Source organism: Stenotrophomonas sp. SMYL20 (assembly GCF_036320045.1).
Classification (GTDB): domain Bacteria; phylum Pseudomonadota; class Gammaproteobacteria; order Xanthomonadales; family Xanthomonadaceae; genus Stenotrophomonas; species Stenotrophomonas maltophilia_A.
The window spans coordinates 1-57195 of the sequence record NZ_JAWIRT010000017.1; the positions used below are offsets into that span (position 1 = coordinate 1).

Sequence of the window (57195 nt, forward strand, 5' to 3'; positions counted from 1 at the left end):
CACTACCGGCGGTGACCCTCTCGGGTCACCGCTGCGGTTGCGGCGTAATCACCTGTGTCGGCAACCGCGCGGGCGGTGCCGGATTCGGCACCCAGATCGCGACGCCGGCGGCGCGCTTCTGCGTGGTCGGAATACCGATGCCGACGCCGCCACCGACGTGCGAACCGAACGTGCCGGCGCCGACCGACATGCCCACCGGCGAGCCACTGCTGCCCACGCCCATCAACACCACGCCATTGGCGCCGAGCGCGGCGGCCTCACGCTTCAGGCGTGCCACGGCGGCATCGGTCTGGCCCTGGGTGCCGAAGCCGACGGCGGACGCCGATTCCAGCTGGGCGATTTCCTGGGAACCGGCCGGTGGCGTCGAATAGATCTGCACCAGCGCCGGATCGATCGGTGCGCGGGCGCGGCCCAGCATCACCTTGGAGGTACTGGCACAGCCAGCGGCGACCAGCAGGATGGCCGCCAACGCGGCCCAACGGATGTTCATGGCACGACCCCTGTAGGACTGGTTGCGATCATCGGCGGGCCACTCTGAATCGGCGCCAACACCCGGGCCAGGGCACGCACGGCAGCACGCTAGCACGGCGGGGGTGACAGCCCCGCCAATGGCAGTAGGCGGCGGCAGCGGGAACGTCTATGGTTGGGGCAGGAACCAACTGCGGGAGAGCGGCATGGGTGTGATCAGTCTGTTGTGGGGCGTACTGGCGCTGTTGTGGATGATCCTGGCGCTGATTCCACTGCTGGGCTGGGGCAACTGGTTCCTGATCCCGTTCGCTGCGGTGGGCGCGGTCATCGCCGCGCTCGGCATCCTGTTCACCCACCCGAGCAAGCGCGGCCGGGCCTGGGCCGGCCTGGTCCTGAACGGCATCGTGGTGGTGGTCGGCATCCTCCGCCTTGGCCTGGGTGGCGGCGTGATCTGAGCCCGCACCCGGGTGCGACAGGGCGTCGCAGGCGCACGGCCCATGGCCGGGCAGGGGCGTACAATGAATGGCTGCGCGAGCCCCCCGCGTGCCTGTGAATCCGCGCCCGGCGCGGCTGCCCCATGATCATCCGACCCCGTCCCCACGGCTGGCAACTGCTTTACATCCTGCGCGGTTCGATCGTCAAAGCGATCGCGCCCAAGGTGCTGGCCATCCTGATCCTGTCCATTGCCGTGGCTGCGGTGGTGGAACTGGCGCCGCCCACCGGCATCGAACGCGTTTCCGTCACGCCGTTCACCCTGCTCGGCCTGGTCCTGTCGATCTTCCTCAGCTTCCGCAACAGCGCCTGCTACGAGCGCTGGTGGGAAGGCCGCAAGCTGTGGGGCCAGCTGGTCTACGAATCGCGCTCGCTGGCCCGCCAGGTGAACCTGCTGCTGGCCGATGACACCGGCCGCCGCCGCCGCATCGCCTACCTCACCACCGCCTTCGCTCATGCACTGGCCGGTCGCCTGCGCGGGCGCATCGTGGCGCTGATGGCCCTGCCGTGGCTGGACAAGCGCCAGCGCGAACAACTCGGGCAGCGCGAGAACGTGCCCGACGCGCTGCTCTCGATGATCGCTGGGGAACTGGCGCAGGCCCTGCGCGCCGGTGACCTCGACCCGATCCTCTACACCCAGCTGGAAGAGCGCCTGCATGCGATGTCGTCGATCCAGGCCGGCTGCGAGCGCATCCTCACCACACCGCTGCCGTTCGCCTACACCCTGCTGCTGCACCGCTGCGCGTGGATGTTCTGCGTGCTGCTGCCGTTCGGCCTGGCCAGTTCGCTGGGCTGGGGCACGCCGGTGCTGTCGGCGGTGCTGGCCTATGCCTTCTTCGGCCTGGACCAGCTGGGCGAAGAAATGGAAGACCCGTTCGGCCTGGAGCCGAACGACCTGCCGCTGGACGCGCTGGTGCGCACGATCGAGATCGACCAGCTCGACGCGCTCGGCGAACGCCCATTGCCCGAACCCCTGCTGCCGCAGGGCTACCTGTTGCAATAGCCACTCCTCGGAGCCTGCCATGTCCCACCCGCTTTACCGCCCGCGCCGCATGCGCCATGACGAGTTCTCGCGCCGCCTGATGCGCGAGAACACGCTGACCACCGACGACCTGATCTACCCGGTGTTCGTGCACGAACTGGCCGGCCGCACCGCAGTACCGTCGATGCCGGGCGTGGAGCGGCTGTCGATCGAAGAACTGCTGAAGGTGGCCGAAGAAGCGCTGGAGCTGGGTATTCCGGTGATCGACCTGTTCCCGGTGATCGACCCGTCGCTGAAGTCGCTGAATGCATCGGCGGCGTGGGCGGAGGACGGCCTGGCGCAGCGTGCGATCCGCGCGCTGAAGTCGCGATTCCCGGAACTGGGGGTGATGACCGACGTGGCGCTGGACCCGTACACCACGCACGGCCAGGACGGCATCATCGACGACAAGGGCTATGTGCTGAACGACATCACCGTCGAGGCGCTGGTCAAGCAGTCGGTATCGCACGCCGAGGCCGGTGTGGACATCGTCTCGCCGTCGGACATGATGGACGGCCGCATCGGCGCGATCCGTCGTGCGCTGGATGCCGACAACCACATCAACGTGCGCATCATGGCCTACTCGGCCAAGTACGCCTCGGCGTTCTACGGTCCGTTCCGTGATGCGGTGGGCAGCGCCGCCAGCCTCGGCAAGGCCGACAAGAAGACCTACCAGATGGACCCTGCCAACGGCGACGAGGCCCTGCGCGAGATCGCGCTGGACCTGGAAGAGGGCGCCGACATGGTGATGGTCAAGCCGGGCATGCCGTACCTGGACCTGGTGCGCCGGGTGAAGGAAAAATTCGGCGTGCCGACCTTCGCCTATCAGGTGAGTGGCGAGTACGCGATGATGAAGGCCGCCTTCGCCAACGGCTGGCTGGACGAACGCGCCTGCGTGCTGGAGTCGCTGCTGGGCTTCAAGCGGGCAGGCGCCGATGGCGTGCTGACCTATTTCGCGCCGCAGGTGGCGCGATGGCTGCGCGAGCGCTGACAATAGCGCCACGATAGACGGAGGAATGCGCGATGGGACCCGAACTGGGATGGATGCAATGGCTGATCTGGGGCATCGGTACGCTGGTGTTCGGCGCCATCATCGTTGGTGTCTTCATCGCCGCCTGGCGGGCCGGCAAGCGCCCGCCGGAGCAGCTCTCCGCCGCCCGCCATGTCGCCCGTGAGCAGGCCCTGCCGGACAGCGTGCAGGCCGAACTGGCCGCGTTGAACCAGCGCAAGGACAACGGCCAGCTGAGCGAAGTGGAGTACGAGCAGTTGCGCGCCAAGGTGTTGTCGCGCTGACGGGTGGGTGCCAACCTTGGTTGGCACTTTCCCGCATGCCAACCAAGGTTGGCATCTACCAAGCGGCCATCCACGCACGGCGTGGATCTACCGCACGCACCTGGCGCCTCCATCGCCCGGGTAGCCGCCAACCTTGGTTGGCGTTTGCCGTCACCGTGCGCCCGGCGCGCACCCCGCAACCGCCGCCACCTTCGGCACGGCCAACCGGTACACATCCAGGCCACCGGCACGCGGTGCCTTCGCCGCACTGCTGGCAACCATCATCTCGCCGGGCTTGGCGTTGTCGATCACCGGCGCGCCGGTCCAGCCGCTGGCCTGGTTGAACGACAGCCCCAATGGCTGCAGCGCCGCACCGGTCCACGCACAGCCGCTGCTCCACACCTGCGTGGTCGTGCCGTTGCCGCGGCTGAACACCACGGGGCCGTCATGCCCCAGCCAGTCGCCGTCGGTCTCGTCGTCGGCGCTGTTCAACGCGCTCAGTGCGCTGGCCGGGCCACGCAGTCCCTGCGCATCCAGCGTCGCCACGAACAGGTCCCAGCCGGCGCCACGGCCCTGCTGGCGGGCAAACAACAGCTGCCTGCCATCCGCGCTCAGGGCCGGCCCGCGCTCTTCCCGGCGGCCCGCGTCGCCCGCCAGCAGCTGCGCGGTACCCAGTTGGCCATCGGTGGCGAGAGCGGCCCGATACAGCGCCAACGCGCCCTCGCGGCCGGCCGCGAACAGCAGCCAGCGGCCGTCGCGGCTGAAGTAGGGATCACGGACCTCACCGGCCACGCCTACCGGCAAGGCCTGCGCCTGCTGCCAGCGGCCGTCCACCACGCGCGCCTCCCACAGGGCCCAACCGGCCTCGCCACGGCGGGCGAAAACGATGCGCTGGCCATCGGCGCTGATCGTGGCGCGGCCCTCGTCGGCACGGGTCGAGACTACGCCCATGCCTTCGATGCCGTACTCGTTCAACGCCATCGCCACGGGGGCAGAGAGTAGACTGGCGGCAAGCACCAGCAGGGGCGGGGTGATGCGCATCATCCGAGTCCGTGCACGAAAGAGCATCAGTCTAGCCAGCTTGAGGATTCCATGACCGACCGTTACGCCGTCTTCGGACACCCCGTTGCCCACTCGAAGTCGCCGCAGATCCATGCGACGTTCGGTCGCCAGGAAGGCATCGCGGTGGATTACCGCGCGATCGACCTGGCCCCGGATGCGTTCCTGGCCGGCCTGGAAGCCTTCGCCGCCGACGGCGGTGTCGGTGCCAACGTCACCTCGCCGCACAAGGAAGCCGCGTTCTCGGTGTGCACCACGCTGACTGCACGTGCGCGCCGCGCCGGCTCGGTCAACACGCTGCTGCGCAAGGGCGACCGCTGGCATGGCGACACCACCGACGGCATCGGCCTGGTGCGTGACCTGACCGACCGCCATGGCCTGGACCTGCGTGGCCGCCGCATGCTGCTGATCGGTGCCGGCGGCTCCGCGCGCAGCGTCGCTCCGGCCTTCCTTGATGCCGGCATCACCGAGCTGGTGGTGGTCAACCGCACGCCGGAACGCGCCGATGAACTGATCGACGCGATGGGCGAGCCGGGCCGCGCGATCAGCCGCTACTGGGAAGACCTGCGCGAGCTGGGCGACTTCGAACTGATCGTCAATGCCACCTCGGCCGGCCGCGACCGCGACGTCGAGTTCAAGCTGCCGTTGTCGCTGGTCAACTCGATGACCACCGCCGTCGACCTGAACTACGGCGAGGCCGCCATCGCCTTCCTGGCCTGGGCGCGCGCAGCGAACTGCCGCAATACTGTGGATGGCCTGGGCATGCTGGTCGAGCAGGCCGCCGAGAGCTTCCTGCAGTGGCACGGTGTGCGTCCGCAGACCGACGAGGTCTACCAGACGCTGCGGCAGGGCTCGGCCGTGCTGGCCGGCGAGGACTGATCGATGGACAACACGACCCTGATGGTGACGGTGCTGAGCATCGTGGGCGTGCGCCTGCCGGTGCTGATCGCACTGTGCGTGGGCCTGGTCTGGGTGGTCGGCGCACCGCGCGATGCCACCCGCACCGGCGCCCTGGTCGGCCTGGTGCTGTTGCTGCTGTCCAGCCTCGGCAGCATGGCCGCCGGCATCCTGCCGATGTGGTTGATCAACAGCGGCAACTTCGACGCCATCTCGGGCATGAGTGCCATCCTTGGCGTGCTGCACTTCGCGCTGGCGATGGTCGAGGCCATCGGCGTGGTGCTGCTGGTGTGGGCGCTGGTGCGCCTGCTGCGTACCCGCACGATCCCGGCATCCTGACCGGTAGCGCCGGGCCATGCCCGGCGTATCTGGCCCTTGGGCGGTCCGCCCATCGGACCGTGACCGCCGCCTGGCGTCGTCGCTGGCCCGTTCAGGGTGCCAGCGACGGTGAACGCGGCCGGCCATGCGACAATGACCGGCCTGATCCAGCCACGGTACTTCCCGGCGTGACCGAAACCGTCGCCGCTCCGCGCACGCTCGATGACACCTTGAAGGACGCGATCCGCAAGGCGTACACGACGCTGCAGGCCAATACCCCCGGCTTCTCCACCCGTCGCTCGCAGAGCCAGATGATCGGCGTGGTGTCGCGTGCGCTGTCGAAAAGCGGTGGCGTCGGCGTGGTCGAAGCGCCCACCGGCGTCGGCAAGAGCCTGGGCTACCTCACCGCCGGCGTGCCGATCGCGCTGGCCAGCAAGAAGAAGCTGGTGATCAGCACCGGCACCGTGGCGCTGCAGTCGCAGCTGGTCGAGCGCGATATCCCGAATTTCCTCAAGGCCACCGGCCTGGAAGCGACCGTGGCGCTGGCCAAGGGCCGTACCCGCTACCTGTGCACGCGCAACGCCGCCGAGGCGCAGGGCGAGGGCTCGCAGGGCGGCATGTTCGAGGATGACGCGCCGCTGTTCGACCGGCCGCTGGCGCCGATCGAGATGGACATCGCCAAGCGCCTGACCGATGCCTTCACCGGCGGCAGCTGGGATGGCGACATCGACAACGCGCCGGAGACCATCAGCCCCGGCCTGCGCAGCCGCATCACCACGCCGGCTTCGGGCTGTGCCGGGCGCCGCTGTGCCTATTCGGCGCAGTGCGCGGTGCTGCGTTCGCGCAATACGGTGCGCGACGCACAGATCGTGGTCACCAACCACGCGCTGCTGCTGTCGGCACTGTCGATCGGTGACAGCGACAACGGCCAGCCGTTGATCGCGCCGCCGTCGGACATGCTGCTGGTGCTGGACGAAGGCCATCACATCGGCAACGTGGCGATCGACCAGGGTGCGGCCAGCCTCGCGCTGGATGAGATGGCCAAGCGTACCGGCCGCCTGCAGATCCTGATCGCCGGTGCCTACCGTGCGGTCGACAAGGATCGGTTGGGCAACCTGCTGCCGAACGAAGCGATCGAGGTGGCCAGCAACGTCGCCAAGCAACTGCGCGCGTTCCGCGACCACATCGAACGGGTGTGGATGCCGGCGCCGGCCGACGAAGAGCCGATGTGGCGCGCGGCCAATGGGCGCCTGCCCGACGCCTGGCGCGAGCCGATCGAAGCGCTGGCCGACGACACCCGCAGCCTCTACAACTGGGCGCATGCCGCCACCGCGCAGGTCGCCAAGGGCAAGCCGGACGATGCCGCGCGCGAGCGCCTGCAGCGCAACCTGGGCATGGCGCTGGAGATGATCGAGCAGCAGTACAACCTGTGGCAGGCGTGGCGCCGCGAGGACAAGGACGGCGCGCCGCCGATGGCGCGCTGGGTCACCGCCACCCGCGACGGCGACCTGGTGCTGCATGGCTCACCGGTGTCGGCCGCGCACGTGCTGCGCAAGCTGCTGTGGGATGAAGTGGATTCGGTGGTGATGACCTCGGCGACGCTGACCGGCGGTGGCGACTTCCAGTCGCTGGCGATCGACAACGGCATTCCGGAAGAGGCCGAGATGGTCTCGCTGTCGTCGCCGTTCGACCTGCCCAACCAGGCCGAGCTGATCGTGCCGAAGTTCCCGGTCACCCCGGACGACCGCGAAGGCCACCCGCGCGAAGTGGCGCGCTACCTCGACACCGAACTGGACTGGGCCAAGGGCTCGATGGTGTTGTTCACCTCGCGCTGGAAGATGGAGAAGGTGGCCGGGCTGATGTCGGCCGCGCGCCGAAAGCAGGTGTTGGTGCAGGGCGAGATGTCCAAGACCCGGCTGATCGACGAGCACCTGCGCCGCGTGGCGGCAGGCGAAGGCTCGGTGCTGTTCGGGCTGAATTCGTTCGGCGAAGGCCTCGACCTGCCCGGTGAGGCCTGCACCACGGTGGTAATCACCCAGGTGCCGTTCGCGGTGCCGACCGATCCGCAGACCGCCACGCTCAGTGAGTGGTTCGAGGGGCGTGGCCTCAATGCCTTCAACCTGATCGCGATTCCGCACGCGCTGCGCACGCTGACCCAGTTCGCCGGCCGCCTGATCCGCACCTCCACCGACACCGGCCGCGTGGTCATTCTTGATTCGCGACTGCTGACCCGCCGCTACGGCAAGCGCATCATCGACGCGCTGCCACCGTTCAAGCGCGTGATCGGCTGACCGGTAGCAAAAAGGGGACGGAGGGAATTAAGTCGTTTATGGCAAAAACGACTTAATTCCCTCCGTCCCCTTTTTTTGCGAGCACTGTACAGATGCCTGCCAGCGGCCGGCACTACCGCACGGGCTGACGATCGGACAGCGGTGCTTGGTGGTTACCGGGTGCCTGTTTCAGGCGTCCGGCAGCCTGGCCCATAAGCCTCCGTGTAGGGTTTGCCAAAGCAGCGCAGTAATCCATCAAGCACATCCAGGTTCGGTGGCCACGGCATCTGCACCTGCTGCCCGCCTTCGGTGGTGAACTGGTAGCGACCGTCCTTGATGTTCTCCGCCATCGCGGTGGACGTCGGTATCGCGACCAGCCTCGCACGAGCCTTCTCCAGGGCGCTGCGGTCCTGGCGCAGGAACGCGACCATGCCGTCCACGTAGGCATTCCAGTAACCCGGGTCGCCCGCGTTCACGGGTTTGTGGCTGCGTTCCATCAGCGTGATCGCCTGCGCGGTCTGCCCCAGCTCCGCGCGCAGCTGGCCCTCGTGCCAGGTGATGATGACGTTGCCTTCTGCCTTGGGCAGAGCGCCGTAGGCGGACAGCAGGTCGGCCGCTTCGCGGGTACAGCCACGGTCGGCCAGCGGGCGCCAGCCACCTGCCAGATCCTGATCGAATCGGCCAGGTTCCATCGCCAGCATCGCGGCACGGTCGTAGCTGCAGTCCGGGGCTTTGGGCGGTTCGGCTGACGTGCCCATGGCAGCGGCCAGCGCAAAGGAAAGCAACATCATCTCAACCTCCGTGTTGGTGACTTCCTGGACCACCATAACGGATCAGGAGGGGTAGCGCCGGCCGCTGGCCGGCAACCTCATTGATGTGGGGCGTCGCAGTGCAGATGCCGGCCAGCGGCCGGCACTACCGCACGGGGGTCAATCGCCGAGCAGGGCGGTGTTGCGTACGGCGCCCTTGTCGGCACTGGTGGCCAGCAGCGCGTAAGCCTTCAGCGCGCTGGTGACCTTGCGCGGGCGGGGTGCGCGCGGCTTCCAGCCGCGGGCATCGGCGTCGGCGCGGCGCTGGGCCAGCGTGGCCTCATCCAGCAGCAGGTCGATGCGGCGGGCCGGGATGTCGATGCGGATGCGGTCGCCGTTTTCCACCAGGCCGATGACACCGCCGCTGGCGGCTTCCGGCGACACGTGGCCGATCGACAGGCCCGAGGTTCCGCCGGAAAAGCGGCCATCGGTGAGCAGCGCACATTGCTTGCCCAGCCCCTTCGATTTCAGATAGCTGGTCGGGTACAGCATCTCCTGCATGCCGGGGCCGCCCTTCGGGCCTTCGTAGCGGATCACCACCACCTCGCCCGGCTGCACCTCGTCGGCGAGGATGCCGGCAACGGCGGCGTCCTGGCTTTCGTAGACGCGCGCGGGGCCTTCGAACACATGGATCGACTCGTCCACGCCGGCGGTCTTCACCACGCAGCCATCGATGGCCAGGTTGCCGCGCAGCACGGCCAGCCCGCCTTCCAGCGAATACGCGTGCTGCAGCGAGCGGATGCAGCCCTCGGCGCGGTCCACGTCCAGCGTCGGCCAGCGCGTGGCCTGGCTGAAGGCCTCCTGGGTGGGGATGCCGGCCGGGCCGGCCTTGAAGAAGGTATGCAGGGTGTCGTTGTCGCTGCGCACCACGTCCCAGCGTTCCAGCGCGTCGGCCAGGCTGGCGCTGTGCACGGTCGGCACCGTGGTTTCGAGCAGGCCGGCGCGGTCCAGTTCACCGAGGATGCCGAACACGCCGCCGGCGCGGTGCACGTCCTCGATGTGGTACTTCGGCGTGTTCGGCGCCACCTTGCACAGCTGCGGTACGCGCCGCGACAGCGCGTCGATGTGGGTCAGGTCGAAGTCGACCTCCGCTTCCTGCGCGGCAGCCAGCAGATGCAGGATGGTGTTGGTGGAACCGCCCATGGCGATGTCCAGGGTCATCGCGTTGGCGAACGCGGCCTGGGTGGCGATGCCGCGCGGCAGCGCGCTCGGGTCTTCGCCGCCATACCAGCGGTGGCAGAGTTCGACGATCAGGCGGCCGGCGCGGCGGAACAGCGCCTCGCGGTCGGCATGGGTGGCCAGCGTGGTGCCATTGCCCGGCAGCGACAGGCCCAGCGCTTCGGTCAGGCAGTTCATCGAGTTGGCGGTGAACATGCCCGAGCAGGAGCCGCAGGTGGGGCAGGCGCTGCGCTCGAACGCGGCGACCTTCTCGTCGGAGGCGCTGTCATCGGCGGCCACCACCATCGCATCGACCAGGTCCAGCTTGTGCTCGGACAGCTTGGTCTTGCCCGCTTCCATCGGCCCGCCGGAGACGAACACCACCGGGATGTTGAGGCGCAGCGCGGCCATCAGCATGCCGGGGGTGATCTTGTCGCAGTTGCTGATGCACACCAGCGCGTCGGCGCAGTGCGCGTTGACCATGTACTCCACGGCGTCGGCGATGATCTCGCGGCTGGGCAGCGAATACAGCATGCCGTCGTGGCCCATCGCGATGCCGTCGTCCACGGCGATGGTGTTGAATTCCTTGGCGACGCCGCCGACCCGTTCGATCTCGCGCGCGACCAGCTGGCCGAGGTCCTTCAGGTGCACGTGGCCGGGCACGAACTGGGTGAAGGAGTTGGCGATGGCGATGATCGGCTTGTGGAAGTCGCCGTCCTTCATGCCGGTGGCACGCCACAGGGCGCGGGCGCCGGCCATGTTGCGGCCGGCGGTGGAGGTGCGGGAGCGGTATTCAGGCATGGCTGGCGGAACGGGCGGGCCGTACAACGTGGGGGTCAGCCGATCATGGCCAATTTTTTCGGTTGCTGCTGCAACCACCGGGTAGGATTCGGCAGGGCTGCGCCCTGCACCTGCCGAAGCAAGTGCTAATGCAACGGCCGAAGCAACGGCAACAGCTGGCCTATCCGTGGGATGGCGGGGTGGGTCCGGTTGCGGGGGACGGCGCAAGTACGTCCATGTAGCCTCGGTCGCGCCATCCATGGCGCTCACGCCCCCGCAACCGGACCCCCCCGCCTTCGACACTTTCCCAATGCTGTTGGTGGGTGTCGACCTTGGTCGACACGATGTATCCACGCCATGCGTGGATGATGGGGAACGACGAAAATGAAAGTCCGTTCATCTTTCGGACTTTGCCGATTCCGGTTGCTGGTCCGGATTTGGCATCATTGGGGCATTGATCCGTCGACAGGGCATGAGGCCATGAAACGTTCCCGCACCACCGCGCTGCTGCTGATGAGCGCTGCGCCGCTGCTGTTCACCGCCTGCCAGAAGGAGCCGGAGGTGAAGGTGCAGGAAGGCCTGTACACCTCGGTGGAGGCCTGCACCGAGGCCACCGGCGATCCCTCGTCGTGCCGCAATGCCTTCGCCGAAGCGCAGAAGCAGGCCGCCGATGCGGCGCCGAAGTACGCCAGCAAGGAAGCCTGCGAGAAGGACTACAAGCCGGAACAGTGCGTGCAGCAGCACACCTCGGCCGGTACCTCGTTCATCGGCCCGATGATGATGGGCTTCTTCATGTCGCAGATGCTGAGCAACCGCGGTGGCCTCGCGCCGCAGGCGCCGGCGGCGTCGCCGGCCTACCAGGACAAGAGCGCCGGCTGGGCGCGTCCGGCACCGGGCGGCAGTGGTGGCCTGAACACCGCCAGCGGCATCGGCGCAGGCAAGGCGGGCCTGGCGCCGGTCACCAGCGAACCGAACCGTGCGGTCACCGCCAGCCGTGGTGGCTTCGGCAACACCAGCGCACGCCGCAGCACCAGCGGCAGCTACGGCGGCTGATCGACCCATGCAGCGTATCCGGATTGCCGAGCGTGCCCAGTGGCGGGCACGCGCGGAAGAGGCGGGTTTCCGCTTCCACACCATCGACGGCCAGCCGTACTGGGATGAAAGCGCGTATTACGCTTTCACCCTGCGCCAGATCGAGCAGGACATCGAAGACCCCAGCGCCGAGCTGCACCAGATGGCGCTGGACCTGGTCGGCGATGTTATCGGCAGCGAACGCCTGATGGACCAGCTGGCGATTCCGTCGCATTACCGCGACTGGATCGCCGACAGCTGGCGCCAGCGCCAGCCGCATCTGTACGGTCGCCTGGACCTGGCCTACGACGGTACCGGCCCGGCCAAGCTGTACGAGTTGAACTACGACACGCCGACCTCGCTGTTCGAGGCCAGCTTCTTCCAGTGGCAATGGTTGGAAGACCAGCGCAATGCCGGTCGCCTGCCGCAGCATGCCGACCAGTTCAACGCGATCCACGAAGCGCTGGTCGAACGCTTCGGCGAACTGGCCACGCAGCTGCCGCCGCCGCTGTATTTCAGCGCCGTGGGCAGTTCGGAAGAAGACCGCGGCACCGTCGACTACCTGCGCGACTGTGCGTCGCAGGCCGGCCTGCATGGCCAGGCCATCGCCATCGAGGATATCGGCCTGTCCGAGGACGGGCGCTTCACCGCGCTGGACGATTCGGTGATCGGCACGCTGTTCAAGCTGTACCCACTGGAAGACCTGATGGCCGAGGAGTTCGGCCGCGCGCTGCCCGGCTCGGGCGTGCAGCTGCTGGAGCCGGCGTGGAAGGCGGTGCTGAGCAACAAGGGCATCCTGCCGCTGCTGTGGCAGCGCAACGTGGGCCATCCGAACCTGCTGGAAGCGCATTTCGATGACGGCAGCACGCTGGCGTCGGGCTGGGTGCGCAAGCCGCTGTTCTCGCGCGAAGGCGCGAACATCGAGATGCACCTGGCCGATGGCAGCACCCAGCGCAGCGACGGTCCCTACGATGGCCCGGCGATCATCCAGCGTGCGCATCCGCTGACCCGCTTCGAAGGCGGCTACCCGCTGATCGGCAGCTGGGTGGTGGGTGACCACGCCTGCGGCATCGGTATCCGCGAAGACGACAGCGCGATCACCCGCGACAGTGCGCGCTTCGTGCCGCATGCGATCGTTGAAGAGGCGCCGACGCGGATCTACGTCTGATGGCGGTGCGGCGCCCCCGGGCCGGCGTGGGCAACCATCGCCCGTCGTAGAACAACCGCTGTGGGTAGAGGCCGACCTTGGTCGGCGCCGGTGATTCCGTGCCAACCAAGGTTGGCACCTACCAGAGCGGTGCGTCGGTTGTTGCAGGGGTAGTGCCGGCCGCTGGCCGGCAACCGCTGTGGGTAGAGGCCGACCTTGGTCGGCGCCGTGGGATTCGTGCCAACCAAGGTTGGCACCTACCAGGGCGGTGCGTCGGTTGTTGCAGGGGTAGTGCCGGCCGCTGGCCGGCAATCGGTGTTGGTAGATGCCGACCCTGGTCGGCGCTGTGGGTTTGTGCCAACCAAGGTTGGCACCTACCAGAGCGGTGCGTCGGTTGTTGCAGGGGTAGTGGCCGACCTTGGTCGGCGCCGTGGGATTCGTGCCAACCAAGGTTGGCACCTACCAGAGCGATGCGTTGGTTGTTTCAGGGGTAGTGCCGGCCGCTGGCCGGCAACCGTTGTTGGCCCCCACCAGAGCGATCGCTGGTATCAGAGCAGCCCTTCGCGCTTCACCGCCAGGTAGCGTTCCACCAGCGCACCGGGCAGGGCATCGGCGGTTACGTCCAGCACCATCACCTTCTCGCTGCGCAGCGCCTCATGCGCCTTCGCGCGCTGCTGCAGGTACAGCGCCGCTGCACCGGCCTGGGTGGCGTCTTCCAGTGTCTGCACTTCGCTGTCCAGCACGCCGTCCAGCTCACGCTCGCGCAGGCTGGCCACGCATACCAGGTGGCGCTGCTGCAGCAGGCGCACCGCCGCCAGCAGGTCTTCGATGTCTTCGTCGCGCACATTGCTGACCAGCATCACCAGCGCACGCCGGCGCTGGCGCAGCGACACTTCGGTGGCGGCGGCCAGGTAGTCGGTGGCCACCGCGCGTGGCTGCAGGTCGTAGCTGGCGCGCAGCAGGTGCTCGACGGTGCCCATGCCGCGCTGCGGCGCCACCCAACGGCGCTCGCCACCGGTGGCGAACAGGCCGGCGGCGTCGCCCTGGCGCAGCGCCAGGTAGGCAACCACCAGCGAGGCGTTCAAGGCATGGTCGAAGTGCGAGAGCCCGCCTTCGCTGGCCAGCATGCGCCGACCGCTGTCGAGCATCAGCAGCAGCTGCTGGTTCTTCTCGTCCTGGTATTCGCGCGAGATCAGCTTGCGCGCACGCGCGGTGGCCTTCCAGTCGAGCTGGCGCAGGCTGTCGCCGATGCGGTACTCGCGCATCTGGTGGAAGTCGGTGCCTTCGCCGCGGCGGCGCTTCACGTGTGCACCGACCAGCCGCGAGGCCTGGTCGGCACTGAACAGGGCAAAGCGGGTGAGCGGCACGAAGTTCGGATAGACCCGCACGTCCAGTGCGGGCGGCAGCGTGCGTTGCTGCCACCACAGCCGCCACGGCGAACGCATGCGCAGGTGCACGCCTTCGAAGCGGAAATGCCCACGCTGCAGCGGCTGCAAGTGGTAGTGCAGGGTGGAAGCACTGCCGGCCTGCAGGCGCACGCGCTGCGGCAGCGCTTCCAGCGGCCAGCCACCGGGCACCAGGTCGAACACCTGCACCGTCATCGGTGCGTCCGCCTGCAGCCGCAGTGCAGCCTCGCGGCGCACGCCCAGTGCCAGCGCTTCGGGCAGTTCGCGCTGCACCTGCGGCGACGGACGCCGCCACTGGCGCCATAGATCCACCAGCGCCGGCACGGCAATCGCCAGCGCCGCCAGCGCCCAGCTCCAGCGCGGCAGCAGACCGCCCAGCACCAGACCGCCCTGGGCAGCCCAGGCCAGCAGCAGTGCCAGCAGCAGCGGGGCCGGCCTCATCGGCGCGGCGCTTCCACCTTGGCCAGCAGCGCGCCCAGCACGTCGTCGGCGTCCTGGCCTTCGATCTGCAGTTCCGGGGCCAGCGCGATGCGGTGGCGCAGCGCCGGGCGTGCGATGTCGCGCACATCATCCGGAGTGACGAAATCACGACCGGCCAGCACCGCCTGCGCGCGCGAGGCACGCACCAGTGCGATGCTGCCACGCGGGCCAGCGCCGACCGCGATACCCGGCCACTGCCTTGTGGCCGCCACAATCCGCACCGCGTAGTCGATCACTTCGTCGTCGACGGTGATCGCCGCAGTAGCGCGCTGCAGTTCCAGCAGCTCACCAGCACCGAGCACGCGTGGCACCTGGCTCAGGTCGAAATCGCTGGCGGCGCGGCCGCTGGTGATCGCGGTCACCATGCGCTTCTCGTCCTCCAGCTGCGGGTAGTCGATCAGCACCTTCAGCAGGAAGCGGTCCAGCTGTGCTTCCGGCAGCGGGTAGGTGCCTTCCTGCTCCAGCGGGTTCTGCGTGGCCAGCGCCATGAACGGCGGCGCCAGGGTGAAGGCCTTGCCTTCGATGGTCACCTGGCCTTCCTGCATCACTTCCAGCAGCGCCGACTGGGTCTTGGCGGGTGCACGGTTGATCTCGTCGGCCAGCAGCAGGTTGGTGAACACCGGGCCGCGGCGGATCTTGAAGCTCTCGCTCTTCGGGTCGTACACCGCGTGGCCACTGACGTCGCTGGGCATCAGGTCGGGGGTGAACTGTACACGCCCGTAATCCAGCTCCAGGGCCTGTGCCAGTGCGCGCACCAGCAGGGTCTTGCCCAGCCCGGGCACGCCCTCGATCAGCACGTGACCACCGGCAAGCAGCGCCACCAGGATCTGGTCCAGCACATCGGCCTGGCCGATGAAGGCGTGGCCGACGGCATCGCGGATGGCATCGACGCGTTCGATCAGGCGGGCGTTGGCGGCCGCCGGCAGCTCGGGGACTTCGGTCATAGCAGGGATCTCATCTGGAGCAGCAAGCGGATGCGCTCGCGCAGGGCGGAGGAATCGTGCGGCGGTGGGGGCGTGAGTGCGCTGGCGACGCGGCCCTGCGGCCACTTCAGCAGCTCGGCGATGGCCTGATCGCGCGGCGCACCATCCAATGCGGCGGCAATCGGTGCGCGCAGGCGCAGGCGGTGCAGGAACAGGGCGAGCACGGCCTCGTACAGGCGTATGTCGTGACCGAAGCGCAGCAGCAGTTCGCCACTGGCACGCACGTGCTCCAGCAGTGAACGACGTTCCAGCACCGGCGACGGCAGCAGGCTGCCGAAGCGCTGCGAACGGCCCCACAGCCAGCCCAGCAGGGCCAGCAGCAACGGCACCCACAACGGCCAGCCCTGATAGAACATGCGCGACCACAGCGACGGCGGGCGGCTGGCATAGACCAGCCAGACCGCACCCTTGCCATAGTTCGGATCGAGCAGGTAGCGGGTCAGGTCGCGATGCGACGCGTCGTGCAGGCCGTCGCTGGCCCCGCCACCTGCCGACGCCAGGCGCGCTGCCGGTGAGTCCACTTCGCTGCGCATGAACTCCATGTCGGCCAGCACGCTCACTCTGCCCTGGCCGTGGCGCAGGCGCGCGAACACCAGGTCGCGATCAGTGCCCCAGCGGCGTTCGGCCTGCGCACTGGCGGCAAAGCCCAGGGTGAAGCGGCGGCCACCACAGAATTCGACGTGGCCCGGATCGTCGTCGACATGGAACGGCTGGCAGTCGCTGCGCTGGAACAGGCTGTCCACGCCCAGCCGGTCCAGCAGGGGGCCCTGTGTGCTGCCGGCATCGTCCTCGGCCGGCGGCGGTGTACGTACCAGCAGGTGACCACCCCCGTCGACCCAGTCCAGCAGTGCGCTGGCGACGGGCGGCGGCAGTTCGCTGCTGTCCTGCAGCAGCACCACCGTGTCGTGGCGCCCCAGCGTCATCTGCTGCAACTCCAGCCGCGGTCGCGAATGCACGTCGATGCCATCGGCGCGCAGGGCCTGGCCGAGCACGTACAGCGGGTTGTAGGCGGCCTCGCCCTGTGGCGGCAGCCGGATCGTCTCGGTCACCCGTTCGTGCGTGCGCAGGTAGAGGATGGTCAGCGGCACACCGAGCAGCACCAGCAAGCCCAGCAGCAGCGACCAGAACAGGCGCGGACTCATGCCTGCCATCCGTACTGCTGGCGCAGGGTATCGGCCAATGCATCGAAATCGGCGCGGCTGGGCAGGCGGCCACCGTAGGCGGCGTACTGCCACATGCGCACGATGCGCGCGAACAGGTCACGGTCGCTGGCCTGGGGCATGCGTCGCGATGCGCGCAGGCATTGCGCTTCGGTGGCACCGGGTGGAAGCGCGATACCGCTGCGCTCGCCCACCGTGCGCACGCTGGCGCGGTACAGCAGGGCCAGCGCCTGCCGCGGCCGGCCCTGGTCCCAGAGCAGGCCGGCCTGGGTGGCCACGTCCGGCGGCAGCACCACCGGCAACTCCACCTGCTCCTCCAGCACCTTCGGTGCAGCGTCGGCCTTGCGCCGGCCACTGCCACGCAGCCACGGCAGCCACAGCCGCGCGGTCAGCAGCAGCACCAGCAGCAGGATGCCGAGCAGGCCCCAAAGGCCCCATTCGGCCAGCCGTGCCAGCCAGGCGATGCCGTCCTTGCGCGCTTTGCGTTCACCTTTGCTGTTGGTCTCACGCTGCAGCTGCTTGTCTTCCTTCTTTTTTTCCTCGGCCTGCTCGATCGGCTTCCAGCGGGTGACCTGGCGGGTCGGGCGCTGCAGCGGGTCTCCATAGGCGCGGTTCACTGCCTGACGGAAACCGGCGGTGTCCACCGGCGCTGTACCGAAGATCATTGCCGGCGTATTGGCGGGGTCGTTGGCCGCGGTGGCCGGTTCTTCCGCACTGTCTTCGTCCTCTTCGGCATCGCCGGCCTGCTCCGCGACCGTCTGCGCGTCCTGCGCATGCACCGGTGCGGACACCAGCGGCAGTGCCAGCCACAGCAGCAGCGCCAGCGTCGATGCTGCCGGCAGCAGCCGCTCGCGCAGGCGGCGCAGGGCGATTTCGACGTCCCAGGCTTCCATCTGCGTTCGACGGTTCAGGTACAGGCCAAAGCCCGCACCGACGAAGAACGGGCCGATCAGCACCGAGGCCAGCCAGCACGCCAGGTTGAAGCCCAGCCGTGCCCATGCCGGCGTGTCCTTGCCAATCATGTCCCACGCCGCACGCCACGATTCGGACATCAGCTCCAGTGGCATGAACATGAACACCGCACCGATCGCGCCGGATACCAACACGGCTTCGAACGCCAGGCAGGTCACCGTCAGTACCAGTGCCGCGCCCACTGCGCCGGCTGCCACCGCACGACGGCGTGGGCCGCGCTGGCCCGGTGTGTTGCCTTCCAGCAGGTTCACCGGCAGGCACAGGCTGCGCAGCACGCTGAAGCGGCGCCAGCCCAGGTAGCCCCAGAAACCGGTGTTGCCCCAGTGGCGCTGCGCGCGCAGCGCGGCCAGCGTGCCGACCGGCTCACCGAAAATGCCGCGCGACAGCACGTACAGCGGCGCGCGTTCGAACAGCGGCTTGCACCACCACATCGCTAGCCAGGCCCAGCCGAAGGCATCCAGCCACCAGCCCAGCGCGTTGAAGATCACGAACAGCGGTGCACTGGCCAGCAGCCAGCTGCCCCACAGCGCACGCGCGTGACGGCGGGACAGGGCGGTGCCCAGCTCCATCGCTTCCCAGCCACTGCGGGCGCGCAGCGCCACGTCCAGGCGGTCAATGCGCATGGCCGCCTCCACGTCCGCCGCGCCACAGCCACAGCAGCACGCCGGCCCACAACACACCGGCCACGCTGAACTTGCCCCACGCCGGTACTTCGGCAAGCGAGGACCAGAAGGCTTCGATGAAGGCGGCCACCAGCAGCATGAAGGCGACGCCGAGGCACAGCCGTGCGCCGATGCGGCCGCCTTCGACCAGTGCATCCAGGCGGCTGCGCCGACCCGGTGCCAGCAGCTTCATGCCCAGCTGCAGACCGGCACCGCCGGCGATCACGATCGCGGTCAGCTCGAAGGCACCGTGGCCGACCACGAAGCGCCAGAACGGGTCGCCATGGCCGATGTGCTGCAGGTGACCGGCCACCGAACCGATGATCACGCCGTTGAACAACAGCACCAGCAGCGTGCCCAGCCCAGCCAGCAGCCCGCTGGCGAAGGTGCGCAGGGCGATGCTGATGTTGTTCATGATGTAGTGGCCGAACATCATCCAGTCGGTGCCGCTGTCACGCCCCAGGCGCTCGGCGGCGGGATCGTACATGCGCTCCATCTCGGCGATCTGGCGGTTGTCCATCAGCATGTGGATCAGGTCCGGATAGACCTGCACCAGCACGAAGCAGGCCACCGCCGGCAGCGCGAACATCGCCAGCGCCACCCACATGCTGCGCGCCTGGCTGCGCACCAGCAGCGGGAAATCGGCCACCAGGAACTCCAGGGCACCCCGCCAGCGCGTCGGCGGCGTGCGGTACAGCACGCTGTGGCCCTGCTGCATGAGCTGCTGCAGGCGCTGCACCAGCTGCGGGCTGTAGCCGCGTTCGCGGGCCAGCGCCAGTTGCTGGCACAGCCGCCGGTAGCGCTGCGGGAAGGTGGTGTCGTCCAGTGCCAGGCCGCTGGCCTTGCGGCGCGTGCGGCGTGAGGCACCAGCACGCAGCAGCAGCCACTGCTCCAGGTCCTGCCATTCCTGCTGGTAGCGGGCGACGAACTGTTCCTGCTTCATCGCCGCCCCAGCAGCCAGTTGGCCATCGCATACAGGCGCAGCACCCCGACCTGGCCATGGGTGCCGGTCAGTGGCTCGGCAATACCGGCCAGCTCCTGCTGGCGCGCCGCCGACAACCGTGGCGCGCGCTCGGCGAAGGCCATCAACGCAGCCTGTTCCTCTGGTCGCAGCGGCTGCGGCGGGGCCAGCACGCTGTCGATGGTCGGCGGCGGTGGCAGGTACAGCGCGGGTGCGTGCACCACCACGGTGCCCGCCACCAGATCGCCAAGGCGGCGGCCATGCGGATCGAACAGGCTGCTGATCAGGCCCAGCGCATAGCCGAACGGCAGCATGTCCACCGTGCGCAGCAGGTTGCGGGTGATCGCCGCCATCCAGCCTACCGGCGCGCCATCGCGGGACAGCACGCGCAGCCCCAGCGCACGCTTGCCCAGCGTGCGCCCCCACAACGCTTCGCAGACGATCGGGTAGGCCCAGTAGACCAGGAACATCAGCACCAGGTAGAGGCCGGAGCCGAACTTGTCCAGCAGCGCCAGCGGAATGGACACCAGCACCAGTGCCGCGATGCGCACGCCAAGATCGACCAGCCAGGCCATCGCCCGCGGTACCGGGCCGGCGGCAGGCAACTGCAGCGGCACACCCTCCGGCGTCACCACCTCGCGGTAGGTATCGAGCATCGGTGCGGCCATCAGCGCGATGGCCTTCGTTGTGGGCGCCGGAGTCCTCTCCGGCGGGCAGCCACAGGCATGGGGGTCTCGACAGGTCCTGGTCGGGCCAAGACTTTAGCAGAGCCGCATGGCAGCGTCGGGGGCTCAGCCCCGGTATTCGTCCTTCAGCCGCACGTAGTGGTCGGCCGAGTAATGCAGCGCCTCGATCTCCTTGTCACTGAGCGTGCGTGCCGGTCGTGCAGGGTTGCCGACCCACAGCTCGCCTTCGCCCACCACCTTGCCGGGGCCGATCACCGCACCGGCGCCGACGAAGCCATGGCGCTCCACGCGGGCGCCATCGAGGATGCAGGCGCCCATGCCGATCAGGCTGTAATCGCCGATCGTGCAGGCATGGATGATGCAGCCGTGGCCAACGGTCACGCCTTCGCCGATCAGGGTCGGGTAGCCGGCCTTGTTGTACGGGCTGTGGTGGCTGACGTGGATGATGGTGCCGTCCTGCACGTTCGTGCGTGCACCGATACGCACATGGTTGACGTCGCCGCGGATGACCGTGCCCGGCCACACCGACACGTCATCGGCCAGCTCCACGTCGCCGATGATGGTGCAGGCCGGATCGATGTACACGCGTTCGCCGAGGACGGGCATCTTGTCGCGGAAGGGGCGCAGCGGGTTCATCGAAGTCTCCGGAAATCAGGGCGTTCACGACGATGATACCTGCGTGGTCTGCACGCCGCGCGCGCACCGCAGGGTAGTGGCGGGGGGGGGGGGGGCCCCCGCACCGGGAGGAGGGGGGTGTGGGGGGGGGGGGGCGCGCGGGGCCCCACCCGGCGGGGGGTGGGGGGGGGGGGGGGGGGCCCCCCCCCCCCCCCCCCACTACCCGCTACGGTTCGTAGCTGTAGCCGATGCTGTATGCGGAACAGCGGATCGCGCGCAGCATTGCAGTAGATCCACGCCATGCGTGGATGGCATCTATCGCGCTCGTGTTACGCCACGCGTCCCCGGCGTGCGCGCTCCAGGTGCACCAGCAGCAGCGAGATCGCTGCCGGGGTCATGCCCGGAATGCGCTGTGCCTGGCCGATGGTCTGCGGGCGTACGCGCTCCAGCTTCTGCAGCGCTTCGGCCGACAGCCCGCGCACGGTCGCGTAATCGAAGGCTTCAGCGATCGGCGTGGCTTCGTGCCGCTGCTGGCGCTCGATCTCCTCGCGCTGGCGGTCAAGGTAGCCGGCGTACTTCACGCCGATCTCCACCTGCTCGGCGACCTTGCCATCGGCCACCGCTGGGCCCAGCGAGGGCACCTGCATCAGCTTGGCGTAATCCAGCTCGGGGCGCTTGATCAGGTCCAGCACGTTGGTCTCGCGACTGACCGCCACGCCCAGCGTCTCGTTCACTTCGCGGCCCAGTGCATTGGCCGGGGTTGCCCACAGCGCACCCAGGCGTGCGCGCTCGGCAGCGACGGCGGCCTGCTTGGTCTCGAACGCGCTCCAGCGGCGATCATCCACCAGGCCCATTTCGCGGCCGGTCGGGGTCAGGCGCTGGTCGGCATTGTCCTCGCGCAGCTGCAGGCGGTACTCGGCGCGGCTGGTGAACATGCGGTACGGCTCGTTGGTGCCGTGGGTGATCAGGTCATCCACCAGCACGCCCAGGTAGGCCTCGTCGCGACGCGGGCACCAGCCGTCCAGCCCGCGCACCTGGCGTGCGGCGTTGAGGCCGGCCAGCAGGCCCTGCGCGGCGGCTTCTTCATAGCCGGTGGTGCCGTTGATCTGGCCGGCGAAGAACAGGCCGTTGACCAGCTTGGTCTCCAGCGAGGCCTTCAGCCCGCGCGGGTCGAAGAAGTCGTACTCGATCGCGTAGCCGGGGCGGGTGATGTGTGCGTTCTCGAAACCACGGATGCTGCGCACCATCTCCAGCTGCACGTCGAACGGCAGCGAGGTGGAGATGCCGTTGGGGTAGATCTCGACGATGCCCAGGCCTTCGGGTTCGACGAAGATCTGGTGGCTGGCCTTCTCGGCGAAGCGCACCACCTTGTCCTCGATGGACGGGCAGTAGCGCGGGCCGATGCCTTCGATCTGGCCGCTGTACAGCGGCGAGCGGTGCAGCGCGTCGCGGATGATCTGGTGGGTCTGCTCGGTGGTGTGGGTGATCCAGCAGCTGACCTGCTGCGGATGCTCGTCCACCGAGCCGAGGAAGGACATCACCGGCCGCGGCGAATCGCCGGGCTGCTCGTCCATCACGCTGTAGTCCAGCGAGCGGCCATCGATGCGCGGCGGCGTGCCGGTCTTCAGGCGGTCCACCTGGAACGGGCGCTCGCGCAGCCGCGCGGCCAGCGTGGTGGCCGGCGGGTCGCCCATGCGGCCGGCGGCGTACTGGGTCGGGCCGACATGGATCTTGCCGGCCAGGAAGGTGCCGGCGGTCAGCACCACGGCCTCGGCATCGAAGCGCAGCCCGGTCTGGGTGATGACCCCGCGCACGGCGTCGCCTTCGATGACCAGGTCGTCCACGGCGGCCTGGAACACGGTCAGGTTGGCCTGGCCTTCGACGATGGCGCGGATCGCCATGCGGTACAAGTTGCGGTCGGCCTGGCAGCGGGTGGCACGCACGGCCGGACCCTTGGAGGCGTTGAGCGTGCGCCACTGGATGCCGGCGCGGTCGGCGGCATGCGCCATCGCACCGCCCAGCGCGTCGATTTCCTTGACCAGGTGGCCCTTGCCGATGCCGCCGATGGCCGGGTTGCAGCTCATCGCGCCCACCGTTTCGATGTTGTGGGTCAGCAGCAGGGTGCGCACGCCGGTGCGGGCCGCGGCCAGCGCGGCTTCGGTGCCGGCGTGGCCACCGCCGATGACGATGACGTCGTAACGATGGAAGGACGGGTTCATGGGGGGCTGTTCAGCTGGGGGCGGGCGCGGACCGGGGGGGCGGCGCCGGGGTGGCGATTTTAGCGCCATTCGGGGCCGGGACGTCGCCGCCGGCCGGCCAGCGCCGAAATCAGCCCTAAAGTTGGCAGGATTTTTGCAGATAACCCAATAGCACCCACCGTGGCTGGCGCCGTAGGCGCCCGTGACCGGAATTGGAACAGGGGCCGGTACAGGCGCACGGTGGGGGAGCAGAGGGCCGGCAGTCGGGGGACTGTCCGGCCCTGTTTTTTTGCGGCTGTCGGGAAGGCGCCATCCACGCATGGCGTGGAGCTACTGACGCTGGGGCCCTCGGCGGTTGGCGACCCAACAAAACAAACGGCCCCGCATTGCGGGGCCGTCTGTTTTCAGAGGTGCCGACATCCGACAGGGCCGGAACAGGGGGGATCCAGATGTTCCTGTCGGATATCGACGTAGAGCTTTTTGCGGCGGCCCGTGTCGTTTTTGTCACTTTGTGACGCGGGCCGTCACTGTCCGCGTAGATTGCGGCTTAGACCGTGTGAAATGCAAGACGGTTCAGCGCTCAACTGTGCGCTGCGTCGCACGATCCATGTTGCGCCAGGGGGAACCGTTCATCCTCGGCGCACTCGGTGCCGGTGCCGGACGGGCCTGCGGCGGGGGCGCCGACGGCTGGGCGTTCGATTGCGGCGGGCGGCGCATGGAGTCCATGTTCCGCCACGGCGAACCCCCGTTGTACGACGGACGCGACGGCGGCGGCGGACGGTGCTCGCCGCCATTGCCCGGACGCGGCGGCGGGCGGTGGTTGTGCGGCGGACGGTAGATCGGGCGCGAGTAATACGGGTTGCCGTAGCCGCCGTAGTAGCCGCCATAGCCACCGTAGTAGGGGCCGTAGTTGTAGGGGTAGCCGGCCGGGTAGCGGTATTCCACCGACGGCGCACCGTGGTAGTAGCTGCCGCTGCGGCCGCCGCCGACATAGTCGTAGGTGGTGCAGCCGGTCAGGGCCAGCAACAGGCCACCGGCAAGCATCAGGCGCATTTTCATGGTGGGTCCCCCCAGAGGACGGGTGTGCAGTCAGCTTCGGGCGCCAGCGTTGAATCGGCCCTTAATTCCGCCGGCCAGGATGAATGGAGGCGTAGGGCTGCATGCTGGCATGACCTGTGTCCCGGTCGCCAGCGCGGGGGCATACGTTAATCTTGCGTCATGAGCGATTCACTGTTGCCCCGCGCCGACGACGTCCTGCTTGCTGCCGCGAGGATCGCCCCGCATGCCAGCGTGACCCCGGTGCTGCGCTCGCACACGCTCGATGCGCTCGCCGGGGCACGGCTGGCGTTCAAGGCCGAGCACCTGCAGCGTGGTGGTGCGTTCAAGTTCCGCGGTGCCTGCAACGCGGTGTGGTCGCTGGAGTCTGATTCCGCCAGTGCCGGCGTGGTCACCCACTCCTCTGGCAATCACGGCGCCGCCCTGGCGCTGGCCGCACGTACCCGGGGCATTCCCTGTCACGTGGTGGTGCCGGAAGGTGCGGTGGCGGCCAAGCTGGCCAATATTGCGCGCCATGGCGCCACGCTCTGGCACTGCCCGCCGACCATTGCCGACCGTGAGGCCACCTGCGCCAAGGTGCAGGCCGACACCGGCGCGACCCTGGTGCATCCCTATACGAATCCGGCGGTGATGGCCGGGCAGGGCACCGCCGCCCTGGAACTGCTGCACAGCGACGGCCCGTTCGACGTGCTGGTGGTGCCGGTGGGCGGCGGCGGCCTCGCCAGCGGCACTGCGCTGGCGCTGCAGCTCGCCAGCCCGCAGACCCGTCTGGTGCTGGCCGAGCCGGCCGGTGCCGACGATACCGCGCGCTCGCTGGCCGCTGGCGAGCGCCAGGACGCGTTCACCCCGGACACGATCTGCGATGGCCTGCGTACCCTGATCGGCGCGCCCAATTTCGAATTGCTGCGCGCGGCCGGTGCCGAGGTGATCGTGGTCGATGACGCGGCGACGATGGCCGCGATGCGCCTGCTGTGGGAGGTGCTCAAGCAGGTGGTCGAGCCGTCCTCGGCCACCGTGCTGGCTGCGGTGCTGGCGCAGCCGCAACGTTTCGCCGGACTGCGCGTGGGCCTGGTGCTGTCCGGTGGCAACGTCGACCTGCCAGCGCTGCGCTGGGGTGCGCCGTGAGCCGCGACCGGCAGCGGCCTCGCACCGGCCTGCTGGGCTGGCTGTGGCGGCTGTTTGTCCTGCTGGTGATCTGGCTGCTGGGCGTGACTGCCTGGATCGTCTGGGTCGGCGAGCGTGACCAGGCCGCCAAGGCCGACGCCATCATCGTGCTGGGTGCGGCCGCCTATGACGCCAAACCGTCACCGGTGTTCGAAGAGCGTATCCGGCATGGGCTGGACCTGTACGAGGCCCAGTACGCGCCGCTGCTGATCTTCACCGGCGGCTACGGTGGCACCGGTGCGCGTTTTTCCGAATCGCAGGTGGCGCGGCGTTATGCGCTGAAACATGGCGTGCCGGACGATGCGATCCTGATCGAAACCGCCTCGCGCAATACCGTGCAGAACCTGGTTGAAGCCAAGCGGCTGATGGACCAGCGCGACCTGCACCGGGTGATCATCGTCAGCGATCCGCTGCACATGGCGCGCGCGCTGCGCCTGAGCAAGGCGCTGGGCATCGATGCGCTGGCCTCGTCCACGCCCAGCACGCGCTTCCGCAGCTTCCACACCAGCTGGCGCTTCCTGGTGCAGGAAATCTATTTCTTCCACCGCGACCTGGTGCGCCCGCCGCTGAGTTCGCCGGCCAATACCTGAGGGTGCCGCTGCGCTCTCTGGGCATGGCCCGGCGCTACCCGGTTCACGTGCCGGCCCATACCCGCCTTTGGTAGGTGCCGACCTTGGTCGGCACACTGCTGGCGGCACCGCGATCTGATGGGGTGTGCCAACCAAGGTTGGCACCTACCAGAGCGATTCGCGTGCGGTGTGGAATGCGTTAGTGCCGGCCGCTGGCCGGCAGATGCCCAGCATGGAATCATGAAGTTGCCGGCCAGCGGCCGGCACTACCGGACGATCAGCTCTGCTTGCGCCGGATCGGAATTGCCGACACCGGCACCGAGGCCACGTCATGCCCGCCTTCGCGGATCGGTGCGCCCGGGTCCGGTGCCCAGGCGTGCGCATAGATCACTTCCCAGCTGCTGGGCAGCTTGCCGTCGGCACGGCGCATCGGTTCATACGCCGCTGCCGCAGCGGCGAAACGGCCACGCCCGGTCAGCGTGTGGCGACGGTCGACGCGGGCATTGGTCGCGCCCATTGCACGCAGTTCGCGCATCAGTGACGGCAGATCGTCGTAGGTCAGGGTGAACAGGTCGCGGTCCAGCACCGGGTCGCGGAAGCCGGCCATCATCAGCGCATCGCCGAACTGGGCGATCTGCGCGAAGCGGCTCACGTGCGGGCGGTCATCGGCGGCGGCGAATGCCTCGTTGAGTTCGATCAGGGTTTCCGGGCCGAAGGTGGAACACACCAGCAGGCCACCTGGCTTGAGAACACGACGGAACCCGGCGAACACCGCCGGCAGGTCGTCCACCCACTGCAGGCACAGGTTGCTGAAGATCACGTCCACGCTGTTGTCGGCCAGCGGCAGCGCGGCGGCGTCACCGCACAGGCGCTGGAACGGCTTCCACCAGCCGGCCTGGCGCTTGGCCTGGTCCAGCATCGGCAGCGCCACGTCCAGCGCAATCACCTGCGCCTTCGGCCAGCGCTTCTTCATCAGCGCGCTGGCGTGTCCGGTACCGGCACCGATGTCCAGCACCACCTCGGGCTTGCGTGCCTCCAGGTAGTCCAGCGATTCGATCAGCCGCGACTGCACCTCGCGCTGCAGGGCGGCGGCGGCGTCATAGCTGTTGGCGGCGCGGGCGAACGCGCGGCGGACATGGCGGGCATCGAAGTGGGACGGCATTGCGAAAGTCTCTTAGAACGTACCGGGGTAGGCGCCGCCATCGATCAGCAGGTTCTGCCCGGTGAGGTAACCGGCCTGTGCGCTGCAAAGGAACGCGCAGGCGGCGCCGAATTCATCCGGCGTGCCGAAGCGGCCGGCGGGGATCTGCTGGCGGCGGCGTTCGGCCACTTCGCCAGCATCGCCGTCCTTGCCGGCACTGTGGGCGAAGTTGGCGCGCAGGCGGTCGGTGTCGAACTGGCCGGGCAGCAGGTTGTTGATGGTGACGTTGTGGGCCACGGTGCGGCGCGACAGGCCGGCGACGAAGCCGGTCAGGCCACTGCGCGCGCCGTTGGACAGCGCCAGGATATCGATCGGGGCTTTCACCGCCGACGAGGTGATGTTGACGATGCGGCCGAAGCGGCGCTCGATCATCGCGTCGACGGTGGCGCGGATCAGCGCGATCGGCGCCAGCATGTTGGCGTCCAGCGCGGCAATCCAGTCGTCACGCTCGAAATTGCGGAAATCACCGGGCGGCGGGCCACCGGCGTTGTTGACCAGGATGTCCACCTGCGGGCATGTGGCCAGCGCCGCGACGCGGCCGGCTTCGGTGGTGACGTCGGCGGCGATCGCGCGCACCTCGGCGGCACCGGCCAGCGCGCGCAGCTCTTCAGCGGCGGCCTGCAGGGCGGCTTCACCGCGGGCCACGATCACCACGTTGACGCCTTCACGCACCAGCGCACGCGCGCAGCCCAGGCCCAGCCCCTTGCTTGCGCCGCAGACCAGTGCCCAGCGGCCATTGATACCCAGATCCATGCGTCAATCCTGCGGAATTCGGAAGGCGCTCATTGTCCGCCATCGGCCGGTGACAGGCCGGCAACGAAGTGTTGCAGGGCGGCGGCGACCTCGTCGGCATGGCCGAGGAAGGGCGCATGGCCGCCGTGGGCGATGGTCAGCGCCTGCCCGCCCGGGGCCAGTGCCGCGGCGGCCTGCATCGCCGCCGGAGATACCAGCCGGTCGCGTTGGCCGGCGATCCACAGGCTGGGCCTGCCCAGCGTCGGCAGCGCGCCGCGCAGGTCGGTGCTTTCCAGCAGGCGCAGGCCCTCCAGCAGCGCACGTTCGGTGGGCGCACCGCGCTCGACCAGGCGCTGGCGCAGCGTGCGCAGCTCCTCGCGGGCGTGCGCCGAGCCCATCACGTCCAGCGCCAGGAAGCGTTCCAGCGTGCCGCCGAAGTCGCTGGCCAGCTCGCGCCCGAACTGCTCGAACACGGCCGGTTCCACCGCGTCCGGCCAGTCTTCGCCACGCACGAAGCGCGGCGTGGCCGCGATCATCGCCAGCCCGCGCACCTTTGGCAGCGTCGCGGCAGCATGCAGCGCGAAGAGGCCGCCCAGCGACCAGCCGCACCACACCGCCGGCGGCGTGGCCGCAGCAATGGCATTGACCACGAACGGCAGGCGCAGCGGCGTGGTGTCCTCGCGGCTGTGGCCATGGCCGGGCAGGTCTACCAGGTGCAGGGTGAACTGGTCCGCCAGGCGCTGCACCAGTGGTGCGAACACACCGCCCTGCAGGGCCCAGCCGTGGATCAGAACCAGGTCCGGCCCACGGCCGGTCACTTCAATATGCATGGGGAACTACACGGAACTCAGGCAAAAGCGGGCAGCGGCGGTGGCGCGGCTTCACGCACGGCCAGGGTCACGCGATCGCGCGCGCTGGCGATGGCCTCCACCAGGCCACGCACCTGTTCCGGCGTATGCAGCGCGGACAGCGTCACGCGCAAGCGTGCCTTGCCTTCCGGCACCGTCGGTGGGCGGATTGCGCCGACCAGCCAGCCGGCCTGTTCCAGCGTCGTGGACATCGCAACGGCGGTATGGTCATCGCCGCACAGCAGCGGCTGGATCGGCGTTTCCGAAGCCATCAGGTCCAGCCCATGGCGACGCGCTTCGCTGCGGAACAGCGCGATCAGGTCGGTCAGCTTGGTGCGGCGCCAGTGGTCGCGACGCGCCAGGCGCACTGCTTCAAGCGCCGCAGCGGCCATCGCCGGTGGCACGGCGGTGGTGTAGATGTACGGGCGCGCGGTTTCGGCCAGATGCTCGATCAGGTCGTCACGGCCCAGCACCAGTGCACCGGACCCGCCCAATGCCTTGCCCAGCGTGACCAGTTGCAGCGGTACGTCGTCCACGCCCAGCCCGGCGGCGGCCACGGCACCACGGCCATCACCGACCACGCCCACGCCGTGCGCGTCATCGACGTAGAACAGCGCCTGCTGCAGGCGTGCCACAAGCGACAAAGCGCGCAGCGGTGCGATGTCGCCATCCATGCTGAAGACACCATCGGTGGCCAGCATCGCCGCGCCATCGGGCGTGTGCTTGAGCTGACGCATCGCGCCTTCCGCATCCAGATGTGGATAGCGGCGCAGGCGTGCACCGGCCAACCGTGTCGCATCGAGCAGGCTGGCGTGGTTGAGCTTGTCCTGTACGCAGACATCGTTCTCTTCGCTCAGCAATGCCTGCTGCACCGCCAGGTTGGCGGCGAAGCCACTGCCGAACAGCAGCGCACGCGGATAGCCCAGCCACTCGGCTACTTCGCGTTCCAGCGCTTCGTGCAGGGCGTGGTGGCCGCAGACCAGGTGCGAGGCACCGGCGCCAGCGCCTTCGCGTGCGGCGGCGTCCTGCAACGCGTTGACCACGCTGAACTGCTGGGCCAGGCCCAGGTAGTCGTTGCTGCAGAAGCCGGTCAGCCACTGGCCGTCCACTTCCAGGCGTACGCCATCACGACGGGTGACCGTGCGTCGAGGGCGGCGACGGCCTTGGGCATCGCGCAGGGCGCGTTGGGCGTGGAGGCGGGCAGTCAGGTCGGGGCGGGCCATGGTGGCTGAATGCGACGACGGGGCGGCTAGGGTAGCGCGTTGCCGCGACGCCTGCTTGCGGCCCGTCTCAGGCCGCGTGAGCGCAGCCACAGCCGGGTGCATCGGCGCTGATATCGGCGTGCACGGTGCCGCCGTGGTCGTGGCCCTCGGCATCCACCTGCACCGCCATCGGTTGCAGGCCCAGGCGTGCGAACAAGGCCAGGTCGCGTTCGCTTTCCGGGTTGCCCGTGGTCAGCAGCTTGTCGCCATAGAAGATCGAATTGGCACCGGCCAGGAAGCACAGCGCCTGCAGTTCGTCGCTCATCGCCTCGCGCCCGGCGGACAACCGCACCATCGAGCGCGGCATGGCGATGCGCGCCACCGCGATCATGCGCACGAACTCGAACGGATCCAGCTCGGCACTGCCATGCAGCGGCGTGCCCGCCACCTGCACCAGCTTGTTGATCGGCACCGAATCGGGATGTGCCGGCAGCGTGGCCAGCGCCAGCAGCAGGCCGACGCGCTGCGCGCGCGTCTCGCCCATGCCGACGATGCCGCCGCAGCAGGTCTTCAGACCGGCATCGCGCACGTGCTCCAACGTGTCCAGGCGGTCCTGGTACTGGCGCGTGTGGATGATCGAATCGTAGTAGTCCGGCGCGGTGTCGAGGTTGTGGTTGTAGTAGTCCAGGCCGGCGTCCTTCAGCGCACGTGCCTGTTCGCCACTGAGCATGCCCAGCGTGGCACAGGTCTCCAGGCCCAGTGCCTTCACCCCGGCGATCATTGCCGCCACCTTCGGAATGTCGCGGTCCTTCGGCGAACGCCACGCGGCACCCATGCAGAAGCGCGAGGCACCGGCGGCCTTGGCCTGGCGTGCCTTGGCCAGCACCGCATCGGTCTCCATCAGCTTCTGCGCGTTCACCCCGGTGCTGTAGCGCTGCGCCTGCGGGCAGTACGCGCAGTCTTCCGGGCAGCCGCCGGTCTTCACCGACAGCAACGTGGAGACCTGCACCTGCGATGGGTCGAAGTGCTCGCGGTGGACCGCTGCGGCGCGGAACAGCAGCTCGGGGAACGGCAGATCGAACAGCGCCTGCAGTTCGTCGTGTTGCCAGTCGTGGCGGATGGCAGCAGCCATGGCGGGACCTTGGGTACGAGTGGAGCGAGGGCGGCAGTGTGGGTGGGGGCGTTCAGGCTGTCAACTGAAATGTATTGAAAATTGTTTACGGTGCGGTGGTGACCCGCTTCACCGACTAGCCGGTGACGCAACAACAGGCCGGCACGTGCTGCCGGGACACGCGTTGAAGCTGATCCGGAAAGAGGCGGTGCGCGGGGCCCTGGAGATACACTCAGGCGTGCACATTCAATCGGGCGCGTTGCAATGGACCCTCTCGACAGCTGGTTGCCCATCACCCGCGAAGAACTGGAAGCCCTGATCGCGCGGCAATTGCAGGACTGCTCACCGGGGCATCGAGCCATCTTCGAGTCTCTGCGTGTGCCATTGCGCGCAATGCCACTGCACAGGCTGCGTACCATCGAGTCGGTGTGGGTGGTCGCACATCTACCTGACGGGTTGCTGTACTACGAGGACGTCGAGGAAGGGTTCGAGGTGGGGGCGCCCGGCGAGGATGGTGTACTGCCGGACCGGGGTTGTTCCCAGCTTGCGCTGACCCACGTTCTCCATCGATTGGCGATCTGAACATCGGGCGTGGCAGATCGTTGCATCTGTCCGGGTTTCGGGTGCGTTTCCGGCAGTACCAGTGCATTTCACCGCATCCTGCAAGGCCTTCAGCCACAGTAGCCGCTGTCCGTCTTCCTCCGCAGCATCCAGACTGCCCCCCATGACCGATCTCCATCGCCTCCGCGGCCGCATCACCGCGCTGGTTCTCAGCGAGGCCTGGCGTCGCCGTGCCGCGCTCTGGGGCGGCGCTGTGGCCGTGGCGCTGGTGGCCATCCTGTTCGCCAAGGCCAGTGACGCGGCCTTCCATCTGTTCCAGCACATCACCTCGCACTCGCCGTGGTGGGCCCTGCTGCTGACGCCGGGCGTCTTCGCGCTGCTGGCCTGGCTCACTTCCGGTGTGCTGAAACCCACGCGGGGCAGCGGTATTCCGCAGGTCATCGCTGCGTTGGACAAGCCCGATGAGCCGTTCCGGAAGGTCAATCTTTCGCCTGCGGTCTCGGCGGGCAAGCTGCTGCTGACCTCGTTGTCGCTGCTTGGCGGCGCGTCGGTCGGGCGCGAGGGCCCGACGGTGCATGTGGGCGCCAGCCTGATGTACCTGTTCGGCCGCTGGTTCGGCTTCAAGGACCCGCGCGAGCTCTCGCACTTCCTGCTGGCCGGTGGTGCTGCCGGCATTGCGGCGGCGTTCAACACACCGCTGGCGGGTATCGTCTTCGCCATCGAAGAGCTCAGCGGCCGCTTCGAACATCGTTTCTCAGGCACCTTGCTGACCGCGGTGATCGTCGGCGGCGTGGTATCGCTCGGACTGCTGGGCAACTACACCTACTTCGGTCATGTGAGCGCGCGGCTGCCGCTCGGCCAGGGCTGGCTGGCGATCCTGCTGTGCGGTGTAGTGGCCGGGTTGCTGGGTGGATTGTTCGCGCGCGCGGTGCTGGCCAGTGCGGCGGGCCACCCGCGTTGGTTGGGCCAGCTGCGGCAGCGGCATCCCGTGCTGCTGGCTGCAGGCTGCGGCCTGGTGGTGGTGGCGCTGGCGTTGACGTTCGGCGAAGGCGCGTTCGGCACCGGCTACGAGCAGGCGCGCAGTCTGGTGCAGGGGCAGGCGATGGTCGGTCACGAGTTCGGGTTGATGAAGCTGCTGGCGAATCTGGCGTCCTACGTGGCGGGCATCCCCGGTGGCCTGTTCTCGCCGGCGCTGGCGGTCGGTGCCGGCCTTGGGCACAACCTCGCGGTGCTGATGCCGGGTGTGGATCCGCGTGCGTTCGTGCTGTTGGGCATGTGCGCCTATCTGACCGGCGTCACCCAGGCGCCACTGACCTCGGCGGTGATCTCGCTGGAGCTGACCGACAGTGGTGATCTGCTGCTGCCGATCCTGGCCACGGTGCTGATCGCGCGCGGCGTGTCTGGGTTGGTGTGCCGCGTGCCGATCTATCGTGGTCTGGCGGAGGTGTTGATGATGCCCGCCGTGGCGCCGTCGGATGCCGGGGATCGCGAACGCGCGCCCTGAAGGGCGCGCGGTAACAGATAGCGCTGACACTGCAGCACGCGGTCCGCTGATGGTGAAGCTGACGCAGCGATGGAAGGCTGGCGCATGCGCATCAACTTCCTGCACGCGGCAAGCACTGTCCCTCACGCGCTGCTTCGCGTTCTGCTGCCATTGCGTTGCCTGGTCTGCAACGGCCCCGGCCACGATGGGCTGGATCTGTGCGCCGCGTGCTATGCGGAACTTCCGTGGTCGGGCCGCGCCTGCCTGCGCTGCGCATTGCCGCTGCCCGACAACGCCCTGATCGTCTGCGGCAGCTGCCGCGAGGAAGCGCCACCGCAGGCCGCTACCCATGCCAGCCTGCTGTACCTGCCGCCGGTCGACCAGCTGCTGGTGCGCTACAAGTTCCATCAGGATCTCGCCGCCGGTCGCCTGCTGGCGCAGTTGATGCAGCGCGCACCGCCGCCGTGGTCATGCCTACCGCTGGTGCCGGTACCGCTGCACCGGCGCCGCCTGCGCCAGCGCGGCTACAACCAGGCGGCAGAACTGTGCCGCCTGCTGCCGATGCCGGTCTGGCAGGGGCTGTACCGGCGGCGGCATACCGCGCCGCAGTCTGAGCGTACGGCCGAACAGCGCAGGGAAAACCTGTTCGATGCGTTCGATGTACGTGGTCCGGTGCCGCCGCGACTGACCGTGGTGGACGATGTGATGACCACCGGCAGCACGGTGATGGAGGTTGCGGAGACGCTGCGGTGGGTGGGAGCGGACGAGGTGCGGGTATGGGTCTGCGCGCGGGCGCCGTGATCGCCCTCTTCATCACCAGGGGCTAGGATGAGCCCGGTTCCGGATCGAAGGAGTGGCCATGAATTCCCCCTTGTCTCCCCTGTTGTCGGCGGTTGGGCGCAGCTGGTGGATCCTGCTGCTGTACGGGCTCGTCGCACTGGGTTTCGGCATCGTTGCCATCGGCTGGCCGTTGTCCGCAGCGATGGCGCTGGCGTGGACACTGGGCGTGATGGCCATCGTTGAAGGTGTCATCAGCCTGTTCGCACTGGTCAGCGGCGGCAGCGGTGCCTCGCGTGGCTGGCTGGCGCTGTATGCCATCGCCTCGCTGGGTTTCGGCATCCTGGCGGTGATCAATCCGCTGGTCACCGCCAGCGTGCTGGTGCTGTTCCTGGCAGCGTGGCTGCTGGTGGCCGGCATCTATCGCATCGTGTTCGCGATCCGCGTGCGCAAGCAGATCCAGGGTGAGTGGCTGCTGATCTTCAGTGGCGTGCTGGCGGTGGTGCTGGGCCTGCTGTTCGCGGCCAACCCGTATGCAGGCGTTGCGGTGACCACGCTGTGGATCGGCATCGGCAGCCTGCTGTACGGGCTGTTGCAGGTGCTGGTGGCGTTCAAGCTGCGGAAGCTGAAGTGAGGGCTGCGCTTCCCCTGTTGCTGGGCATGGCGTTGACCCTGACCGGATGCATGCCGGGCGCTACACCCGGTGCGTTGGCAGGTAAGGATCATGCGCCACGCCCCGGTACGCACGCCCACAATTCTTGTCGCTGGCGACAGAAATTCATCACGGGGATAACAAATATTGTCGCGGGCCTCTCGCAGGTCATTGATTTAAAAGGGCGACGCGCTCCGCGCTATTGAGGCGACAAACATTCATGTCTCATCAGCGCCCATTGCTACACCCTGCCCGGCGCCCGTCGTGCATTGGTCGCTCCACGCCCCGAATGTGACGCTGTCGCATATCATCGGCAACATTGGCTAGGGGTCGACTAGCCGCTCATCTGGAAAAGGAAAGTTCCAATGACAGCTAAGAAGGGCAACCTCTCGTGGCTAAGTGCATTCATCGCCTTTGATGTAGCGATTCTCTGTGCGGTCCTAGCCCCTCAACTCCGACTTATTGCCACCGAGCCTGAGGTTGTAGCCCGAGCAGCCAGTTCGCTTCTTGCGCCCCCGGCCCTGCTGCTTCTGTCTTCATTGATTCCAGGCCACGTAAAGGCCTCCCTCGTTTTCTGGAGAGGCAAGTTCGCACTGCCAGGGCACAGAGCGTTCAGCCACCACGCGCATAGAGATCCACGTATCGACACGGCCAAGCTCAATGCTCGCGTATCGCCTTATCCGATTGACGAGTTGGAGCAGAACTCGACCTGGTACCGGATCTACCGCGCGCATCGCGATGATGCTGCCGTTCTAGATGCCAATCGTCGCTTCCTTCTGTTCCGCGACCTAGCTGTTGTTTCGATACTCATGGCCATCTTGCTCCCCGTTGGCCTGTGGGCGATGGGGCTAGGCCTCGCAGTCACTCCAACTCTTGTCGTCTTCCTCGCACAGTACGCGCTGTCTGCAGTCGCAGCCTCGCAAGCAGGCGTTCGGCTTGTCACAACCGTCTTGGCGATAGAAAGCACCGCAGAACCCAATCCAAAGCAAGGAGGCTAACGATGTCCGTTGTGAAGAGTTACTCAGTCGGCAATGGCGACATGTTCTACATTAGTCACAATAGCGATAACTTCACCATTATCGACTGCGACCTTAACGCTGAGAACGCTCCAGAAATACTGGACGACCTTCGCATCGCCAGAGCAGAGAAGGGAATTCACAGATTCATCTGTACTCACCCCGACGAAGATCACTTTGGTGGAATTGAACGCCTCGATGACGCGTTCCCTATACAGAATTTCTACGTCGTAAAGAATCAGGCGATCAAGGACAACGAAACCACTTCATTCACGCGCTATTGCGCCCTGCGCGATGGCCCCAAAGCCTATTACATCAAGAAGGACTGCACGCGAAAGTGGATGAATATTTCCGACACGGAACGAGGATCGTCCGGAATTAGCGTTTTATGGCCCGATGTGGAAAACGATCACTTTAAATTAGCACTAGCAGATTGTGACGCCGGCTATTCATACAACAACACATCCGCAGTCATTCGCTATGAAATCGAGGGTGGCGCCAGCTTCCTCTGGCTAGGCGATCTTCATACTGACTTCATGGAAAGTATCACCGACAGCATCAACCTGACCAAGACAACGATCGTGTTCGCCGCACACCACGGAAGGCACTCGGGGAAAATCCCAAATTCATGGCTACAGAAGCTTGACCCGCAGATCATTGTTATTGGCGAAGCACCATCTCGCCACTTGAACTACTACACCGGCTACAGAAAGATTACCCAAAATAGAGCGGGAGATATCACCTTCGACTGCGTTGGCGAACTCATCCATATCTACACTTCCAACCCCGACTACGAAGGCGACGACCTACCTTTGTTGGACCTTGGTCAGGACGGCCCCCCCAACTACCTAGGCACTCTGGAGGTTGAGTTTGAGTACACGCTCTAGAGGCACGGATCGAGCCTCTAGAGCGTAAGAGGTTGACACAGGGAACAAGCTACTGTGTCGGCCACCGGGGAGAAGAGAGGAAATTTTCCTGAGGGGGGCCCACGAGCTAGGCGCCGCTCGCAATTCGGCGTCGCACAAGGCAGACGAGAACCCCTAGAGCTACCTAGGTATAGATGCGCACAGATCTGCGGGGCACCACACCGCAGATCCGTGCACCTACTTCTATTGCGCGGGCAGCTTTGTCAGCATCACATCTCCATAGGCGGTCATCGCCATGGAGTACTGCGGTACGTACCCGAACTTCGCGTCGACCTGTGCATTCGCGATGAATGTAGCGTCCAATACTGTCTTGCCTTGTTCCCACTCAGCCATGAACGTTTCCAGCCAATATCCGGAAATAATGGGCGTGACTGGCCATGGCGAGGCGATAACAACTCGCGAGCCGGCAAGTAATAGGAGTTTGGGGAGGCCGATTGCGGTATTTGCATGCGGGTGCCTGTCTACTCGTCCCCCGCTGCAAATGAAGAGGATAACCAGCTCGGTTCCCGCCAGTGCTTGTGTCAATACACGCGGGGAGATCACCAACTCCCTCTCATCGCTTACGCGATGCAGAAATCGACCATCAACCCCCACGCTGCCATGTGCCGCGATCACCGCGATCTGTGCGTTGGCAAGGCTCTGGGGCAGCTTGCCCCCTGTATCCACGTCAAATCCATGCCCCTGGAACGCCTCGTCGGTACGCTGAATCACTGCCGCCAAGGCACTGTTATCGACTGTTTCACCCGGGTCAGATATCCACGCCACACGTCGGCTACGAGTTATCCGCGGCCTGGTGCGCGCAGAGTGCAGCCAGGTCAGCGAGGGAACATATCCAACCGCATGGTGTTGGCCGAAGAAGCTGTCGTGCTTCGTCATAAGGTTGAGCGGGATTTGAAGGAGCGCTGGCTCACCCACTACTACGAGTCTGGGCAACTCCGGCAGCGGCATCTCCACAAGCCCCATGGAAACGAAGAACTCGTTATTACCCTCCTCACGTTGAATCTCCCCATACCTAAGCGGATACTTCTCGCTCCACGTGGAGAGTTCCTCGCCAAACGAGCCTGCCGTGCGGGTGACACGCTGCACCACATCACCCTGCTCAGTTGACGTCAGCATCGTCAACTCATTGTCGATGTCCAAGCCCATCATTATCGCCGCACCGGTCGCAGGCCGGATCTCATGCAAGTAGCGCAAAGGCCAATTCATGTCCATAAGGCGTTCGCTAGCACTGCAATCCAGCTCTCGATCCGCCAACAACTCTATAGCTGTCGCTGCGTGTTCCGCAGACAAGGCTGGCGCGGAAAGAATCCGCCTAGCGGCAAGCTCCGCAGCTAGAAGGTCCCCCGGCGCATCGTCCGCATGTCGGGCCACTTCGATCCGATTGTGCAGGCGCACAGCATCCTCGATGGTTGGGTGAGCAGCCGAGATGGCCTCCAAGTAGGCCCGATCTTCAGCTGTCACCTGCGCCATTGCCGCTATTTTGATATCGTGAACCTGCGAAGAGATCACGCCGCCGGCTCTCTCTAATAGACCCATAGACTGAACCAACAACGCAAGCGCAGGGATCTGTTCATCGCTGGAATCCCTGACCGATAGCCAGTGCTCTGCCGCTTCCGCGACCACTTGCTCCAGCACGCCCAGGTTCAGCTCAGACTTATCCATCAGCCGCACTCCCAACTCTAGTGATCGCATTCGCGCACGGCCTGCAGGGTTGTCGGCGACAATTTCCTGCAGGCGTTTGAGCGGCTCCAGAAGCTTTCGGGCGAAACCGAAGCGGCCCACGTCACGCAGGCAGCGGAAGAGCGTGTAGGTCTCCCACCAAAGTGTCGACGCCTCGACGGGTACATCAATGGCGAATGCCGATGACAAGCCAATTAGTGCATCCTCAGGATGCCGAGAACGCTGATACAAGTCTGCATAGGCACCCCACGCCGATCGAATTCTGGTTTTGGATGAACCAGGAAGCTCAAGAATCTGCTCAGCCAAGTCACGACTACGCTGAACCTTGCCATCCATCGCGAGTCGGCTGGCCACCAGTCGGAACATATGAATGTCACTAATGGTGTCTGGCACTTCCTTAGCAAGCATCGCGCCCACGTACGCCAATCGCTCCACACCTTCGGATTTTTCAGGCTCCCAGTCTTCGACCAAGTAGTCCACCGCGTTAGACGTCACCTCCAGCAAAGCACCGGCATCGCCGGCGATGACTTCGCTAGGGAGCTTCGCACTGCTCGCGTCAAAGACGCCCACGCGATCCATCCATTGAAAAGCACGAGTCATGAAGTCTTGGAATTGCTCAGGAGACGCGGGCTCCACCTCGGATCGAATCGCGATCACAGTAACTGCTCTGGAGGCCATGTCCACCGTTTGCCTCACCAGCAGATCGAGCCCTCTATTGCCGCTAGCTTCAACGCTGAACAGCCCACGGAAGTTTTCCCGTAGCTCAGGATCATCTGGATATGTCGCGACGTAGTCGCGCAATCTATGAAACGACTGATCGTAGAATTCGGCCTCATGTGCCTCAGTTCTCTCAAGCAGCACGCGCCTAAGTGCTGCAATCAGCATCCAATTGGTCCGCCGCGCGTATCTACCCTCCACAGAGGTTCGCATCGCCAGCGCAATGGCTTGGCTCGCCTCGTGGAGAGTGAGCAATCGGTTGGCCCCGCAAAGCCTCGCAAGATCGCGCTGCTCAGTCGGCCAAGGTTCGCTCACCTCGACCAGCGCCTCGACTCCGTCGGCAGAGACTTCGCCCAGCAGGGTAGCGATATGATCGAAGTAACCTGTCAGCGAAACGTTGGCGATGACACTACCGACGCGGTCACCAGAAACCTCGCGGCTCCACCGAAGCAACAACCCAATCCGGTACTCTTCGAGATAGTCACTAGCCGGATACAAGCTACGAAGGCGCTCGTAAGCAAGAACCTCCAACTCACTATCGTCCAACCAAACACACGATCCCAAAGCGCGGCTGAGATAGGATTCTTGGACCACTTCGTCTATCCCGAGGCGTATCAGCGTCTTCGCCGAGTCGACATCGCCCCCCTCTTGTGCCATCCACCCGAACCGCAATGCGTTCTCGGCCGCAACCTCGATGCCACTGCGGAGCAGGTCCCGAATTTCGCTAGCCGCACGCTCTCGTTCCTTGCCGCGATAGAGCAGCTGAATCCTTAGCTCTCGTTTCTCTTCCTCTTTGAGATCAGATTCATCTATCTGTGCCAGCACTTCCTCGACACGCCCTAACTGTGCCAAGCCCACCCAACCCTGCATTCTTTCAGCGACAAAATTTAAACGCCGCACCTCCTCTTCGCTTCCCAAAGTTGCTACATCCAGACTGCAGATGGCATCAATAGCTGCCTTGTTGGCATCACGAATCACAGGCCGGCCCGGGATGCTGAACATGATCACGCTTCCATTGTTTCGCGCGTGCTCAATACAGTCGGGAAGCCATGCGGTCACCTGAGGAACCCAAACATCCTCTGCAAGCAGTGCGGTTGCCCGACCATACGACACACCGCCGACTGCTCTGGCATCCCTGTAGATCTCCGCCATCGGTACCAGAATGAAATCAGCACTAGAGCATTCAACCTGGGCAATCGCCGAAGCGGCGTCCACGTTTTCGCAGCGCCTGATCATCACACGCTCTTTGATTAGGCCAGCGTCCTCAGCCGATGGAAATGATCCCTGCAAATCACTAGCGCCCTGTAGGACGAGTGCGATGATTTCTTCATCGGTTCTCCCCCAGGCTGCTACAGGCGGTGCAATCAGAGCAACGCGATCAAATGCGGGCTTGCCGTTTTGCAATCGACACATGAGTATAAGTGCAACCGTCCTGCCGACTGCTGGATCAGTATCCACGCCGATCAAAAGAGTTGCGAGCGCTGCGCTTTGCCCGTAAATTTCAGTTGGATCAAATCCCAGGATGTGCGAAGCGGAACCTTTACCGGACGCCATTTTTGATTTTCCTTTCCTTAGGTAGTAACAACGTCACTCACGTTCGGGGCCCTTCCGTCAGCGGCCGAGCTCACCATAGATGCCTGAGATCCTCGATGGTGTCCAAGTGGCCCGGCCGCTGGCCAGGAGAATAGAGTCTTGCTCAAGACACGCCCCAATCACCAACAATATCGGTTACGGCAGAAGGTAGACTCTCGCCAATCATCTGCTAAGCACCTGCAAAGCCGGCAACTCCGGTTGGTTGCATCTGTACAGAAGTATTCTGATCGTCTTGATCGAGAATGTAATTGAGCGCATTGAGACTAAGAGGAAACAGAACATTGTAAAGCAGATACCCGTCGATACTCTCGCCCTTATGGGCAACTTTATTGCGCTGATTGATCAGCTTCGAACAGAGTTTCTGATCGATCTCAATCTTCCCCGACTGACCCGCAATGTTCGAGCTACCTATCGTATCAATGATATGAGCTAGCTTCTCCGAGCGACTCTGGATCGTGGCCGTCGGAGTGTTCAGAAGACCGTTAAGTCGCTGCAAGGCAGTCTTGTTCGAGCGAACTACTTCTTGCAGTTTTGCCTTTTCCTCAGGCGTGAACATCGGATCGAACAATCTCACGAATTCTTGTCGCTGCTCCAGCTCTTCCAAAACTATGAACCAGAACAGGAACTTTGACTTGGGCTGCGAAGACTTCATGCCTTCGACAAAGATGTCGGTGAGAGGCGACCAACGCAGTCTAGACAGAGCCAAAGGATCCACGACAATATGGTCGGTGGAGGTCATTTTCAGGAACGTACTGATCCCGACTGTACCGCTCGGCGGTGATAGCACCTTCACCCGAGACCATAGGATGTGCACGTAGAGGTTGCCGTACCAGGAATCTCGCTGACCGTGAGCCAGCGATGCCGACCATGCGTCAGCGAGCTGCAGGAGAAACCTAAATGCATCGGCTTCAGTCGTAGCACGATTGAATTCAACCTTAAGAATCCGTTCGCCGTCGCTTGATGGCCCCAACGTGAATGAACTCAGCTGTGTGCCGAAGACATCGATGTTACGAAGATCAATTTGGGCAGATGGATCATTCAAGCTGCTTTTATCAACAAACTCGCCTCGCCTCATCGACTCGAACCCGGGATTGCTAATGTCATGCGAGGACAGCAACTTAAGCGGCGCCTCAATTCCATTTACGTTGCTCGGCACGTTTGTCATCTACAGTTCCTTTGATCGCGAGTTCGGAGCAGTTGGCTAGACCAGAAAGATCTTCCTCCTCTACCAGGAGATAAGCGCGATCAATCCAGAACAACCACTGGCAGATTGTACGACGACGGAGCTCCGCGTTGTCATGGATTGTCAATCTCCAGTGCGCTGGCAGAAACATCTTCCAAGTCGGCTCCTCTTTCAGCCTTGCTGCTGACGCCTACTTCGTCGGCAGTAGCTGAGGGACCACGTGTGTATCAACGAAATGAGCGCTCTATTCCATTTGATGCGTCTCTTGGAATGAAGTGTGGAGGGCGCGCGGCCAGCGGATCCGCCTAGGAACTCCTCACATTCGGATAGCACGGTCTCGCGGCTCGCAATCTGCTACGACTAAACCTGACAGAAGAGCCTGGATCTTGTTTCCCCGGGGAAACATTTCTCGGGGGGGGCATTCGCAAAGCAGGAACGCACACTCTGCGCATTTCCGACCTCGTTCGTCAGAAATTGCGCATATCAGCATCTAAGTCGCGATCGCCTTGTGCACCTTCGCGAAACACGCTTAGTCATCGCAAATTACTGATTCGTCTAGAAGTCAAAATTCTTGTCGTATGCTCAAGGCAGACTCACTTCAGCAAAGCGCATGGAACCGGCGCTATGGATCTTTGCTACCTGGGGGAAATCGTTTAGCTTCTCTCGATGCACAGTTCAACCCAGCTACTAGTCCTTCGCGCAACCGGCGAAGTGGATCTGGCCGAGCAAATCACGATGGACCATGGCCTCTTCGTGCCGGCGGCCGACGCTTGGCAGGCACGGGGATTTCCATCGCAGGGAGCGGCACCTGGGTTCTACCCCGTTTTCACGGACACTTACAAGAAGGCCGATTCAGGCCATGAGGAGTGTTCATGTCAAAGCGTAGGAAGTTCAGTGCCGAGTTCAAGCGCGGTGCGGTTGAGCAGGCGAGCCAGCCCGGCATCAGCTGCGCCCAGGTGGCCCGGGAGCTGGGAATTCGCGACAGCCTGCTAACCCGCTGGAAGCGCGAGGCGCAGAATCCAGAAGCGGCCGCTTTCGGCGGCGCCGGAACGCCACGGGACGAAGAGTTGGCTCGACTCAAGCGTGAATTGGCGCGGGTGAAGAAGGAACGGGATTTTTTGCGAGAAGCGGCGACGTTCTTTGCAAAGGGATCATCCTGAGGTATCAGGTGATCGAACGTTGCCGCGATGAGTTTCCGATCCGGCTGATGTGCCGGTGCCTGAAGGTATCGGCCAGCGGCTACTACGAGTGGAGTAAGCGCCCTGCGAGCGCCCGGCAGGTCGACAATGAGCGCCTGGTGGTAAGGATGCGCGAACTGCATGAAGACAGCCGGGGTACTCTGGGAGCTGGCCGCATGCGCGAAGACTTGGCTGAGGAAGGCGAGATCGCCAGCCTGAACCGGGTCGCGCGCCTGATGGCGGCCGACGGCCTGCAGGGCTGGCCCCGGCGGAAGCGTCGCGGGAAGCGTGGCAGCCCGTCCGTAACGCCGCCGGGCGTGGTCAACCTGCTTGAACGCGATTTTCTCGCGCTGGAGCCGGAAACCAAGTGGGTCACGGACATCACCGAGATCAAGACCCAGCAGGGCAAGCTGTATCTGTGCATCGTGCCGGATCTTTACGACCAGCGCATTGTGGGCTGGTCAATGCACGATCGACAGGATCGCCAGATGGTGATCCGGGCGGTGCAGATGGCGGTCTGGCAGCGTCAAGGCAGCGATGAGGTGATCCTGCATTCGGATCGTGGCAGTCAGTTCCGCAGCGGTGACTACCAAGGATATCTCGCGGCTAACGGGCTGATCTGCTCAATGAGCGCCGTTGGACATTGCGGCGACAACGCCGCCTGCGAAGGCTTTTTTGGGCTACTCAAGCGTGAGCGAGTCTATCGAACGAGCTACCCGACACTGGATGCAGCAAGAGCGGATGTGTTTGACTACATCGAGCGACGCCACAACCCAAGGATGCGGCGAAGGGTCGCCAGGCAGGATCAGAAGGTTGCAGCTCTTTTAGAACCGTCCGTGATATCGGGGTAGAACCCCTATCACATTTCAACGGTGATGCAGACCTTGGAGATGCATACGCACTAAATCTCAATTGTATTCACCTGCGCACAGGTCGGCCTAGCCGAAGAGCACCGCGGTGCTTAGTCACCCAAGTTCGACGTTGTATCTACTACTCTGGATCTAGACCATAACCCTGCCAAGTTGGCAGCCTAATTGGATTAGGCTCAACACCGATCTTTATACCCTTAAGTAGGTCGAAGAATTTCTTCTGAAGTTCTCCTTGACCATCATCGAGATGAATGGCGAGCAGCAGACTGCAGTACAGTGCCCTAGCAGCTAGCACTTCGGCTTTTATCAGCATCGCCCTTTGAACGCTTGATGCGCCGGTGTGCACAATTTCTGACCGGATGTCGTAGATCTTGCAAAGATCTGCATGGACGCGGCGCCGATCTTTGCCCTTGAAGCAGAGTAGTGATGCGTTGTCGGCCAGCGTCATCTTGATGGGCGCGTTCTTATCGCGAGAGAAGATCGCCTCCATTGATATGACAAAGAATATGAATCGCGCGACGCTGTCTTTCTCGTTAACGGCTCGACTAAAGAACTCCAGCGCGTTCCTAAGCTGTGCATTCAAGGTTTTCTCTTTACCCGAGGAAAGCAACTCGAGGGCTACGGGCACTTCGGGACGCTTCATTGCCTTGAGAAGCTTCTTCCCCAACGGAAGAGATACAGTCAATGGGCGCATTGCCATAACGCGATCTAGCGACCCCGAATGCTTGTGGATCAAGAACAGATGGTGCGATGTGGCCTCCTGCCCGAGCAATGGCCTCTCCGCACCGAATACCCTACCGAACAACTCGATCAGCCCGATCATCCGGTGAGCCTTGGCATGCAACTGATAGCGTAGAGAGTCGGAGGAGCCATGGACTGGCAGGAACAGCAATGGATGACTACTCAGTGATTTGTAGGACTGAAACGCCTGATGTTCAAACAGTTCTTCCGAAACTGCGTGAGAACCAAAGGCTTTTATACGGCTGTTTAGTGCTGCACTCGAGGCTGCCGCTGCCGCCAACGTGAATGAACCAATCTCGAATGAACGAGCAAAACTCGGCTTCTTTGAATTGAATCCCAGTGGCCTAAAAAAACCCAAAGGGATGACAGCAATGTAGTCGCGCTGCGCCGCTGTTCTTCTGACCGCTACGTCAAGCTGCGTTGCGAATTCTCGGGCGTCATTGAGATATCCAGCGTTCAACACTGCGTAGATAAGTTGGAGGGCGTACCCCCAACCTATATGTTTGCTTGTGTACTCCGACCGGTAAAAAGCATCACCCAACTTCTGGTTCTCAGAGATCAGCTCATCTATTGCGTCTTGATTCGGCGAATCTTGCTTCTGCAGCACCCTCAACTTAGGCAGAACACCCTTCATGACTTGTGTAACCGCATCGACGTTGATTGCAGTTGCCGTGCTCATTGACATGTTGACTACGCATCCGTGTGACTTGGTGAAATAGATGGGGTTTCACAGGTCTGCACTATAGCGTTCCAAGATCCTATTGCCATCAGCCAAAGAAGAACCAGGCGGAGCCGCAATCCCCATCAGACGCACCACAATCAGCGAGTTAGGGAGATTTCTTAGGGGAATAGCGGCATTTGACGAGAGGCTCGACCGACATTGCATAATGCTGCCTACCAGCCTGGCAGGGCGTCGGCCTCTCCTGGCTAGGGTGGCTGGGCCACAGCGGCGGCGAGTGGAGCTGTGGCGAGTCTCCTACCGTGATCGGAAATCCGATCAAAGTCACTCGTTGATAGCTTCAACAGGCTGGTTGGAAAGCTTGCTACAAACTTGGCCTCTCTTCGGCCAGAGTCGTCCAGATCAGCAGCATCGCCGATGTAGACCATAGCTCCCCGCGCCGCGTCCTTGGCAAAGTAGTGGTGGAAGGCTCTGACTCTCAATGCGTGGGACTGATCTGACATGATGTCTGCGACACGTTTGATTCGAAACGGATTCAGCGAGTACTTGCTGAAGCCCATGTCCAAGGGTCGACCGGCATCTGACAGCAAAATGTAGTGACCATTCGCGGCCTTGGCAACGCCTCTTCCTGCGTCAAAGAATGGCTCAAGGCCGAGGTTGTCGTATACCCCGCCATCGTAGAGGTGGATCACACTCGCAGTTGGTTGTGTTTCTACGGTTTCATCCTTAGGACCATCCCAGCTCAAGCGGCGCCTCCACTTGAATCGGTCGGCACGAAGTCGCAGAGGACCAAATCCTCCAGGGAAGGCAGCGGACACTGCCATCGCGTTGGCTAGGGGGAAGTTGCCAGTGGGCGCATAGCCATTGAGATAGTCTCCCAGATCAGTACGCTTGAATCTGAAACGCTTCCCGTTCTCCGCGTTGGTCCCGTTGATCGACCAGTCTGGCGAGGCCGGCAGATCGGCTAGCTTGTCCCGGATGGCCCAGCGTCTGCGGAGCGCAGATGCCAGAAGATTTGACCGGCTCAGCAGGAACCGGAGGTTCTGAGGCCTGCGCAGCTCACGAAGTGCGTCCCACTGCAGACTGCGCGTTGTAAGCTCAGTACGAATCGCAGGATAGATTTCGGCTTGGAATCTCTCCGAGCTTGGCCACTGCATACCGGATCGGTGTAGCACCAGCCCAGTAACCAGGCTTCCTCCTGAGACGCTAGAGATCCGAGACACAGACTCGAGGCGGCCGGCCTCGGCAAGCGCCCTTATGACCCCCAGATGGAAGGCCATGGCCCGTATCCCGCCGCCCGAGAGCACCAGATCAATTGGAAGGATCGTCATGGCCGCACCTCAGCTTGAACGACGCCGATTTCATCACTGCCAACAATCACTTGAACCACCGGCAGCCCCTCTTCATTCATCCCGACGGCCAACTGAGCAAGTTGGATCAAGTCATCGCGGCTTGGCGCCGCAGGGCAGCCATCAGGGTGACTGTGCCACTCCCCCACATACCCCACGATCCCGGCAGTTCGGTTTCGAGCTTCCTCAACCACTTCCCGCAAGCCGGCCGTTCCGCGCTCGAAGGAGGTAGGCGTACTCCTGCTATCTTGCGGTGCCTGCACCGCGTCCACGATCACGAGTAGATTCTGAGTGAAGTCGTGGTACCCGAGAAGGATGCCTCCGGTTTCACTAGGGATCGCTTGGCGACGCAACTCACGGAGGCGCTCATGCAAACCTTCGTCCATGTAGACGTCCAAGCCCCCGTCTGTCTTGTGTACACGCCGCTTGAACAGTAGCAAGGAGATGGCATCTGTGCTCCCGTCAAACCCTCGCTGCCAGATAACGGCCGCAGCAGCGTCTGACCTGATATGGATCGGAATGCTCTCTGCGAACTGACAGGCATGGATCATAACGCTGGAGTATGGGAGGACCACCGAAAGATCACGACACGATGCTCCGCTCCAGAAGAGGCCACGGTGGCCGTCAAGATGCGTCTTGCCCCAGTCAGAGTGGATGACCGCGCGGTAGTACTGCGCTTCTATCGTGCGAAGGCAAGTGGTCTTGGCGAGATCTTCCAGCATCATGACGCCTGATCGGCCATTCGGGGTCACGAAGACACTCACGTGCCGGGCTCGCCCTTCAGAAGCAGAGCTCGCTCTGGGATAGCTAAGATCAGCAGTCGCATCCACCACCAGGTCGGAGGTGACCAAGGCACGGGCGGCGTCGGGATTGGCGCCGGACATGACATCGGCCTCCACTGCGGTCAACGCAGCAGCTCCCCTGGTTATGGCCTCGACGAGCCGAGACACGGCTAGAACCTTGGGCTGGCCGATCTGCAAATTGATCGCCGAGTGGCGAGTCAGGTTGTGGGGGCGAATGTGATCCTTATCGATCACCGTCCATGATCCCCATCCAGATCTGATCCAGAGTTCCACGAGGGCGCTTCCTAGGGAGCCAGCGCCTATCACTACGCCCTTCGGACCAGGCTCCAAATGTCCCGACTGTGCGCGAGCCCGCTCTGCACTGTTCTCCCAAAGAACCGTTACAGGATCCAGAGCAATGTCCTCCCAGCCGTCGCTATGCCCACCTCCTAGGATACCGATGGAACTGTAGAAGCGACCCGCCTGTTCAAAGAGAGCGCCCAGCGCTACCCCGACCTTTAGCGCTCCACCATGAAGGAAGAAGGCCCGATAGCTGCTTGCCTCCACAACGCCCGTTGAGGCTCGCCTCAGCGGGATGGAGATGAGCACAAGTACACTTGCCGGTTCGTCCTTTTGCGTCAGGCCGCTCCCGGGAAAGTCGTGCTGCATGGCTGCTCGGAGAGGCTCCAGGAGGCTGGCTCCTCTCCGGGCAATAAGATCGTTCAACTCACCCAAGGTGTGCGGATCCCACTCAACCGCACCGCTTTCAATCGGAGCAAGATCAACCTTGACTAGCTTGGTTTCTACACCCTGGCCGGACTCGAAATGGTTGGCAATACGCATCGTAGTACCGTTGTCCGCCCGTCTATAGCCGCTGACAAGCAGCGGCTTGCCGCTTGAAGCGAGATCAGCAATGTCCCAAGGAATGACCAGTTCGTGCTTGGACTCGAAGAACAACGTGTCGAGGGGCTGATCCGCCAGATGCAGCTCTCCCTTTGCGTTCTTCTCCAACCACCAGAGGATTCGAGCGAGAAAGGAAGGAGCGGTCCAAGTCCGCGCCACCACATTAGCCGGCTCGTAGTACAGGCACAGCTGTGCTGGCCCAAGCGCTGAAACGCTGTTCTGGTGAGCGAGTCTTGGAAAGTCCTTCCGCATAGCCCATGCGGCCGTTGCAATGCTGTCATCCTGTGGCACCACGATGAGCATCCTCTCCCTGAAGAGGAGCCCGTACTTGTTGCGCGCCGGCACACCGTGGCACTCAACATCCACCAGGAGATAGACGCAGCCTACCGGCTCTTCCGTAGGAATTCGCAGCACATCGATGAGGGTGATGTCGCGATTCGCATTGATCGCAGAGATCATCGCGTGTGTCCGTGATGATGCCTTCGAACAATCGTCAAGCCGAATCAATGCGAGCTTGAAGTACTGCGAGCTCATGCGCCCGCCCGAGGAGGGCGGGAGGCAATGATCGCTGCTGAGCCGAGAGATGCAACGGACTTCTCCCAAGTAACCCCACCGGCAGCAACGTTGAAGACAATAGGCTGAGGCTTGTAGCCGTTAGGCTCCTCCATGGTGACCAGGAAGGACCGCCCATTGACCTTCTTCAAGTAATTCTCGTAGGCCTTCCTGGCTTGGATATGTGGCGGCTGAACGCGCTCGTACGCGTCCCTGCTGTCAGGCACCGGAAGGCTGCAGCTAACAATGTATGAGTCAGCCTTGCCCATCATCAGCAACTCAGCGACCTTCTCGCAAGGCGTGGTCTCTTCATCTCCCTTATCGTCACTGAGCGCCCTGTAGCTGCAGTGATGCGGGATGTTGAAGAGATCCCATCCGAGTCGGTCATCGTTGCCGTGGTACTTGGTGATATCCACGATCTTCTCCAGATCGCAGTACTCGGCATCACCAACCTCCAGATAGTCGTAGGTGAGACCGTCAGCCTGCATCCTGACGTTGAACACCAACGCGGCGGAGTTGCGAATGATGTCTCCATCATCGCAGTGCTCAATAAAGGGCGAGTGGCAGAAGAACTCCACACTGTCGGCTTCCAGGCTGAAGCCAGGAACTACAGTTCCTGCATCAACGAATAGGTGGTCCCTCGCGGACGGGCCCTCTTCGCGATCCTTCAGCTTCGGCTCCAACCAGTCGGCAAGCGCCTGCGGCTTGGAGAAGACAAGGATGCCTTTGCCCTGAAGCAGGCGGTGCCGCGCCTCCTGACGCAGCAAGACGAACTCCTCCGACTGTTCATCCTGAGTAGCCTCTTCCAGAAGCATTGCTGCGGGCACCCAAAGCTGATCGATTTTGATTCGACCCTCTCCGTGATACCGCTTGGCATGCTCCAACCAGAAGAAATCAGTGCTGCCCTGAATGTGATCTTTGTCTGCGTGAGTGAATGCAACAACGTCGAAGCTGTCCCTGCCGGCATCATGAAGATCTTTCTTCAGCGTCGCCTTCAAGTCGATTTCGGGTGTCGACTCCTCTTCGGCGCACTCTTTATGTCGAAAATCGAAGAGTACGCGCCTCCCGTTGTCCAGAATGATCTGGGTCGTATCCCCGTTCCCTACCGGGTAAAAAATCACTTGGTGCTTTGTTGCCATAGCGAAGCCCCCCCTGAAAGTTGATCCACCAATCCCAGATTGCCACTGCCGAGTCGCGCCAGTTGAGACGCATACCTGCCGGCCTCAACCGCTCCTCCAAACTGGAACTTGTGATGCCGTTCACCCTTTTCAATGGGGGAAGGGCGACCAGAAGCTTGCCGCCGCCCCATGGAGATAAATTATTCATTATATTTCAAATACATACCTATTTTTTGAAACTAATAGAGCGCAAACATAACGGTCATCGCTTGCGCCGAGAGGACCAGGTGGTGGATCAGCAAGAGTGCCCCCCCCTCGCAGCGCCTAGCGAGCCGATGGCCAATGCCCAAGCCGGGCGTCGAAACGGTATCGAGTCGAGCGGCCACGTCCATAGCAGCTACAAGCTGGCCCCGAAGGTCGAAGCACTCCTTAAGACCAGAAGCGCCAAGGCGCGAGGGTAAGTGTGAGCCCCCTGAGGCCGCAGGGGGGGCGGCCCTGGGCATATATGTCACAGTTTGGGCCGGAGCCGTCGGTCCTGAGGACGTCTCGCAACCGCGGGCGGCGGCGCGCCGCCTTCATTAGCCTTAGCGTCGGTCCGACGTGCTTTGATCACAGGGCATTTGCATCCAATCGCGAGCGATTATGATTTGGCCTAAACTGACCGCGCGGCACGCATGCCGCTAAAGTCAGGGGGGGCTTATGTGCTGGTTATGGCAGAATGCCGATAGGCTATCGGGCGTGGGAGCAATCTTGGCCTTCATCGTCGCGGTGCTTGCGTTGTGGGCGCAACGAAAGCATAACAGGCTTTCCGTTCGTCCCCTTGCGGCGGTTACCTGCAACGATCTTGAAGACAAGATCATCGTAACCTTGACCAACAACGGTACTGGTCCACTCATTGTGAGCACATTGCGCGTATCTCGTGACGGTGAGGTTTTGGGTGACGCCCTGCATCGCCAGCTCCCCGATTGGATGAAATTTCGATGGTACGTGGGAACCATCGATGGCAGATCCATCGCAGTTGGAAGGAGCATAGATTTGCTCATCTATGACCACCCATCCGACGTTTTTCGAGATCAGGTTCGAAGCGCTCTCGCTGATCTCGTTGTCCAGGTTCACTACACCGATATCTACAACATAGAGCAGCCTGTCCATGAGCGCTCACTGGCGTGGCTTGGCGAAAAGAGGCCTCAGAAGGATTGATCTGCCCGTCTGACATCTCGACTCCACTGAACATCACTCCCTGCTGAGGAAGAGGCTCGTTATTCCATGAGGAGAGCAAGGATGTGTCGCGAGTTCCCTACCATCATCTTGATCGCAACGGTTCTCATGGCTGCGCCACTCAACAAGAGTTGCTTTTAGTGGGCGGAAGTCGTGCAGATGGCATTGTTGAGCTCGGCTACCATCGAAACGAATTCCAGCGCGTGGAATTTGACGAAGCTGCCGCTGCAGTCCTCGCTACCAAGCGCTGCAGGCGTTGGGACTATCAGGAGGCTGAGTCAGTTGGTACGGAACGGTCTAGCTGTCTCTCCCGCCGTGGGTTTGGCAACTGTGGTAGCCGTAACGTAGTTATTCAATACCAATGTGTTGGAAGCCAAGGCCAATGACAGGCGATGAAATCCTGATCGCATCCAGCGCTGCAGCTATGGGTGACCATGTCCTGGAGATTGAATACCTCATCCGCGGATTTCGCCGGGTGCTCTACGTACCGCCACCTCAGTGGCCAAGCTGTCGCTTCGAGCAGGGCGAAAATCTCGACGTCACGCTGCACATGACCCATACCGGGCTGACGCTTGGAACGAATTTGGACACCCTCATCGCATTCACTGACGCCCGCATGCGGCAGTTGGTACTGGCATGGGAGTTGCTCTTGGGGCAGCGGCTGCAGCTCAGGCGGGGCAATGTTGCCCCTCCCAGGTTTCCGTTGATAGATGGGGCCGCTACATCCCAAGCGGGGGCTACGTTCTCGGATCGATGTGAGGCCACGGTCGTGCACGCACCGGCACCGATGCAGATGCCGCAGGTTCCCCTCGCCGCAGAGCGCTGGGTACGCACGCTCGCGGAGGCAGGCGATCTCGAGGGCTATGTAGAGGAGCAGCTGCGGCGCCACTACCTGATCATCGAGGAGCTTTGGGAGGACTATGCACTGCGGTTCGACGATGTTGACAAGGTGAAGCGCGAAGAAATTCGATGCGTTAGGAACTTCGTCTCCCATTCCAAATGCACCCGCGATCCAACATTGGGCTTCATCACCACCAATCTACCTAGTGCGGAGGTGCAGCAAAGCAGCCCACGGGCGGTGCGCTTCGACCGGATTAGTCAAGAGCACCGAGCCTTCGTAGCAAGATACGCGGTCGACTCCGAGCGAATTGCAAGAATGCTAGTTCAGCTTAAGATCGAGGAGCTCCGATCCTTGAGCGGCTGACGAATGGCTTGAACCGACACTTCCGGCATCACCTTGCTTCTGCGACCTACAGACCAAAGCCGCTGGGACCATCCTGCCAAATGGGTCAAGAGCTCGCTTCCGATCTCGAAGTGGCCATTTGCACGGTCGATTACCTCAAATGTTACGTGGCATCCGCGCACTCCTGCTGGTTGCCCGCCGCCGTTGAAAAATGGAAGCCAAATTTTGGATCAAGTTAGATCAACTGATCGCTTCAGCGGTGAAGCACAGATCGAAAGAGGCCATGAGAAGCGATTCAATCAACTTGCTCCAGCGCACCAGACATTAGCGAAGGCCTCAAATAAGGGTCTGCCAGTTGCCTAGAAGCAATTCGCTTGAGGAGGTCGAGCAGGATCTACGCGATCAGCTGCGACAGAGTAATCAAGAAAAGGACTTTTTGGTCGATAGGGAGATGTTACATGCTCACCGGCACGAGCTTATTCTGAATAGGGAAGAGGAGGGGAAGTGAGCTGAATGGCAAGGAAGACAAGGTCCAACAGAGAGCTAAGCTCTTCGAGCAGCATGGCGCCAGGTAGCTCAGTCCAGCCGAGCGAACGTCAAACGAGCTCGCCGCAAACACCGATGCGCAGCCCTCTGGAGTCAATGCGCGCTCACCCGGTTGGGGCGACGGTCGTGCTGACCACTGCTATTCTGGTTAGCCTGACGGCACTCGGGTTTCACATTAGCCGCGAAGGAAATGTCTTAAGCGTCAAGGAGGTGGAACAGGGATACGTTTCGCGGGAGACTCATCGTGATGAACTGGCTGTCCTCCAAAAGCGAATTGCCAGCCTCGAGGAAGAGATCCAGCGGTCGGCTGACAGAAACAAAGACCTCTCCCAACAGCATCGGATGGAAGTCGCCACGCTCACCAGCCAGGTCAGCCGATCAAATCAACTTGCACAATCCTGTCGGAGGCTACGGCAGGATCTGAACGAAGAACAGTCCGCGCAGCAAGCTATCGAAAAGATCATTCGTAGTGGCGGAGATTCGACTCTCGTCTTCCAGCGAGACAAGTCAGCGCAAGAGCTCGTCAATGAGGAGCGGGAGCTCGCAGATCTCAGGCGGCGCTCGGAGCAGATACAGCAGCGGATAATTCGTCTGCAGGACTCCCTCTCTCGCTGCGTGGAGCCACCCTCTTGAGACGACGCGAACGCCTTGATAGCGCAACCCTCAAGTCCCGCCCCCCCCCCGACCCGCAACTTCCAGTCGGTGTTCAGGCCGTAGGCCTTTCCACTGCCGTCAATCAAGTACTGACAAAGCCAAAGCCCCCACTCTCAGCACGTGGTAGAAAAATACTTTAATTAGCTACATTCGAACCTCACTTGTGAGGCTTCAATTGAAGAAAGTAAATTAGATCCTGATACAACTCCGCCAATCAAGGAGAGAATGTGTGGAAATGTTTCAAGTAGATAGGACTCAATACCCTATAGGCCAAGGAGGATTTCACTCCATGGCATTGCATTCTAGTGAAGGCCGCTCACTCAGCATGGTAGTTGATTGTGGCGGCTCCACAGCCAAACATCGCAAGCTTCTAGCTGAGGCGTTTGCTGCGCGCGCGCGCAGCCATGACTTCTTGGCCATCAGCCACCTAGATGACGACCACATCAACGGGCTGGAGGACCTGAAGAACGCCGGGGTCAGCTTCCGCACCGTCTTTCTTCCCCACGTCGACATTTCCAACTATCTCCAGTGGATGACACTGAGGCTTAGTTCAAGAGTGCGCGCCGGCAGCCTCCTTGCGGACTTCGCCAGGGTTGCCACTCTTCTTTATGGAGGAAGTTTTGGTCAAGTCGTCATCGTAGGGGGCCCTGATGGCGATGAAGGCCCTGAACGCGATCGTGTCTTCAAGGGGAATACGGATCGCGCTGATGTTCTGAGCAACGAGACACATCAGGCGATCGAAAGAGCGAAGGTCGGTCGCTCGCGATTCTCGTGTTCAACTTCGTTGACTTTTGATCTCGATTGGCTAATACGCTTCTATTCGCGCGAATGGAAATTTCCAAAGGAAGTTTCTTCTATCTGGAGCTTACAGATACTCCAAGACCTACAAAATGTGCTTAGTAAAGCCGGTGGAAATCTAAACTCCGCAGAGTGGACTGACTTTTCGCTCGTACTGAAGTCGGAGCTGAAACGGAGAGCTGATCCATCGCTCGCTGCCGAACTCATTTCTCTGGTTCCGCCTACAGATCAACGCGCCCCAGCGTTAGCAAAGCTAGGCAATGCTGTGGCAACCACCAATGTAAGTTGCAAGAAGCTGCTCAGCGCCTTGTACGGCATATTCTCCTCGCTTCATGACTACAACGACGCATCTCTGTGTGTGTATTCTGGCCCTGCGGAACGCGGCATCGGCGCGCGACGGCAGTGCTTTGACCGTAGAGTTCACTCTGGCGTATTGGCCAAGGGCTTTCCGACGCGTGCGACAACGCGGGCAGTCGGATGGATCCATACCGGTGACGCAAATCTCTCGGACAAGGATCGTCTAGACGACTTTCTTGATCACTACCTTGCCGAGACACCGCTTACCTCGACACTAGTTCTTCCGCACCATGGCTCTCGCCGAAGCTTCGATAAACATCTGAATCGCCTGCGGGAGCTCGCAGCGGGCCTTGCCAATCCAACAGTTTTTCTGGCGCCGGCTGAGCCGCATGGGAAGTTCCATCATCCGGATGGAGACGTCGTCCACGCTTGCCACCATCTTGGTGATCTGGCAATCGTGGATAAGGATGCAATTTCGTGCTACTCAGAATCAGTCACTACGGGGTGGTTATGGTCCCACTATTGGTAGCTGTCGCTTTAGATTGCTTTGGACTTGCGAACCCCTTCGCCTCAGGCCTACATATGTTATTTCTCACCTAGTACTCCAAAGCCGGCCCTTCAATGGAGAGGTCGGATGGATGCTGGCGCTGGATCATCTGGGCAAGGTTTCTCTCAGAGAATTTCTTCAAATTCGCACTGGGCAGCATATAGAACGCGGGCTGAGTCTATGCTCAGCATCGCGGCCGGTGCCGCGCCGCAGAGGAGCGCATGCGGTGACAAGAACCATTCAGCCTCGCCCCAACCAGTGCTACGACGCAGACCATTCGGCTCACAGTGGAAGGGGCCGAAGTTACGTAACACTGTTAGGTTCTCGGCTAAGTGTTCGGCAGGCCGCCCATCGGGAAGGAACTGCCAGGTTGGGTAGCGGTAGCAGAGGGTATGCGTGACATAAACGCCCAGCAACTTCCCCTGGCGCCGCAATTCGCTTGCGCGTTGGCCGCCCCTTCCAAACTTCGGATCCAGCGCGGCACTGGCTTGGGCCGCGCTAAACCACCGTGCGGCTAGTGTTTCGCGCAGCACTGCGGCGTCACGCAGGATTTGTTGCGTGGGCACGAAGCGAGTCATGTGAGCAGGCGCTTCGCCAACGACGGAATATACCTGGCTACGCCTCCCCGCTCCGTACGACGGGACTCACTTCATCAACCACAACACCGTTGCGATCGAGCAAACGGTGGAGTACGAGGTTGAGGCCATCATCGTCTAGCGGATATGGAGATCCGAACAACGGAACCTGGACCCATAGGTGTTCCTGCCCTAGATGGACATAGGGACCATGATCATCGAGAAGTAGTGCCTCACCGAGATTTGGGGAAGCGAAACGTAGATCTTTTGTCTTTCCTGACCAGTTGATGTAGGGCAGTCCCGCGAACCAGTCCGGGACACTTCCTTCGCGAGCCAACAGCGCGGCGATGCTGCGAAAGCGATCTTCGTGGACTGTTGTAAACATCATCAGCTGATCAAACAGTGCGTGGACTTCCTCCAGAAACCCATAGAGTCCAGGTCTGGGGATCTGGCTGATAGCGTTTGAGATGAGCGTTCCCTCAAGGTCAAGTGCCAAGATGGTCGGCTTCATATGCTGCCTCCGTCATCGATGCGTGCGCCCAACCTTGCTCTCTTGGCCGATCACTGTCCATCGCGTGAGTCTACTGGTGCAGCCGGGCTTGCCTCTCCCGGTGCCGGCGCGGCGCCACAGAGTACAGATGTACCGTAGGAGCCACATGCTTGCGGGCATAGTTGATACTCTTATTCAGCCATCAAGTCTGCTAAGTTCTGGCCGCGACCGTGGCAGTCCCGACTGGCTCACACAGTGTAGCTGCAGCTGACTGACAAGGATCAAGTGCTCCAGCGCACAACTGAGAGCATCTTTGTTTGTTCGGCCGTGGCAACCCCGTGACATTTCCCGGTCTTGGGGCATAGTCTGCCAACCATTGCTTAGATGTTACGTATCGACGCTTCCGATCTGCCAATACAAGTCTTACCCCGCAAAGGATTTGACACCGGATCGATGAATTATGGAGATGCCAGAGTTGCGCACATTTCCGCGCACAGCGGTGTAAGACGCCCCTAATGAGCACATTTGCGCGCAAATGAATCACATACCAATCCTGTCTCCTGAAGAGCTTGCCGAGGCCTTAGGAAAGCGAGTAAGGGCGCGTCGCCTTCTGGCCAACGTCTCGCAAGCTGCGTTGGCCGACAAAGCAGGGATCTCTCGCAGAGCGCTGGTGCAGCTTGAGAGCGGGCAAGGATCGACGGTCCACACGCTGATCTCCACCCTCAAAGCGCTAGGTTTGGAACAACAGCTAGCACTACTTGTACCAGTTCCAACCGTTAGCCCAATGGCCATGCTGAAAGCTAAACGGTTGCGCAGCCGAGCGACCTAGAGCCATGAGCGGCGCCTGGTAGCCTCCGGCGCCGCAAGTGTCGCCGTCGCTTGCCGAAGTCTCGCCCGCAGAAGCTCGACCTCCTCGCGAAGCCGTTCTTGACCTTAATGCATAGCTATTCGGTAGCGTACAGCTGCAGGCGAGACAGAGCCACGTCAATCATTGCGACTTTTCGGCGACAAGAATTGCGGTCGTGCATACCCGGCGTGGACGTGCGCCTGAGTGCGGTCGATGCGGCGGGCAAAGGTACGCCGGCGCAGTGGCAGGGCGAGACCCTGGCGCTGCGCGAGCCGCCGATTGCCGGCAGCGCGGATATTGCCGATGTGCGCTATGTGCTGGATGAAGGCAAGCAGCCGGGCCTGCAGATCCGCTATCGGCCGGAGGCGCATCAGCGCATCCACGATGGCACCGCGGCACTGGTGGGCCAGCGTGCGGCGATCAGCGTGGATGGCCGCGTGCTGATGGTGGCGACGGTGCAGGGGCCGTTCGGCGAATCGATGATGCTGAGCGGCTTGTCCAGCGTTGCCGAAG

At 63.6% G+C, this 57195-nt stretch carries 50 protein-coding genes (1 of these 50 only partly in view); 23 read left to right on the top strand and 27 right to left on the bottom strand.

Annotated features, from left to right (window positions below; genetic code table 11):
- Window positions 1-25: 25 nt before the first annotated feature.
- A complete protein-coding gene (locus tag V3B48_RS13835; protein WP_014038879.1) occupies window positions 26-490 on the bottom strand; it encodes a hypothetical protein in 465 nt (154 codons plus the stop codon).
- A 184-nt stretch (window positions 491-674) separates the two neighbouring features.
- On the opposite strand from V3B48_RS13835, the gene V3B48_RS13840 reads away from it, so the two are divergent.
- From V3B48_RS13840 to V3B48_RS13855, 4 genes are all read left to right on the top strand, one after another.
- Entirely contained in the window at window positions 675-923 is a 249-nt protein-coding gene (locus tag V3B48_RS13840; RefSeq protein ID WP_006475755.1) for a hypothetical protein, read from the top strand.
- A 122-nt stretch (window positions 924-1045) separates the two neighbouring features.
- Window positions 1046-1963 carry a bestrophin family ion channel gene (locus tag V3B48_RS13845; protein ID WP_197615690.1) on the top strand — a complete coding sequence of 306 codons (918 nt, stop codon included), beginning with the start codon at window positions 1046-1048 and terminating at the stop codon, window positions 1961-1963.
- Window positions 1964-1982: 19 nt separating this feature from the next.
- Complete coding sequence (gene hemB, locus V3B48_RS13850; RefSeq protein ID WP_329893899.1) at window positions 1983-2972, top strand: porphobilinogen synthase; 990 nt, start codon at window positions 1983-1985, stop codon at window positions 2970-2972.
- 32 nt (window positions 2973-3004) lie between these two features.
- Entirely contained in the window at window positions 3005-3274 is a 270-nt protein-coding gene (locus V3B48_RS13855; RefSeq protein WP_049424121.1) for an SHOCT domain-containing protein, read from the top strand.
- Window positions 3275-3424: 150 nt separating this feature from the next.
- Here V3B48_RS13855 and V3B48_RS13860 read toward each other — a convergent pair whose 3' ends face one another.
- Complete coding sequence (locus tag V3B48_RS13860) at window positions 3425-4297, bottom strand: hypothetical protein (RefSeq protein ID WP_329893900.1); 873 nt, start codon at window positions 4295-4297, stop codon at window positions 3425-3427.
- Window positions 4298-4345: 48 nt separating this feature from the next.
- On the opposite strand from V3B48_RS13860, the gene aroE reads away from it, so the two are divergent.
- From aroE to dinG, 3 genes are all read left to right on the top strand, one after another.
- A complete protein-coding gene (gene aroE / locus V3B48_RS13865; protein WP_071228545.1) occupies window positions 4346-5191 on the top strand; it encodes a shikimate dehydrogenase in 846 nt (281 codons plus the stop codon).
- A gap of 3 nt (window positions 5192-5194) precedes the next feature.
- On the top strand, window positions 5195-5548 hold the full coding sequence (locus tag V3B48_RS13870; protein ID WP_049400872.1) for a hypothetical protein: 354 nt from the start codon (window positions 5195-5197) through the stop codon (window positions 5546-5548).
- A 167-nt stretch (window positions 5549-5715) separates the two neighbouring features.
- Complete coding sequence (gene dinG / locus V3B48_RS13875; RefSeq protein ID WP_094001302.1) at window positions 5716-7818, top strand: ATP-dependent DNA helicase DinG; 2103 nt, start codon at window positions 5716-5718, stop codon at window positions 7816-7818.
- 152 nt (window positions 7819-7970) lie between these two features.
- Here the strand turns inward: dinG and V3B48_RS13880 are convergent, their stop codons facing one another.
- The gene (locus V3B48_RS13880; RefSeq protein WP_329893901.1) at window positions 7971-8588 is read right to left on the bottom strand and encodes a hypothetical protein; all 618 of its coding nucleotides are present in this window, start codon (window positions 8586-8588) and stop codon (window positions 7971-7973) included.
- Window positions 8589-8726: 138 nt separating this feature from the next.
- Complete coding sequence (gene ilvD / locus V3B48_RS13885) at window positions 8727-10565, bottom strand: dihydroxy-acid dehydratase (protein WP_329893902.1); 1839 nt, start codon at window positions 10563-10565, stop codon at window positions 8727-8729.
- A 459-nt stretch (window positions 10566-11024) separates the two neighbouring features.
- On the opposite strand from ilvD, the gene V3B48_RS13890 reads away from it, so the two are divergent.
- A complete protein-coding gene (locus V3B48_RS13890) occupies window positions 11025-11597 on the top strand; it encodes a DUF1190 domain-containing protein (protein ID WP_014038869.1) in 573 nt (190 codons plus the stop codon).
- A 7-nt stretch (window positions 11598-11604) separates the two neighbouring features.
- Complete coding sequence (locus V3B48_RS13895; protein ID WP_329893903.1) at window positions 11605-12783, top strand: glutathionylspermidine synthase family protein; 1179 nt, start codon at window positions 11605-11607, stop codon at window positions 12781-12783.
- A 527-nt stretch (window positions 12784-13310) separates the two neighbouring features.
- Here V3B48_RS13895 and V3B48_RS13900 read toward each other — a convergent pair.
- The 9 genes from V3B48_RS13900 to V3B48_RS13940 form a co-directional block, all read right to left on the bottom strand.
- Entirely contained in the window at window positions 13311-14609 is a 1299-nt protein-coding gene (locus V3B48_RS13900) for a DUF58 domain-containing protein (protein ID WP_329893904.1), read from the bottom strand.
- On the bottom strand, window positions 14606-15592 hold the full coding sequence (locus tag V3B48_RS13905; protein ID WP_005411535.1) for a MoxR family ATPase: 987 nt from the start codon (window positions 15590-15592) through the stop codon (window positions 14606-14608). Before V3B48_RS13905 ends, V3B48_RS13900 begins: the two co-directional genes overlap by 4 nt.
- Window positions 15589-16773, bottom strand: coding sequence for a DUF4350 domain-containing protein (locus V3B48_RS13910; protein ID WP_329893905.1), 1185 nt, complete (start codon window positions 16771-16773; stop codon window positions 15589-15591). The genes V3B48_RS13905 and V3B48_RS13910 overlap by 4 nt, the downstream gene beginning before the upstream one ends.
- Window positions 16770-18386 carry a DUF4129 domain-containing protein gene (locus tag V3B48_RS13915; RefSeq protein WP_329893906.1) on the bottom strand — a complete coding sequence of 539 codons (1617 nt, stop codon included), beginning with the start codon at window positions 18384-18386 and terminating at the stop codon, window positions 16770-16772. The genes V3B48_RS13910 and V3B48_RS13915 overlap by 4 nt, the downstream gene beginning before the upstream one ends.
- Entirely contained in the window at window positions 18376-19368 is a 993-nt protein-coding gene (locus tag V3B48_RS13920) for a stage II sporulation protein M (protein WP_032129115.1), read from the bottom strand. Before V3B48_RS13920 ends, V3B48_RS13915 begins: the two co-directional genes overlap by 11 nt.
- Entirely contained in the window at window positions 19365-20054 is a 690-nt protein-coding gene (locus V3B48_RS13925; RefSeq protein ID WP_049400866.1) for an RDD family protein, read from the bottom strand. The genes V3B48_RS13920 and V3B48_RS13925 overlap by 4 nt, the downstream gene beginning before the upstream one ends.
- 123 nt (window positions 20055-20177) lie before the next feature.
- Window positions 20178-20708, bottom strand: coding sequence for a gamma carbonic anhydrase family protein (locus V3B48_RS13930; RefSeq protein WP_032129113.1), 531 nt, complete (start codon window positions 20706-20708; stop codon window positions 20178-20180).
- Between the two features lie 308 nt (window positions 20709-21016).
- A complete protein-coding gene (gene mnmG, locus V3B48_RS13935; RefSeq protein ID WP_049400865.1) occupies window positions 21017-22906 on the bottom strand; it encodes a tRNA uridine-5-carboxymethylaminomethyl(34) synthesis enzyme MnmG in 1890 nt (629 codons plus the stop codon).
- A gap of 552 nt (window positions 22907-23458) precedes the next feature.
- Window positions 23459-23944, bottom strand: a complete 486-nt coding sequence (locus tag V3B48_RS13940) for a hypothetical protein (RefSeq protein WP_019337023.1) — start codon at window positions 23942-23944, stop codon at window positions 23459-23461.
- 159 nt (window positions 23945-24103) lie between these two features.
- Between V3B48_RS13940 and V3B48_RS13945 the strand changes: the two genes are divergently transcribed.
- Together V3B48_RS13945 and V3B48_RS13950 are read left to right on the top strand one after the other, a co-directional pair.
- The gene (locus tag V3B48_RS13945) at window positions 24104-25066 is read left to right on the top strand and encodes a pyridoxal-phosphate dependent enzyme (RefSeq protein WP_329893907.1); all 963 of its coding nucleotides are present in this window, start codon (window positions 24104-24106) and stop codon (window positions 25064-25066) included.
- Window positions 25051-25695: a YdcF family protein gene (locus V3B48_RS13950; RefSeq protein ID WP_329893964.1), complete on the top strand. Its 645-nt coding sequence runs from the start codon at window positions 25051-25053 to the stop codon at window positions 25693-25695. The genes V3B48_RS13945 and V3B48_RS13950 overlap by 16 nt, the downstream gene beginning before the upstream one ends.
- A gap of 256 nt (window positions 25696-25951) precedes the next feature.
- On the opposite strand, the gene bioC is transcribed toward V3B48_RS13950, so the two are convergent.
- The 5 genes from bioC to bioB form a co-directional block, all read right to left on the bottom strand.
- Entirely contained in the window at window positions 25952-26836 is an 885-nt protein-coding gene (gene bioC, locus V3B48_RS13955) for a malonyl-ACP O-methyltransferase BioC (protein ID WP_164080493.1), read from the bottom strand.
- A 12-nt stretch (window positions 26837-26848) separates the two neighbouring features.
- Window positions 26849-27628, bottom strand: a complete 780-nt coding sequence (locus V3B48_RS13960) for an SDR family oxidoreductase (protein ID WP_329893908.1) — start codon at window positions 27626-27628, stop codon at window positions 26849-26851.
- 29 nt (window positions 27629-27657) lie between these two features.
- Window positions 27658-28437 (bottom strand): pimeloyl-ACP methyl ester esterase BioH, encoded by a 780-nt coding sequence (gene bioH, locus V3B48_RS13965; RefSeq protein ID WP_329893909.1) that lies wholly within the window; start codon window positions 28435-28437, stop codon window positions 27658-27660.
- A 17-nt stretch (window positions 28438-28454) separates the two neighbouring features.
- A complete protein-coding gene (gene bioF, locus V3B48_RS13970) occupies window positions 28455-29678 on the bottom strand; it encodes an 8-amino-7-oxononanoate synthase (RefSeq protein ID WP_329893910.1) in 1224 nt (407 codons plus the stop codon).
- Window positions 29679-29745: 67 nt separating this feature from the next.
- A complete protein-coding gene (bioB, locus tag V3B48_RS13975) occupies window positions 29746-30789 on the bottom strand; it encodes a biotin synthase BioB (RefSeq protein ID WP_197615676.1) in 1044 nt (347 codons plus the stop codon).
- Between the two features lie 243 nt (window positions 30790-31032).
- Between bioB and V3B48_RS13980 the strand changes: the two genes are divergently transcribed.
- The 6 genes from V3B48_RS13980 (at window position 31033) to V3B48_RS14005 (ending at window position 36144) form a co-directional block, all read left to right on the top strand.
- A complete protein-coding gene (locus V3B48_RS13980) occupies window positions 31033-31350 on the top strand; it encodes a hypothetical protein (protein ID WP_049400858.1) in 318 nt (105 codons plus the stop codon).
- A 142-nt stretch (window positions 31351-31492) separates the two neighbouring features.
- Window positions 31493-32833 (top strand): chloride channel protein, encoded by a 1341-nt coding sequence (locus V3B48_RS13985; protein ID WP_329893911.1) that lies wholly within the window; start codon window positions 31493-31495, stop codon window positions 32831-32833.
- A gap of 84 nt (window positions 32834-32917) precedes the next feature.
- A complete protein-coding gene (locus V3B48_RS13990) occupies window positions 32918-33613 on the top strand; it encodes a ComF family protein (RefSeq protein ID WP_329893912.1) in 696 nt (231 codons plus the stop codon).
- Window positions 33614-33671: 58 nt separating this feature from the next.
- On the top strand, window positions 33672-34223 hold the full coding sequence (locus V3B48_RS13995; RefSeq protein WP_329893913.1) for an HdeD family acid-resistance protein: 552 nt from the start codon (window positions 33672-33674) through the stop codon (window positions 34221-34223).
- A gap of 383 nt (window positions 34224-34606) precedes the next feature.
- Entirely contained in the window at window positions 34607-35239 is a 633-nt protein-coding gene (locus tag V3B48_RS14000; RefSeq protein WP_329893914.1) for a hypothetical protein, read from the top strand.
- Between the two features lie 2 nt (window positions 35240-35241).
- On the top strand, window positions 35242-36144 hold the full coding sequence (locus V3B48_RS14005; RefSeq protein WP_329893915.1) for an MBL fold metallo-hydrolase: 903 nt from the start codon (window positions 35242-35244) through the stop codon (window positions 36142-36144).
- 222 nt (window positions 36145-36366) lie between these two features.
- On the opposite strand, the gene V3B48_RS14010 is transcribed toward V3B48_RS14005, so the two are convergent.
- Window positions 36367-40134, bottom strand: a complete 3768-nt coding sequence (locus V3B48_RS14010) for a CHAT domain-containing protein (RefSeq protein ID WP_329893916.1) — start codon at window positions 40132-40134, stop codon at window positions 36367-36369.
- Window positions 40135-40342: 208 nt separating this feature from the next.
- Window positions 40343-41338: a hypothetical protein gene (locus tag V3B48_RS14015; protein WP_329893917.1), complete on the bottom strand. Its 996-nt coding sequence runs from the start codon at window positions 41336-41338 to the stop codon at window positions 40343-40345.
- 890 nt (window positions 41339-42228) lie between these two features.
- On the opposite strand from V3B48_RS14015, the gene V3B48_RS14020 reads away from it, so the two are divergent.
- Window positions 42229-43385 (top strand): IS3 family transposase gene (locus V3B48_RS14020; protein WP_329893918.1). Its coding sequence is split into 2 segments (ribosomal slippage): window positions 42229-42469 and window positions 42469-43385, totalling 1158 coding nucleotides; the frame shifts between segments, so codons are not numbered across the junction.
- A gap of 139 nt (window positions 43386-43524) precedes the next feature.
- On the opposite strand, the gene V3B48_RS14025 is transcribed toward V3B48_RS14020, so the two are convergent.
- The 5 genes from V3B48_RS14025 to V3B48_RS14045 all read right to left on the bottom strand — a co-directional run bounded on the left by V3B48_RS14025 (window position 43525) and on the right by V3B48_RS14045 (window position 50679).
- Window positions 43525-44829, bottom strand: coding sequence for a hypothetical protein (locus tag V3B48_RS14025; protein ID WP_329893919.1), 1305 nt, complete (start codon window positions 44827-44829; stop codon window positions 43525-43527).
- Between the two features lie 242 nt (window positions 44830-45071).
- Window positions 45072-46154, bottom strand: coding sequence for a patatin-like phospholipase family protein (locus V3B48_RS14030; RefSeq protein ID WP_329893920.1), 1083 nt, complete (start codon window positions 46152-46154; stop codon window positions 45072-45074).
- Window positions 46151-48316: a ThiF family adenylyltransferase gene (locus V3B48_RS14035; protein ID WP_329893921.1), complete on the bottom strand. Its 2166-nt coding sequence runs from the start codon at window positions 48314-48316 to the stop codon at window positions 46151-46153. The genes V3B48_RS14030 and V3B48_RS14035 overlap by 4 nt, the downstream gene beginning before the upstream one ends.
- A gap of 71 nt (window positions 48317-48387) precedes the next feature.
- Window positions 48388-49530: a hypothetical protein gene (locus V3B48_RS14040; RefSeq protein ID WP_329893922.1), complete on the bottom strand. Its 1143-nt coding sequence runs from the start codon at window positions 49528-49530 to the stop codon at window positions 48388-48390.
- Window positions 49531-50256: 726 nt separating this feature from the next.
- Window positions 50257-50679 (bottom strand): hypothetical protein, encoded by a 423-nt coding sequence (locus V3B48_RS14045; RefSeq protein ID WP_329893923.1) that lies wholly within the window; start codon window positions 50677-50679, stop codon window positions 50257-50259.
- Between the two features lie 448 nt (window positions 50680-51127).
- On the opposite strand from V3B48_RS14045, the gene V3B48_RS14050 reads away from it, so the two are divergent.
- The 3 genes from V3B48_RS14050 (at window position 51128) to V3B48_RS14060 (ending at window position 54752) form a co-directional block, all read left to right on the top strand.
- Window positions 51128-51949: a hypothetical protein gene (locus V3B48_RS14050; protein WP_329893924.1), complete on the top strand. Its 822-nt coding sequence runs from the start codon at window positions 51128-51130 to the stop codon at window positions 51947-51949.
- A gap of 600 nt (window positions 51950-52549) precedes the next feature.
- A complete protein-coding gene (locus tag V3B48_RS14055; RefSeq protein WP_329893925.1) occupies window positions 52550-53107 on the top strand; it encodes a hypothetical protein in 558 nt (185 codons plus the stop codon).
- Between the two features lie 310 nt (window positions 53108-53417).
- A complete protein-coding gene (locus tag V3B48_RS14060) occupies window positions 53418-54752 on the top strand; it encodes a hypothetical protein (protein WP_329893926.1) in 1335 nt (444 codons plus the stop codon).
- A gap of 143 nt (window positions 54753-54895) precedes the next feature.
- Here the strand turns inward: V3B48_RS14060 and V3B48_RS14065 are convergent, their stop codons facing one another.
- The gene (locus V3B48_RS14065) at window positions 54896-55348 is read right to left on the bottom strand and encodes a hypothetical protein (protein WP_329893927.1); all 453 of its coding nucleotides are present in this window, start codon (window positions 55346-55348) and stop codon (window positions 54896-54898) included.
- Between the two features lie 37 nt (window positions 55349-55385).
- The gene (locus V3B48_RS14070) at window positions 55386-55856 is read right to left on the bottom strand and encodes a hypothetical protein (RefSeq protein WP_329893928.1); all 471 of its coding nucleotides are present in this window, start codon (window positions 55854-55856) and stop codon (window positions 55386-55388) included.
- 514 nt (window positions 55857-56370) lie between these two features.
- Here V3B48_RS14070 and V3B48_RS14075 point away from each other — a divergent pair.
- Window positions 56371-56664, top strand: coding sequence for a helix-turn-helix transcriptional regulator (locus V3B48_RS14075; RefSeq protein WP_329893929.1), 294 nt, complete (start codon window positions 56371-56373; stop codon window positions 56662-56664).
- Between the two features lie 158 nt (window positions 56665-56822).
- Window positions 56823-57195, top strand: partial view of a hypothetical protein gene (locus V3B48_RS14080; RefSeq protein WP_329893965.1) — the 5' portion only. The gene runs 35 nt beyond the window's last position; the window shows 373 of its 408 coding nt (coding positions 1-373); the start codon lies at window positions 56823-56825; its stop codon lies off the right edge, out of view.

Bases quoted from the DNA above. Each gene is read 5' to 3' on its own strand.
- V3B48_RS13835 (WP_014038879.1), bottom strand. From the start codon at position 490: ATGAACATCCGTTGGGCCGCGTTGGCGGCCATCCTGCTGGTCGCCGCT.
- V3B48_RS13840 (WP_006475755.1), top strand. From the start codon at position 675: ATGGGTGTGATCAGTCTGTTGTGGGGCGTACTGGCGCTGTTGTGGATG.
- V3B48_RS13845 (WP_197615690.1), top strand. From the start codon at position 1,046: ATGATCATCCGACCCCGTCCCCACGGCTGGCAACTGCTTTACATCCTG.
- hemB (WP_329893899.1), top strand. From the start codon at position 1,983: ATGTCCCACCCGCTTTACCGCCCGCGCCGCATGCGCCATGACGAGTTC.
- V3B48_RS13855 (WP_049424121.1), top strand. From the start codon at position 3,005: ATGGGACCCGAACTGGGATGGATGCAATGGCTGATCTGGGGCATCGGT.
- V3B48_RS13860 (WP_329893900.1), bottom strand. From the start codon at position 4,297: ATGATGCGCATCACCCCGCCCCTGCTGGTGCTTGCCGCCAGTCTACTC.
- aroE (WP_071228545.1), top strand. From the start codon at position 4,346: ATGACCGACCGTTACGCCGTCTTCGGACACCCCGTTGCCCACTCGAAG.
- V3B48_RS13870 (WP_049400872.1), top strand. From the start codon at position 5,195: ATGGACAACACGACCCTGATGGTGACGGTGCTGAGCATCGTGGGCGTG.
- V3B48_RS13880 (WP_329893901.1), bottom strand. From the start codon at position 8,588: ATGATGTTGCTTTCCTTTGCGCTGGCCGCTGCCATGGGCACGTCAGCC.
- ilvD (WP_329893902.1), bottom strand. From the start codon at position 10,565: ATGCCTGAATACCGCTCCCGCACCTCCACCGCCGGCCGCAACATGGCC.
- V3B48_RS13890 (WP_014038869.1), top strand. From the start codon at position 11,025: ATGAAACGTTCCCGCACCACCGCGCTGCTGCTGATGAGCGCTGCGCCG.
- V3B48_RS13895 (WP_329893903.1), top strand. From the start codon at position 11,605: ATGCAGCGTATCCGGATTGCCGAGCGTGCCCAGTGGCGGGCACGCGCG.
- V3B48_RS13900 (WP_329893904.1), bottom strand. From the start codon at position 14,609: ATGAGGCCGGCCCCGCTGCTGCTGGCACTGCTGCTGGCCTGGGCTGCC.
- V3B48_RS13905 (WP_005411535.1), bottom strand. From the start codon at position 15,592: ATGACCGAAGTCCCCGAGCTGCCGGCGGCCGCCAACGCCCGCCTGATC.
- V3B48_RS13910 (WP_329893905.1), bottom strand. From the start codon at position 16,773: ATGAGTCCGCGCCTGTTCTGGTCGCTGCTGCTGGGCTTGCTGGTGCTG.
- V3B48_RS13915 (WP_329893906.1), bottom strand. From the start codon at position 18,386: ATGCGCATTGACCGCCTGGACGTGGCGCTGCGCGCCCGCAGTGGCTGG.
- V3B48_RS13920 (WP_032129115.1), bottom strand. From the start codon at position 19,368: ATGAAGCAGGAACAGTTCGTCGCCCGCTACCAGCAGGAATGGCAGGAC.
- V3B48_RS13925 (WP_049400866.1), bottom strand. From the start codon at position 20,054: ATGGCCGCACCGATGCTCGATACCTACCGCGAGGTGGTGACGCCGGAG.
- V3B48_RS13930 (WP_032129113.1), bottom strand. From the start codon at position 20,708: ATGAACCCGCTGCGCCCCTTCCGCGACAAGATGCCCGTCCTCGGCGAA.
- mnmG (WP_049400865.1), bottom strand. From the start codon at position 22,906: ATGAACCCGTCCTTCCATCGTTACGACGTCATCGTCATCGGCGGTGGC.
- V3B48_RS13940 (WP_019337023.1), bottom strand. From the start codon at position 23,944: ATGAAAATGCGCCTGATGCTTGCCGGTGGCCTGTTGCTGGCCCTGACC.
- V3B48_RS13945 (WP_329893907.1), top strand. From the start codon at position 24,104: ATGAGCGATTCACTGTTGCCCCGCGCCGACGACGTCCTGCTTGCTGCC.
- bioC (WP_164080493.1), bottom strand. From the start codon at position 26,836: ATGCCGTCCCACTTCGATGCCCGCCATGTCCGCCGCGCGTTCGCCCGC.
- V3B48_RS13960 (WP_329893908.1), bottom strand. From the start codon at position 27,628: ATGGATCTGGGTATCAATGGCCGCTGGGCACTGGTCTGCGGCGCAAGC.
- bioH (WP_329893909.1), bottom strand. From the start codon at position 28,437: ATGCATATTGAAGTGACCGGCCGTGGGCCGGACCTGGTTCTGATCCAC.
- bioF (WP_329893910.1), bottom strand. From the start codon at position 29,678: ATGGCCCGCCCCGACCTGACTGCCCGCCTCCACGCCCAACGCGCCCTG.
- bioB (WP_197615676.1), bottom strand. From the start codon at position 30,789: ATGGCTGCTGCCATCCGCCACGACTGGCAACACGACGAACTGCAGGCG.
- V3B48_RS13980 (WP_049400858.1), top strand. From the start codon at position 31,033: ATGGACCCTCTCGACAGCTGGTTGCCCATCACCCGCGAAGAACTGGAA.
- V3B48_RS13985 (WP_329893911.1), top strand. From the start codon at position 31,493: ATGACCGATCTCCATCGCCTCCGCGGCCGCATCACCGCGCTGGTTCTC.
- V3B48_RS13990 (WP_329893912.1), top strand. From the start codon at position 32,918: ATGCGCATCAACTTCCTGCACGCGGCAAGCACTGTCCCTCACGCGCTG.
- V3B48_RS13995 (WP_329893913.1), top strand. From the start codon at position 33,672: ATGAATTCCCCCTTGTCTCCCCTGTTGTCGGCGGTTGGGCGCAGCTGG.
- V3B48_RS14000 (WP_329893914.1), top strand. From the start codon at position 34,607: ATGACAGCTAAGAAGGGCAACCTCTCGTGGCTAAGTGCATTCATCGCC.
- V3B48_RS14005 (WP_329893915.1), top strand. From the start codon at position 35,242: ATGTCCGTTGTGAAGAGTTACTCAGTCGGCAATGGCGACATGTTCTAC.
- V3B48_RS14010 (WP_329893916.1), bottom strand. From the start codon at position 40,134: ATGGCGTCCGGTAAAGGTTCCGCTTCGCACATCCTGGGATTTGATCCA.
- V3B48_RS14015 (WP_329893917.1), bottom strand. From the start codon at position 41,338: ATGACAAACGTGCCGAGCAACGTAAATGGAATTGAGGCGCCGCTTAAG.
- V3B48_RS14025 (WP_329893919.1), bottom strand. From the start codon at position 44,829: ATGTCAATGAGCACGGCAACTGCAATCAACGTCGATGCGGTTACACAA.
- V3B48_RS14030 (WP_329893920.1), bottom strand. From the start codon at position 46,154: ATGACGATCCTTCCAATTGATCTGGTGCTCTCGGGCGGCGGGATACGG.
- V3B48_RS14035 (WP_329893921.1), bottom strand. From the start codon at position 48,316: ATGATCTCTGCGATCAATGCGAATCGCGACATCACCCTCATCGATGTG.
- V3B48_RS14045 (WP_329893923.1), bottom strand. From the start codon at position 50,679: ATGGACAGGCTGCTCTATGTTGTAGATATCGGTGTAGTGAACCTGGAC.
- V3B48_RS14050 (WP_329893924.1), top strand. From the start codon at position 51,128: ATGACAGGCGATGAAATCCTGATCGCATCCAGCGCTGCAGCTATGGGT.
- V3B48_RS14055 (WP_329893925.1), top strand. From the start codon at position 52,550: ATGCGCAGCCCTCTGGAGTCAATGCGCGCTCACCCGGTTGGGGCGACG.
- V3B48_RS14060 (WP_329893926.1), top strand. From the start codon at position 53,418: ATGGCATTGCATTCTAGTGAAGGCCGCTCACTCAGCATGGTAGTTGAT.
- V3B48_RS14065 (WP_329893927.1), bottom strand. From the start codon at position 55,348: ATGACTCGCTTCGTGCCCACGCAACAAATCCTGCGTGACGCCGCAGTG.
- V3B48_RS14070 (WP_329893928.1), bottom strand. From the start codon at position 55,856: ATGAAGCCGACCATCTTGGCACTTGACCTTGAGGGAACGCTCATCTCA.
- V3B48_RS14075 (WP_329893929.1), top strand. From the start codon at position 56,371: ATGAATCACATACCAATCCTGTCTCCTGAAGAGCTTGCCGAGGCCTTA.